Origin of the sequence: Streptococcus sp. NLN76, from assembly GCF_015686645.1 — a bacterium.
Classification (GTDB): domain Bacteria; phylum Bacillota; class Bacilli; order Lactobacillales; family Streptococcaceae; genus Streptococcus.
In genome coordinates this window covers 1-53,188 of the sequence record NZ_JADPMS010000008.1, presented here as the reverse complement: position 1 = coordinate 53,188, position 53,188 = coordinate 1, and the positions used below count along the sequence as shown (strand labels likewise).

Sequence of the window (53,188 nt, the reverse complement as noted above, 5' to 3'; positions counted from 1 at the left end):
GAATCCGTAAGTGAGTCAGTGTCTGAGTCTATTTCGGAATCAGTGAGCGAGTCAGTGTCTGAGTCTATTTCGGAATCCGTAAGCGAGTCTGTCTCTGAGTCCATTTCAGAATCCGTAAGCGAATCTGTTTCTGAGTCCATTTCGGAATCCGTAAGTGAATCCATTTCCGAGTCTATTTCAGAATCGTTAAGCGAGTCTGTCTCTGAATCAGTATCAGAATCGATAAGTGAGTCTGTTTCTGAGTCTATCTCGGAATCCGTAAGCGAGTCTGTCTCTGAATCAATTTCGGAATCCGTAAGCGAGTCTGTCTCTGAATCTGTGTCGGAATCCGTAAGCGAGTCTGTCTCTGAATCCATTTCGGAATCCGTAAGTGAATCTATTTCTGAGTCTATCTCTGAATCCGTAAGCGAGTCCGTCTCCGAGTCTATTTCAGAATCCGTAAGTGAATCAGTGTCTGAGTCTATTATGGAATCCGTAAGTGAGTCAGTGTCTGAGTCTATTTCGGAATCAGTGAGCGAGTCAGTGTCTGAGTCTATTTCGGAATCCGTAAGCGAGTCTGTCTCTGAGTCCATTTCAGAATCCGTAAGCGAATCTGTTTCTGAGTCCATTTCGGAATCCGTAAGTGAATCCATTTCCGAGTCTATTTCAGAATCGTTAAGCGAGTCTGTCTCTGAATCTGTGTCCGAATCCATAAGCGAATCTATCTCCGAGTCCGTCTCAGAATCGTTAAGCGAGTCTATCTCTGAGTCTGTGTCCGAATCTGTTTCTGAGTCCATTTCGGAATCAGTGAGCGAGTCTGTCTCTGAATCTGTGTTGGAATCCGTAAGCGAATCTATCTCCGAGTCTATTATGGAATCGTTAAGTGAGTCCGTCTCCGAGTCTATTTCGGAATCAGTGAGCGAGTCCGTCTCCGAGTCCATTTCGGAATCCGTAATCGAGTCCGTCTCTGAATCAGTCTCAGAATCGTTAAGTGAGTCTGTTTCTGAGTCCGTCTCCGAATCGTTAAGCGAATCTGTCTCTGAGTCCATTTCGGAATCCGTAAGCGAGTCTATCTCTGAGTCCGTTTCAGAATCGTTAAGCGAGTCTGTCTCTGAATCAGTCTCAGAATCGTTAAGTGAGTCTGTTTCTGAGTCCGTCTCAGAATCCGTAAGTGAATCTGTCTCTGAGTCTGTGTCGGAATCCGTAAGTGAATCAGTGTCTGAGTCTATTTCGGAATCGATAAGTGAGTCTGTCTCTGAGTCTATTTCAGAATCGTTAAGTGAATCCGTTTCTGAGTCTATTTCGGAATCGATAAGTGAGTCTGTCTCAGAGTCCATTTCGGAATCCGTAAGCGAATCTGTTTCTGAGTCCATTTCGGAATCCGTAAGTGAATCCATTTCCGAGTCTATTTCAGAATCGTTAAGCGAGTCTGTCTCTGAGTCTGTGTCAGAATCCGTAAGTGAATCAATTTCTGAGTCTATCTCGGAATCCGTAAGTGAGTCCATCTCCGAGTCCATTTCAGAATCGTTAAGCGAGTCTGTCTCTGAATCAGTATCAGAATCGATAAGTGAGTCTGTTTCTGAGTCCGTCTCAGAATCCGTAAGTGAATCTATTTCTGAGTCTATCTCGGAATCCGTAAGCGAGTCAGTCTCTGAGTCTATTTCGGAATCAGTGAGCGAGTCCGTCTCAGAATCAGTCTCAGAATCGCTAAGCGAGTCTATCTCCGAGTCCATTTCTGAATCCGTAAGTGAATCCGTCTCAGAATCTAACTCAGAGTCACTCAGTGAATCTCCAGATAAACGTCGACTTCCAAATACAGGTGAAGAGTCTTCGAGCTTTTTAGGTTTAGCTGGTTTGTCTCTCTTCTCAGCCTTGCTTTTTGGTCGTCGGAAAAAGAAAAAAGAGGAAGAATCCTCTTCAACAGACTTGATATAATGAAAAAAGGTTGAGGTTCAGTTTGCCTCAGCCTTTTCTCTTAATTTTCGAATAAAGAAATGAGAGATGAACGTCAACGCTGACTTTTTCTTGACATTTTTAGGGGTTAGGTCTATTCTATTAGTAAAGTTTTCTATTTAATATAAGGAGGAATTTATGAAAAAGAAACCTGTATTTTTATACGTCTTATTAGGGATATCAACCCTGGGCTTACTGTCGAATATTTATGGTTTTATTCAACGACCAAATGTTATCAAAACTTGGACTGAATTTAGGAATGATGAAACGATTGTCCAACAACTGGGTGGGGTTGAAACGATCAATCTTCAAATCGCCACCTTTGAATGGGCTGGTAGTCCCTTAGCACTTGCTATGACTGCAGTGGTAACTGTTCTTTTTGGACTATCTGCTTTTTTCCTATTTTTCAAAAAGGATGTTGTGAAATCAACTTATACCTATCTAGCAATGCGATTGGCAGTATTTATAAGTGGTGTGGTCTCAATTATGGTTTCGAATCAGATGGCTCGGTCATTCTTGAAGAACAAAGACCAATTGGTAGGTGTTTTAAATGCAAATAAGTTTTTTGCGATCTTCACTGTTATCATTTTCCTTCTCCTTTCTGCCATTGCCTACTTTGGTTTGCGCCGCTACCAAAAGGCTTTGGAAGCAGAAGTTTTTGATGGTGAGGTACTCTAATGCAAGAGTTGACCTTTGTTTATATTAGTCTCAGTGGCAATACAGAAAGTTTCGTCTCGCGTCTTCAAACCTACTTGCTGATTCAAAATCCTGGTTTGACGATTAACTTGATTGACATTAAGGCCTTGGTGAAGGAAGAGCAAGAGTTTTTCCTATTGAACAAGCCCTATGTGACCTTCATTCCAACCTATCTTGAAGGAGGAAATGGAATTGACAATGGGGATGTTGAAATTCTGACAACAGATGTCCGTGATTTCATGGCGTATGGCGAAAACTCCTTCTATTGTTTAGGACTTGTCGGTAGCGGCAATCGCAACTTCAATCATCAGTATTGCCTGACGGCCCAACAATATAGTCAACAATTTTCTATTCCTGTTTTGGATACGTTTGAAATGCGGGGGATGCAAAATGATGTAGAACGCATTGCCCATAAAATTTTGGAAGCCTATGCGGCTATTTATGAATAAAAGCGTATCGTCCCGATCTTGACCTGATACTCGAAACAGTTCGAAATCTGAAATGAATTTTAATCCAGGAATTGAATTAAAATTTATAGGTCATGAAGCAAGCATCGCTTGTAATCAATCCGATGAAGATAGTTCAACAGGTCTGGGAGACCTGTTGAATATTATTGCTAAAGCGTGCAAGGCACGCAATCAAGGGGTTCGGCGAAGAGGATGAACACATTCAGATTTTGAAATGTAATGAGTATGAAAATTACAAGACTATATTAGTGATGTAGTAGGGGCGGAAGAATCCAGCCGATATATTTCTAGAAAAAATAAAAAAAGAAGCCATACTCTTCTGTTCCCTCAGAACAAATGAGTAGGGCTTCTTTTTAACGCATGGTGACAAATTCTTCCGAAGCAGTTGGGTGGATGGCTACGGTAGCATCAAAGTCAGCTTTAGTAGCTCCCATCTTGATGGCTACAGAAAAGCCTTGAATCATCTCATCAACCCCATGACCGATACCGTGAAGGCCGATGACTTTTTCGTCTTTCCCTTGAGTTACCAGCATGAGCTTTACTGGTTGGCGATGCTGCGTCACAGCCGTGTACATGGAGGCGAAGCTGGATGTATAAGTTTTAATCTGATCGGCTCCAAATGCTTGGATTGCAGCTTTTTCTGTATATCCAACTGTACCAATTGCAGGGTGGGAAAAGATAACGGTTGGAATGTTGCTGTAATCCATCTTGGCCTGAGTTTGGCCATTGAAGAGGCGTTCAGCAAGAGTACGCCCAGCTTTGATAGCGACCGGAGTTAATTCTTTCTCGCCAGTCACATCCCCGAGGGCATAGATACCAGTCGTAGTTGTGTTTTGGAAAGCGTCTACCTTGATGAAACCTCTATCTGTTAAGTCAACACCAGCGGCCTCTAGGTTTAAATCGTGGGTGTTGGGGTGACGACCAATCGCCCAAAGTACAGTTTGACTTGTATGGTTGCTGCCATCTTGGAATTGAAGGCGAATACCTTCACTAACCTGTTCAGCTTGGGAAACAACTTTATGTGTATGTAGTTGAATACCGTCAGCCTTCATTTCCTGCAAGAGTCCATCTAAGATATAGTCATCAAGGTAGCGAAGAGGAGCATCTTTCCGAACAAAAAGATCGACTTTTACCCCCAGGCTATTGAGCAACCCTGCCATCTCAACAGCGATGTAACCTGCTCCGATAATAGCAATGGATTCTGGTAGTTCCTTCCAAGCGAAGACATCGTCAGAGACAATCCCGAGATCCTTGCCAGGAATGTCCGGTATGCTAGGCTTGGCTCCTGTGGCGATGACAATATGTTTAGCACGAATAAGTTCACCATTAACCTCAACAGTATTCGCATCTACAAAACGGGCGTAACCTTCAATGACTTCGACCCCGTTTCGTTCAAACTGTCCCCCATAGGAATTGCGGGAACGCTCCACATAGGCCTCCCGGTTTTTCCGTAGGGTTGCAAAATCAAATGTGACTTCGGGATTCTTAAATCCATAATCTGCGCCGTATTTAGAGTAGACATCGGCTACGGATGCCCCATACCACATAATTTTTTTGGGAACACAACCAAGATTCACACAAGTTCCTCCTAGTAGATTTCCTTCAATAACAGCTGCCTTGGCTCCATGCATGGCTGCACGATTCATAGTGGCAATACCACCGGATCCTCCTCCGATTGAGAGAATATCAAATTCTTTTACCATTTTATCACTCCTTTTAGTTCTGCTTTTATTATATTACTTTTTAAATGGCTTAGCAGAAATTTGCTACGCAAAAAGAGATGGTTTAACCACACCCTTGCTTAGGTGTAAAAAATAATTATAACTCTGCAATTTGAGTGATATCTACTTCTGCCAACGTATCGTTTCCAAACATGGTAATCATCATTTTGACTTTGTTGTTATCAATTTCTGTGATCTTACCAGTGTAGTCAGTGAAGGCCCCATCGATAATTCGTACGGTATCCCCTTCCTTGAAGTCCAGATTCAAGTCTTCAACTGTTTGTCCCATGGATACCAAGATAGCACGAATTTCCTCTTCCAAGAGCGGTGTTGGTTTGGAGCGGTTCCCGTGAGAACCCACGAAACCAGTAACGTTGGGTGTGTTCCGGACAACAAACCAAGCCTCATCGGTCATAACCATTTCAACCAGGACATAACCAGGGAAGCGGTTTTCTTCCACTTCTTTCTTTTTCCCATTCTTCTCAACTTGAACTGTCTGAGTTGGAATCTCAACGCGAAGAATATTTTCTAACATATTGTAAGTCTGTGCACGCTGGAGAAGGTTCTCCTTGACCTTATTTTCATAGCCAGAGTAGGTCTGTAGGACAAACCAGCCTTTATCAAAACTATCTAACATGGACATTCCTTTCCTATATAAAAAAGCCCGAAGGCTTGGCGTATTTCTTACACATTATAACACAAAAAAGTGGAGATATGGGGAGATTGGAAAAAAGAAGTCCAATCGTTTTAATCTGAAAATTGTGATATACTAAACAAATATAAGGAGGCTTTATGAAACGAATCTTCTATTTAATCTTGGGCTCGCTAAGCCTTCTGATAGGGACTCTAGGAATCTTTTTACCCGTTTTACCAACAACGCCTTTTTTACTGCTAGCTAGTTTTTGTTTTGCCAAATCATCACAGAGACTCAATGAGAAGCTGAAGAGAAGCAAGATATACCGCTATTATGCTTTGGACTATGCTACTAGTCGCTCCATTCCAAGGAGAAGAAAAAAAGCCATTATTATTCAAATCTATCTTTTGATGGGCTTGTCCCTCTATTTTGCGCCTATTATTTGGGTTAAAGGAGCCTTGGGCTGTTTGACAGTCTTTATTACCTACTATCTTTTCTGGGTGATTCCGGATAAGGAGTAGTTGTTTAGCTTGTATATTGCGTAGAAATAGGCTGTAGAATCGTTGATGAGAAGTTTTTCACACTTATTACATTTCAAAATCTGAATGTGTGAATCCTCTTTGCCGAACCCCTTGATTGCGTGCCTTGCACGCTTTAGCGATAATATTCAACAGGTCTCTCAGACCTGTTGAACTATCTTCATCGGATTGATTACAAGCGATGCTTGCTTCATGACCTATAAATTTTAATTCAATTCCTGGATTAAAATTCATTTCAGATTTCGAACTATTTCGAGTATCAACTGCTAGAGTCTTTTAGTACAAGGCAGCGAGTCGTAGACAGGTCAAAATCTTGAGGGAGATTTTGAGGTTGCTGATAAAACTTTCGAAGAAAGTTTCAAATAAGTACGGCAAGACGAGCTAACACAGTAATAAAAGATAAACTAAAAGAGTATATCAACTGCTAGTAGGCGAGGTAGCGGACAGAGTAGAGTACAAGACAAGAGGCTGGAACAACTGTTCCAGCCTCTTGCTTGGTTTTCTATTGGAAGAAGTCCAAGAGAAGATTAAAGACCCTTGATACAGCCTGGTCAAATAGAAAAATGACGAGGATGAAAAAGGCAGAATATTGTAGGACAGACCAGAAGTCAGTCCAGCGTTGTTTTCGATTGGGCCAAGTGGTATCCCGCAAGACCCGAAAGGTATCGAGGACAAATCTCATTGATATCTCCTAACGTGTTTCTTTATGAATGGTGTATTTGCTGCAATGCTTGCAGAATTTATTAACTTCGAGCCGTGTTGGTTTGGGGTTGCTGCTAAGCTTGATGGAATAATTCCGTGAGCCACAAACCGTGCAGGCTAAACTTGCTTTTTTTAGTGCCATGATGCCTCCAATAGTCCTATTATAGCAAGATTTGAAACTCTTGCCAAGTTTTATAGAGGGAAAAATCGGGTCAGGGCCGAAGGCCTGTGAAACCCGATTTTCTCATCTTTATTGGAAAAGCCCAGTGAAGCTATCCCAGAGGTTTTTAGCTTTTTCTGGTAGTTGTGCGCTGTTAAGGGCTTCCTTGGCTTGATCAACCATGGTTTGAGCTTGACTTTGCACATCGTTGAGGAAGTCATTGAGGGTGCCGCTGTTAGTCGTTTCTTCTTGTCCATAGATATTGACAGGAGCGATGCCATTTGCGGCGTAGGCGTTCTCCGCTGAGAAGGTGCTACCTTCGGTGTAAGGGAGAACGCTGGCGGCTACGCTTTGGAAAATGGTAGCGGCTTCGGTTGATGACGTTCCAGTTAGGTAATGTTCCTGATCCGTTTCAGGGAAACCGACCCACTGGCTGATAACCACGTCTGGGGTGTAACCGATGACCCACTGGTCGCTGGAGACGTCAGGGTTGAAGTCGGTCTCCATGGTTCCGGTTTTTCCGGCCATGGTGTAGCCATATGGTGCAGCGTAGATACCGGTTCCGTTGGTAAAGGTTCCCTGCATCATTTGGGTCATCTTGCTAGCATCGGAACTGGACATAACCCGTGTAGAAGTGGACTTATGGGCCTTAATGATTTGACCACTAGCGTTTTCGATTTTGGTAATCAAATGGGCATCACGCATGACCCCATCATTTGCGAAGGCCCCATAGGCCTGAGCCATTTGTAAGGGATTGGTTTCAAAACCGCTTCCCAAGGCCATGCCGAGGGTTGGGGTATCGCTGGCTAATTTAAGGCCGAATTTCTTGGCGCTTTCGACGCCTTTGTCAACACCCAGTTCGTCCAAGGTTGCGACGGCTGGGATATTGAGAGAGTCGGCTAAGGCTTCGTACATAGGAACTGTAGGGGCGGTGGTCATACCGGCATAGTTATCGATACTGTAGTCCCCGTAAGTTTTTTTGCTGTTGTTTAGCTGGGTGTTGATGGACCAACCAGCAGCGAGGGCTGGCGTGTAAGAGACAATGGGTTTGATGGTCGATCCGGGGCTACGCTTGGATTGAGTTGCGTAGTTAAAGCTCCGGAATTCAGGGTTTTCATCGGAATTGATACGGCCAACCAAGCCTCGAACGCCACCGGTTTGTGGATCCAGGGCTACACTTCCAGATTGGGCGTAGCTGCCGTCAGCTGCCTGCGGGAAGAGGCTCTCGTTGTCGAAAATCAGCTGCATATTGGCCTGGTAGTTCTGATCTAACTCGGTGTAAATGCGGTAGCCGTTGTTGACAATGTCCTCTTCTGAAAGGCCGTAGATTTTCTCGGCTTCTGCAATAACGGCGTCAAAGTAGGAGGGGTAACGATAGTCATTGGCCTTGCCCTGGTAGGTGTCCCTTAACTGAGCAGCCATATCAACAGCTGCCGCTTGGTCCGCTTCTTCCTGGCTGATGTAGCCAGCGTTCACCATGTTCATCAGCACCGTGTCTCGCCGGTTGGTCGCATTCTCCAAGGAAGAGAGCGGATTGTAGAGCTCTGGTCCCTTGAGCATACCCGCCAGGGTTGCCGCCTGATCTAGGGTTAGCTCGCTAGCCGTGACGCCAAAGTATTTCTGACTGGCATCCTCGATTCCCCAAATTCCATTTCCGTAGTAGGCGTTGTTGAGGTACATGGTTAAGATTTCTTCTTTAGAATAGGTTTTTGTTAATTCTAAAGCTAAGAAGAACTCTTTCGCCTTCCGCTGGATAGTCTGGTCTTGCGACAAATAGGCATTTTTGGCCAACTGTTGGGTAATGGTAGACCCACCACCGCTGCGACCTGCCGTTACGATGGCTAAAGCGAAGCGCCCGTAGTTGATCCCACTGTTTTCGTAGAAGGAGCGATCCTCCGTCGCTATCACGGCGTTCTGCAAATTGGGATTGATAGCTGTTAACTCAACATAGGTTCCCTTCCGTCCGGTCAAGCTCCCAGCCTCGTCGTCATTGCGGTCGTAGATAATGGTTGTGGCCTTAAGGGCATTTTGTAAGTCCTCGACATTGGAAGACTTAGCCAAGTAGAAGAGCCAACCACCGATAACCAAGCTAAAAGACAGAACCAGGATTAAGAGAATTTTGGTCAGATGGTAACGGCGCCAGAAGCGGCGAAAACCAGGCCAGAAGCCGCGTTTTTTCTTATTTGCGGAGCGACTACTCTCACTGGAGTCTTGCTCTGGAGACGAGGCTTCTGAAGAAAGCTCGTCTTGGTTTCCTAACAGTTCTTCTTCGTTTTCGGATGCCTTAAAGAGCTGTAAGAACTGCTCAAAGGCGTTTTTTAGTCTATTCATAGGGCTATTGTATCAATTTCTCTACAAGGGAACAAGAAAATGCCTTGGTTCTAGGCTTGTTTTCAGTTTTTCTTAAGCTTTCTTTCTGTTACAATGAAGAGTATGAAGATTAACATCACAATCCCTGCTGCCTGGACAGGGCTCACCATTAAACAGGTGCTAGAAGAGAAACTACTGATACCCCGGAAAATCCGCCATTTTCTAAGGATGGAAAAGGCATTGACCTTAGATGGCCAGGCCGTCCACTGGCAAATACCAGTGGAGACGGGACAAGTCTTGGACTTGGATTTTAAGGAGAACTGGTACGAGGATCGCCAGGTTCAGCCGGGGCAGGCGGATCAGATTAAGGTTCTCTATGAGGATGAGCATCTGATTGTCGTTCAAAAGCCTGAAGGAATGAAGACGCACGCCAATCAGCCTGGTGAAATTGCCTGTCTCAATCATGTGGTTGCCCATACGGGCCAAACCTGCTATGTGGTTCACAGGCTAGACCAGGAGACCAGCGGCCTGTTACTTTTTGCCAAGAACCCTGTGATCTTGCCGTTATTGAATCGGCTTTTGGAGAATCGGAAAATCAAACGGGAATATTGGGCCTTGGTCGAAGGGACCTTTGCTCGGAAGGAGCAGGTATATCGAGATATGATTGGACGGGATCGACATGACCGACGCAAGCGGCGAGTTGATTCTAAAAAGGGGCAGCGGGCCCAGACGACGATACGGGTTTTGAAGTCAAATGGAGATCGGACCTTGGTGGCTTGTCAGCTGGCAACAGGACGAACACACCAGATTCGGGTGCACTTGTCTCACCATGGACACCCGCTTGTGGGAGATCCTTTGTATCACCCTCATCCAGAAGGGCGACTCCTGCTTCACGCGCATCGCTTAAGCTTCGTTCATCCTTTGACACAGGAGTCTCTGGTTCTGCAAGCTACATCGCCCAGCTTTGAAGCAGGTATAACGTTTGCATTAAATCGTTAATTTTTGTGACCTTTCTTGCTTTTTTTTTCATAAAAGAGTAAGATAAGGGAGATAAAAAATTGGAGGAAGCAGGAATATGGCACATATTCAATTCGATTATTCAAAAGTGCTAGGTAAATTTGTAGCTCCACATGAAGTGGACTACATGCAAGCACAAGTTTCAGCAGCTGACGAATTACTACGTAAGGGAACAGGGGCTGGAAGCGACTTTACAGGCTGGTTAGACCTTCCTGAAAACTACGACAAGGAAGAATTTGCACGTATCCTTGAAGCGGCTGAGAAAATCAAATCGGATAGCGAAGTATTGGTTGTTATCGGAATTGGTGGTTCTTACCTTGGTGCCAAGGCAGCGATTGATTTCTTGAACAATCACTTTGTGAACTTGCAAAGCAAGGAAGAGCGTAAAGCTCCACAAATTCTCTATGCTGGAAACTCCATTTCTTCTACTTATTTGGCGGATTTGGTTGAGTACGTGGAAGACAAGGATTTCTCTGTGAATGTGATTTCTAAATCTGGAACCACAACAGAACCAGCGATTGCTTTCCGTGTCTTTAAAGAACTCTTGATTAAGAAATATGGGCAAGAAGAAGCGAACCGTCGGATCTACGCAACCACTGACCGTGAAAAAGGAGCGGTGAAAGTCGAAGCAGATGCGAACAACTGGCAAACATTTGTCGTACCAGATGATGTTGGGGGGCGTTTCTCAGTATTGACAGCTGTAGGACTTCTTCCAATTGCTGCGTCTGGAGCAGACATTCAAGCGCTTATGGATGGAGCCAATGCTGCTCGTAAAGATTATGCTTCAGCAGATTTGAAAGAAAACCAAGCTTACCAATATGCGGCAGTTCGGAATATTCTTTACCGCAAAGGATATGCGACAGAAATCTTGGTGAACTATGAGCCATCTCTTCAATACTTCAGCGAGTGGTGGAAACAATTAGCTGGGGAGTCAGAAGGAAAAGACCAAAAAGGAATTTACCCAACATCTGCGAACTTCTCTACTGACCTGCACTCTCTTGGTCAATTTATCCAAGAAGGGGCGCGTATTATGTTTGAAACCGTCGTTCGTGTTGACAAACCACGTAAGAACGTGATTATTCCTGAATTTGAAGAGGATCTAGATGGTCTTGGTTACATCCAAGGGAAAGATGTTGACTTTGTGAATAAGAAAGCGACGGATGGCGTTCTTTTGGCTCACACAGATGGGGATGTTCCAAATATGTTCGTAACTCTACCAGAACAAGACGCATTCACTCTAGGTTATGTCATCTACTTCTTCGAATTGGCGATTGCGATTTCTGGCTACCTCAATGGTATCAATCCATTTGACCAACCAGGTGTTGAAGCTTACAAGAAAAACATGTTTGCCCTTCTTGGGAAACCTGGATTTGAAGAATTATCTGCAGAGCTCAATGCTCGCCTATAATAAAATGAAAAGGTTGGAATTTCCAGCCTTTTCATTTTAATGTACACTTGTTTCTTATATGCAACATAATAGAAAAAGATTTGAAAAAGTTATACTGGACAAACTTCAAAATCGGAATACTCGAAAATTTTCAAAAAAATGACTAGGAAAGCCGATGATGGTAGAACTGAAGTTCACCGAAGAGTCTTGACAACGTCAGATTTTGAAATTTAATGAGTATTAAAAAATTTTCCAGTTTTTTCTTTTGGAAAGCTTAATCGGGAAAGAGTGAAGTCTTGCGATGCTTTCTTTTTTAAGGCATCTCTAAAAAAGAAACACTTGAAAAGTTTATTGTTAATTTTTCAAGGTTTCTACGACCTGATTTGATGCAAAATTGAAGTTTTCCCATAAATAGATTTCCAAACAATTGGCCCCATGAAGGGTGTTGCGGAAGCGGGACAGTTTGGCTGTGGCTGTTTCATTTTGCTATACTAATCTTGTGGATGTCTTTCACAACATTCTTGAGCCATGGAGAAATTGGTATTTGTTGATGACGTTAGAATGTCCTCACTTCTTATTTCTAGGCTCGGGTTCAAACAGTCTCTCCCCAGACTGTTTGATCGACCTTTCTATTATTTCCAGATTAAGAGCCCAGCTGGGTTCTTTTTTCTTTCTCCGTCTTAACGGAAAGATAGACTTATGGTATAGTAAAGATGAGGAGGTGAAAGGATGAAAAATCAAAAGCAAAGGATTATCCAAGGAACACTCTATGGAATTTTATCGGGTATTTTCTGGGGTTTGTGTGGAATTATTGGTCAATACTTTTTTTCCCATTACACAGTGGAAACGGGTTGGATTACCTCCATGCGTCTTTTGATTGGCGGACTCGTCTTATTGATATTGGCTTATGTCCAAAATCCAGCAGGTCTCTGGAGTATTTGGCAAGAACCGAAAAAGCTGCCCCGTTTTTTTGCCTATACGATTTTGGGGCTCTTTTCAGTTCAGTACTTCTTTTACCTCTGTATTCAACATTCGAATGCGGCTACAGCTACAATTTTACAGTTTACAGCACCCGTCTTTATTTTGCTATACACAGCCCTGTGGAAAAAGCATCCAGTTTCTGGAAAATCCATTCTCTATGTGGTGTTGACCATGATTGGAGTGACCTTGCTAGTGAGTGAGGGTGATCTGAGTCAGCTCTCTATTAGTCCCAAGGCTTTGGTAGCGGGACTCTTGAGTGCTGTGGGAATTCTTTTTAATACAACCTTGCCTACCTATTTTATGAATCGCTTTGGCTCCCTTTATACCCTGGGGTGGGGTCTCTTGGTAGCGGGCGCCTTTTCCAACTTTCTCTATCCTGTTTGGCAGGTGACCTTCCAGGTGGACGCAATCAGCCTTTCTATTTCGGCGATCATTGCTCTCTTTGGGACTGCCTTGTCTTTCTGGATTCTCTTGCAGGCTCTGAAGCTGGTTTCGCCTTTGGTTATTTCGGTCGTCGGAGCCAGTGAGCCCTTGGCCTCCATCTTACTGAGCTTGGCATTTTTAGGCTTGGAGCCCCATTGGTCTCTCTTTGTGGCCTCTATGTTGATTCTTCCCTCCATGGTTTTGCTTTCCATCGAAGAGGAGAAGATTTGATTTTGTGAAAAGAGAAGAGGCGGCGACGCGCAGCCTCACTTGGGAGTATAAAATGGATTGTGCACAGTTAATGGACAAGGTAGCAGCGGCTTCCTATCGGATGATCACCACCCTCCTACAGGAGGGTGGACCTTTGTCTCTGGGAGAGCTTCAGGCTCGAACGGGTTTATCCCGAAAGACTTTTTTGAAATATTTAGAGGAATTAAATGAGCTCCTAGACCGAGAAAATCTAGGAGCTCATCTGAGCCTAGAAGGGGACCTTTTGCGCTTACAGGCGGGGCGAGATTTTCGTTTGCCGGCTTTGACAGGGATATTGTTACGGCGCTCTCTGCGTTTTCGAATCTTGGAAGCTGTTTGGTCCCAGCAGGTTTTCAGTATTCAGACGCTAGCCGCTCGTTTTCAAATCAGTGAAGCAACCTTGAACCGGCATTTGCTAGGCCTCAACCAGTTATTGGAGGAATTTGGACTGGCCATTCAAAATGGCCGTTTGCGAGGAAGTGAAGTGCAGGTGCGGTTCTTGGCCTTTGAACTCCTGCGAGGAATGACCCAAGCAGAAGATTTTGCTAGAATCCAGCAACAGGCAGACTATCAGCAGTTTCAAGCTGTGGTTGAGTCGGTGATTCAGAAGGATCCGGGACTGGACTTGGCGATTTGGTGGTCTTTGTCTCGGCTACGCCAACGTTTTCAGCAGAAATTGTCAGCAGATTTGCGGTTATATCAGGAACACCCAACCTTTCAGCAGTTGACAAGTCGTTTGGCAAGCTTGGATTGGGATTCGTCTGAGCTGAGCCTTCTGTTTGCCTTTCTATTGGGACAGGGTCTCTTGTCTAGTCGGGAGATGGAGAAATTCTTGGCTTTTGGGGGTCCGATTCAGGATAAGGTGACAGAATTACTCCAGGCTCTGAAAGAATTAGGAGTGTCTCCTCAAGGGCCAGGTCCTGTTTTAGATGACTTGGGCCGCTTGGCTAGTCAGGTCTATTTCTTTGAAGGAGGACTTGTCCCTTGGGAAGTAGAGGGAGCTTTACGCTCTTATACCCGACTCTATCCTCAATCCTGGATTACAGTAGATGTGTCTCGTTCTCTGGCTTTGCGTTTAGTGGACGATGGGGATAGTCGCCTCTTAGCTTTTGAATGGGATTTTGTTCAGATTTTGGATTATCTGGGAGACTTGAAACAACCCATTAAGCGACTGGCGGTGGATTCTTACCGGTCACCTTTGGTCTTGGCGCGGATGGTTCGGACCCTCAAACAGTACCTGCAACACAACCGTTTAATTGAAGTGGAAACCTATCAAGCAGGGATGGAGTATAGTCTAGTTGTTACGGATGCCGCTTGGCGGACTTATCCTACCCAGCCCACCCATGTCCTCCAAGGAGATTTGTTAGGCTATGACCTGGAAGTCATTCGTGAGTTTCTTCAAACTGATAGGATTTTGTGAAAATATCACAAAATCCTATCAGTTTTTTTTATAAAAGCAAAAAAGTTGATAGGATGCGAATGAAAGCGTTTGATATACTAAAGTCATACTAAAACCTTAGGAGGTCGATCATGACTGAAACATATATTATGGCCATTGACCAGGGGACGACGAGTTCGCGGGCGATTCTTTTCAATAAAAAGGGAGAGAAGGTTGCCAGCAGTCAGAAGGAGTTTACGCAGATTTTCCCAGAGGCTGGCTGGGTAGAGCACAATGCCAATGAAATCTGGACTTCTGTTCAGTCTGTCATTGCGGGTGCCTTTATTGAGAGTGGTGTTAAACCAAGTCAGGTGGCGGCAATCGGGATTACCAATCAGCGGGAAACCACGGTGGTCTGGGATAAGAAAACAGGGCTACCAATCTACAATGCGATTGTATGGCAATCTCGTCAAACAGCGCCTTTGGCAGAACAGTTGAAGCAGGATGGCTATACAGAGCTCTTCCATAAGAAAACGGGTTTGGTGATTGACGCGTACTTCTCAGCAACCAAGGTGCGTTGGATCTTGGACCAGGTTCCAGGAGCTCAAGAACGAGCTGAAAAAGGTGAGTTGCTCTTTGGAACGATTGACACCTGGTTGGTTTGGAAATTGACTGACGGGGCTTCTCATGTGACAGACTATTCCAATGCGGCTCGGACCATGCTTTACAATATCGAGACCTTGGAGTGGGATGATGAGATCCTTGAAATCTTGAATATTCCAAAGGCTATGTTGCCGGAGGTTCGCTCCAACTCTGAGATTTATGGCAAAACAGCTCCTTTCCATTTCTATGGAGGAGAAGTGCCGATTTCTGGTATGGCTGGGGACCAACAAGCAGCCCTCTTTGGTCAATTAGCCTTTGAACCAGGAATGGTGAAAAATACCTATGGAACCGGTTCCTTCATCATCATGAATACCGGTGAGAAGATGCAGTTGTCTCAAAACAATCTCTTGACGACTATTGCCTATGGTATTAATGGTAAGGTGTACTATGCCCTTGAAGGTTCGATCTTTATTGCCGGTTCAGCGATTCAATGGTTACGGGATGGTTTGCGGATGATTGAAGCCTCTCCAGAATCAGAGAGCCTAGCCCTTGCTTCTCAAAGTAACGATGAAGTCTATGTGGTACCTGCCTTTACCGGCTTGGGAGCTCCTTATTGGGATCAAAATGCCCGTGGATCCGTCTTTGGCTTGACACGTGGCACCAGTAAGGAAGACTTTATTAAGGCGACCCTTCAATCCATTGCTTACCAGGTTCGAGATATCATCGACACCATGCAAGTGGATGCAGAAACGGCCATTCACCTCCTCAAGGTTGATGGTGGGGCAGCCATGAATAATTTCTTGATGCAATTCCAAGCGGATATCTTGGGCATTGATATTGCACGTGCCAAGAACCTTGAAACAACAGCCTTGGGAGCAGCCTTCTTGGCAGGATTGGCTGTCGGTTATTGGCAAGACTTGGACGAGTTAAAAACCTTAAACGAAACAGGACAGCTCTTCGAGCCATCTATGAACGAAGCGCGTAAGGAACAACTCTACAAGGGTTGGAAAAAAGCTGTCAAAGCGACGCGCGTCTTTGCGGACGATAGTGAGGCTTAAGTGTCTCAGAAGCTTCCTGAATAAAAGGACCACTGGACCTTTTATTTAGATTCGTCATTTCACATAAAAACTTTATAGTCTTTTAGTTTACTTTTAGTACAAGGCAGCGAGTCGTAGACAGTATTGAAGTACGGCAAGACGAGCTAACACAGTAATAAAAGATAAACTAAAAGAGTATAACTGCAGACTGGTTTCATCTCTGGTCAGTAGTTGAAGTAAGACTTAACTAACTTTAAATAGGAATACCCGAAAAATGTTGAAAAATGATGAGGTTTAATACAGTCAGAATTTGAAATGTACAGAGGTTGAGGTAAAAGTCACCTCGTCCTATTTTGGTTAGTGGAAGAACTTTGACGCTGTAGAGAGTATTAGATAGGAATAGGTATTGACCATGGAATTTTCAAAACGTACCCGAACACGGGCATTGGAAAAAATGCAAGAGCAAACACTGGATTTGTTGATCATTGGTGGAGGAATAACTGGAGCTGGGTTAGCTTTACAAGCGGCCGCATCTGGTTTGGACACTGGTTTGATTGAGATGCAAGACTTTGCGGAGGGGACCTCCAGTCGCTCTACTAAATTGGTTCACGGAGGTCTCCGCTACCTCAAACAATTTGATGTGGAGGTTGTGTCAGATACGGTGAGCGAGCGGGCGGTAGTGCAACGCATTGCCCCACATATTCCTAAGCCGGATCCAATGTTGCTTCCAGTTTATGATGAACCAGGAGCTACCTTCAATCTTTTCCGTTTGAAAGTGGCTATGGATTTGTATGACCTTTTGGCTGGGGTCAATGGTTCTTCCGTTGCCAACCAAGTTCTCAGTCGGGAACAAGTGTTGGAGCGGGAACCTGACCTGCGGAAAGAAGGATTGGTAGGTGGCGGTGTCTACCTCGATTTCCGTAATAATGATGCCCGCTTGGTGATTGAAAATCTAAAACGGGCCAATCAAGATGGGGCTTATCTAGCCAATCATGTCAAAGCAGAAGGCTTCCTCTTTGAAGGAAATCAGATTGTCGGAGTTCAGGCGCGTGATTTATTGACAGATGAAACCTTAGAAATTCGGGCTCGTCTGGTGATTAACACAACCGGACCTTGGTCTGACCAAGTTCGTAACCTCAGCAATCCTGAGCAAGCCTTTAGTTTGATGCGTCCAACCAAGGGGGTTCACTTGGTGGTGGATTCTAGTCGTCTCAAGGTTAGTCAGCCGGTTTATTTTGACTCCGGTTTGGCAGATGGTCGGATGATTTTTGTTCTTCCGCGTGAAAATAAAACTTATTTTGGAACAACGGATACCGACTACCAAGGGGATTTGGCTCATCCTCGTGTGGAAAAAGAGGATGTGGATTACCTCTTGCAGATTGTTAACCATCGTTTCCCAGAGGCTCACTTGACCGTTGCGGATATTGAAAGCGGTTGGGCTGGTCTGCGGCCATTGATTGCGGGCAATAATGCTTCTGATTACAATGGTGGCGATAATGGTTCCCTTAGTGACGATAGTTTTGAGCAGTTGATTGGAGCCGTTCAAGCTTATCTTGCCAAAGAAAAAACAAGGGAAGACGTGGAACATGTTCTTAGCAAAATGGAATCCTCTACATCTGAGAAAAGTTTGGATCCGTCTGCTGTATCGCGCGGTTCCAGTTTGGAGCGCGATCCAAATGGTCTCCTAACCTTGGCGGGCGGTAAGATTACGGACTACCGCAAAATGGCAGAGGGAGCGATGGAGTTAATCCTGCAAATTCTGGCGGAGGAATTCCAACGGTCCTTCACCTTGGTGCATTCGAAGACCTATCCGGTCTCTGGTGGGGAACTCAATCCACATAATGTCGAAGCGGAATTGGAAGTCTTTGCGCAATTGGGTGTGGCGCGTGGTTTGGACAAGGATGAGGCTAAGTATTTGGCCAACTTGTATGGTTCAAATGCACCAAAAGTTTATGCCTTGGCCCAAACGGTTCAAGCTGCTCCAGGTTTGAGTTTGGCGGATACACTATCCCTCCACTATGCGATGCAAAATGAGTTGACCTTGAGTCCCGTAGACTTCTTGCTTCGCCGCACCAATTACATGCTCTTCAAGCGAGAGCAAGTGGATGGTATCAAGGATGCTGTCGTTGAAGAAATGGCTCGTTACTATGAATGGAGCCCAGAAGAAAAGGCTGCTTACCAAGAAGAGTTGGCAGTCAGCCTTGCAGAAAATGATTTAGCCTCATTGAAGGCATAAGGAGAATCACAATATGTCGAACGAATTTTTAGGAGAATTTCTAGGAACGGCCCTGCTCATTCTTTTAGGGAATGGGGTGGTAGCAGGGGTTGTGCTTCCTAAAACCAAAAACCATGATGCGGGTTGGATTGTTATTACAGCCGGTTGGGGTCTGGCAGTTGCGATTGCGGCTTTTGCGGTGAGTAGTCTGTCCCCAGCCCACCTCAATCCAGCTGTTTCTCTAGCTATGGCTCTCAATGGCTCACTACCATGGGCATCCTTTGGAACTTATGTCCTTGCCCAGTTCCTTGGTGCTATGTTTGGTCAAATTCTGGTTTGGCTCATGTATAAGCCCCATTACGATGCAGCAGAGGATCCAGCTGCTATCTTGGGAACCTTTGCGACTGGTCCAGCTCTTCGAGACAATGTTTCCAACTTGATTTCTGAAATCTTGGGGACCTTTGTTCTTGTCTTGACACTCTTGGCCATGGGAACCGCGAACATCGCAGCTGGCGTGTCGACCTTGTCTGTTGCAGCCCTCATTATTGGTGTTGGTCTGTCCCTTGGAGGAACTACCGGTTACGCCATTAATCCAGCTCGAGATTTGGGCCCACGTTTAGTTCACTCCATCCTCCCAATCTCCCACAAGGGTGACGGCGATTGGTCCTATGCTTGGATTCCAGTGGTTGGGCCTTTCCTAGGTGCGATTTTAGCCGTCCTTGTTTACGGACTTTATTAAGAACCACGGCGGTTGGCTTAGCCAACCGCTATTTTGTGTTATGATAGGAATATGAAAAAAATCTTACGAAAAAAGGGGCTAGAGGCTCTGAAACAACTGTCTCCAGAAAGAAAAAGGCTTGCCGATCAGCGGTTAATGGGCAAGTTGCTAGCTTCACCGGCCTATCAGCAGGCAGAAGTGGTGGCCACCTACCTGTCCCTCAGCCATGAGGTCGATACGCAAGCCCTGTTGAAACAAGCGCACTTGGATGGCAAACGTCTGCTAGTTCCCAAGGTTTTAGGCCCAGGTCACATGGTCTTTGTGGATTATGAGGCTAGTTCCTTGAGAGCAGGTGTCTATGGAATTTTAGAGCCGACGAACCTTCCTGATCCAGACCTTAAGCTAATGGATATTGATGTACTTCATGTACCCGGTCTTGTCTTTCGGAAAGATGGCTATCGAATCGGTTACGGGGGAGGTTTTTATGACCGTATCTTGGCCGATTTCCCTGGTTGGACCGTGTCTACGGTCTACGGCCAACAATTAGCCGACTTCACCCCTGAAAACCATGATCAAGCTGTAAAGGAGCTTCTTATCGATGATGTCTCAATTGAAATATAGTCCTGTTACCTGTCTTTTTGTAGCCCTTAACTGCCTCGTCTTTCTGCTCATGTATATCGTGTCTGGTGGTGCGGTAGAGGATGCTCGCTTGTTGATTCAGTTTGGGGCTCTTTATCCCCCTTTGATCCACTGGGATTTAGGCCAATCCTATCGTCTTCTTTCAGCGATTTTTGTGCATATTGGTTTTATGCACTTTTTCTCCAACACCTTAACCATCTATTTCCTTGGTCAGCAAATCGAAAGACTTTATGGATCCGTCCGCTTTTTCTTCATGTACCTTTTGGCAGGGCTGATGGGGAATCTGTTCTGTCTCGTCTTTAGTCCAGAGGTGATTGTAGCGGGAGCTTCAACCTCTATCTATGGCCTCTTTACCATTTTGGTAGTCCTTCGTTGGCTTCCAAATCCCTATCTTCAACATTTAGGCCAATCCTATCTCCCTCTCTTAGTCATGAACCTGGTCTTTAGTTTGGTACCCGGCGTCAGTCTTGCAGGACACTTGGGAGGTCTTGTGGGAGGAGCTTGTTTGGCCCTATCGCTCCCCCTACATCCCTATGGGCTCGTCCATGGCCGTAGAGGCCAACTGCTAGGCCTAGGTGTCTACGTTGGCTTGTTTTTGATCACCTTGGCTACAGTTTTGTAGAGATTTATAGTCTTTTAGTTTACTTTTAGTACAAGGCAGCGAGTCGTAGACAGTACTGAAGTACGGCAAGGCGAGCTAACACAGTAATAAAAGATAAACTAAAAGAGTATAACATTTAAAGAGGCTGGGTAACGCTAAAATTTTCAAAGAGTTTAACCGACAAAAACCACAGCTGGCTCTCACAAGATGACTTGTTGGAACCAAGCTGTGGTTTTTGATTTTGTTCTGTGGTTTTATTTTAATTTTTTATGAGGGCGGTCTGCTTTTTCTAACACTTTTCCAAGGTCAATGATGTATTGTTTAAGGTCATCTTTGACTTGTGGGTGACGGAGGGCATACTCGATAGAAGTTTTCATGTAGCCATATTTATCGCCGACGTCGTAACGTTTCCCTTTGAATTCACGGGCAAAAACACGTTGGGTTTTATTGAGGGTATCGATAGCGTCCGTTAGTTGGATTTCATTCCCTGCACCTGGCGCTTGGGTTTCCAAGATGTTGAAAATTTCTGGGGTCAAGAGGTAGCGCCCGATGATCGCCAAGTCACTAGGAGCATCTTGAGGAGCTGGTTTTTCCACAAAGGTTTCCACGGAGTAAAGTCCGTTTGTACCTTTTCCTTGAGGGGCGATCACTCCGTATGCGGAGACCTCCTCGTGTGGGACTTGCATAACAGCAATAGTAGATGCATGCGTTTTGTCATAGTCATCCATCAATTGGCGTGTGAGAGGTACCTTATCTTCCATGAGGTCGTCTCCCAACATAACCACAAAAGGCTCGTTCCCTACGAAGGCCTTGGCTTGTAAAACCGCATCTCCGAGTCCACGTGGATGGCTTTGACGGATGAAGTGTAGGCGGATACCAGTTGTCTCGTCGACAAGCTTGAGGAGCTCATCTTTTCCTTTTTCTTTTAGGTTATATTCCAATTCAAAGTTTGAATCGAAGTGGTCTTCAATGGAGCGTTTGGCCTTACCGGTGACAACCAAGATTTCTTCAATACCGGATTGAAGGGCTTCTTCAACGATAAATTGGATGGTTGGTTTATCAACAATGGGCAACATTTCTTTGGCAAGGGCCTTGGTCGCTGGTAAGAAGCGAGTACCGAGTCCAGCTGCAGGGATGACGGCTTTTCTGACTTTTTTATTCATGTTTAACTCCATTCGTTTTCTTCTTTAAATTCATTAGTCATCATTTCAGTGATGGCCTCTTTGATGGGACGATTTTCATAAATAACTTGGTAAATTCCTTGGGTGATAGGCATGTAAACCCCAAGTTCTTGAGCTAACTCATAGGCAACCTTGGTTGTGGATAGACCTTCGATGACCATGCCCATGGAAGCTTCGATGGATTCCAAATCTTGTCCTTGTCCAAGAGCATAACCCGCTCGCCAGTTGCGGGAGTGTTTGGAGGTACCTGTAACGATGAGGTCCCCAACACCGGACAAGCCACTGTAGGTTAGTGGGTCTGCCCCCATCTGGACTCCTAAACGGGTAATTTCGGCTAGTCCGCGCGTGATGATCGCAGCTTTAGCGTTATCACCGTAGCCCAGGCCAGCTAGGACACCTGCACCGACTGCGATGATGTTCTTGAGGGCGCCTGCGGTTTCAACGCCGATAACATCGGTGTTGGTGTAGAGGCGGAAGTAGGAATTACTGAAAAGTGCTTGGGCGTAGCGTGCAGCGTCTAAATCTTTTGAAGCAGCCGTAATCAGCGTGATGTCTCGAACAACGGCTTCTTCCGCGTGACTCGGTCCAGAAACAACGACGATTTCCGAGCGGAGATTGGCAGGGATTTCCTCTTCCAATATTGTAGACAAACGCTTATGGCTGCCAGGCTCCAATCCTTTGGAGGCGTGCAGGACTGTGACTGAATGGTCCAGACTGGCTGCGACTTTTTGGGCAACTAGGCGTGTAACCTTGGTTGGGACGACAAAAAGGACAGCCTGAGTATCTGCTAAGGCTTGGTCCAAGTCGCTATAAGCTCTGATACTTGGGGATAGCGTGATATCTTGGAAATAGCGGGTATTTTGGTGTTGGGTATTAATTTCCTCAACTTGTTCAGGGGCGTTGCCCCATAATCGGACCTCATGGCCATTGTCATCTAAGACCTGGGCTAGAGCAGTTCCCCAAGACCCGGGTCCTAGGATGGTAATGATTTGTTTTTCCATAGTTCCTTCCTTCGTTGTTTTCCTTTTCATTTTATCATAATCTAATGGGATTTAAAAACAATCCGAGGCTTGCAGGGCTTAGGAATTTATGGTAAGATTCTAGGATACATTAATGAGAAGAGAGTGTCCTGTCCATGATTATGGACCAGGAGCTTTTTTATGGAATGAAGGAGGAAAACATGCTAAAACAGGCACTAAAGCCTTATAAATGGTATGTCTTGGGATCTGTGCTCATGGTCATTGTCATCGTGGCTAGTTCCCTTATGCAACCAAGTTATTTGAGTGATGTCTTAGCTGCGGTCTTAGAGAATAACCAGGATAAGATTTCATCCATCGGTGTTTGGCTCTTGGTGATTGCCGGGGCAGGTTTGCTAGCGGGGGTCATCAATACCATTTTAGCGGCCAAGATTGCCCAAGGAGTATCGGCGGATTTGAGGGAGGCGACCTTCCGTAAAATCCAAACATTCTCCTATGCCAATATTGAGGAATTCAATGCTGGAAATCTGGTTGTGCGCATGACCAATGATGTGACGCAGATTCAGAATTTGATGATGATGCTTTTCCAGGTCTTGCTGCGCTTGCCGATTCTCTTTTTCGGAGCATTTATTATGGCTGTCCGGACGCTACCAAGTCTCTGGTGGGTATTGGTTTTGATGGTTCTAGGCATTGCGACTGTTATGGGTGTAATCATGAGTCAGATGGGACCACGGTTTGGTCTCTTCCAAACCCTAATGGATAAGATTAATGCCATTGCCAAGGAGAACCTCCGCGGAGTTCGGGTGGTCAAGTCCTTCGTTCAGGAAAAGGCTCAGTATGCTAAGTTTAAAGAGGTGTCCAATGATCTCTTGAATTTGAACCTCTTTATCGGTTACGGTTTCTCGATCATGATGCCAGCAGTGACCTTTATCGCTTATATGGCGACCTTCCTCTCCATCTATATGGTGTCTCAGATTGTTGATACCGAGCCAGAAGCGATTGGAAATATCGCATCCTTTATGACCTACATGATGCAGATTATGTTCTCGATCATCATGGTGAGCTTTATGGGAATGCAGGCCAGCCGGGCTTTTATTGCCCTTGGACGCATCCAGGAAGTTCTGGATACGGAACCAGCTATGACCTTTAAGGAAACTGAGTTTGAGGACTTAGAGGGGAGTTTGGTCTTTGATCACGTGACCTTCACTTACCCGCATGATACGGATCCAATCCTCAAGGATATTAGCTTCAGTGTGGAGCCAGGTCAGATGATTGGGGTTGTTGGAGCCACTGGAGCTGGGAAATCTACCTTAGCCCAACTCATTCCGCGCCTTTTTGATCCACAAGAAGGGAAAATCACCATTGGTGGTCGCGACTTGCGCGATTTGAGTCAGGAAACAGTCCGTAAGACGGTCTCCATCGTCTTGCAGAAAGCCATCCTCTTTAGTGGAACTATTGCTGACAATCTTCGTCAAGGGGATGCTGACGCGGACGCTACTGCCATGGAGCGAGCTGCCAGTATTGCTCAGGCTAAGGAGTTCATCGACCGCATGGATGCCAATTATGATAGCCAGGTAGAAGAGCGTGGGAATAACTTTTCAGGTGGTCAGAAGCAGCGAATGAGCATTGCGCGTGGAGTAATCGGTAAGCCAAAAGTTTTGATTTTGGATGATTCGACTTCTGCTTTGGATGCAAAATCCGAGAAGCTGGTTCAGGAAGCTTTGAATAAGGACCTAAAAGGGACAACTACTGTCATCATTGCCCAGAAAATTTCTTCCGTTGTCAAGGCGGACAAAATCCTGGTTCTGGATGAAGGGCGCTTGATTGGGGAAGGAACTCACGCGGAGCTGGTTGCTACGAATGATGTCTACCGTGAAATTTACGAAACACAAAAAGGAAAGGAGGCCTAACATGAAAACTGCACGTTTTTTCTGGTTTTACTTTAAACGCTATAAATTATCCTTTCTCTTGATTTTCTTAGCCATTATTGCCTCCACCTATCTCCAAGTGCAGGCACCTGTCTTTCTTGGGGATGCTTTGGCGGAATTAGGAAACTGGGTACAAGGGTATTTTGACGCCCAGGCAATTAGTGAAGCAACTGGAGCTAAAATGGTTGCACCAAGCATGGATGCCTTCGGTTCGGTTATGTGGAAACTCTTTTTGACTTATGTGTTTACCACTGTTTCCATGTTGATTTATACCTTGCTCTTTACTCGTATTGTGGCCCATTCAACCAACCGAATGCGAAAAGGTCTCTTTGGGAAATTGGAGCGTTTGACGGTGGCCTTTTTTGACCAGCACAAGGATGGGGACATCTTGTCTCGCTTTACTTCCGATTTGGACAATATTCAAAACTCCTTTAACCAAAGCTTGACGCAGGTGGTTTCAAACATTGCCTTGTATATTGGCTTGGTCTGGATGATGTTTGTTCAGAACACGCAATTGGCCTGGGTAACCGTAGCTTCTACTCCAATCGCCCTTCTTCTTTTAGTTTTTATTGTAAGAATGGCGCGCAAGTACACCAACTTGCAACAGGCTGAGGTAAGTAAGCTGAATGCTTATATGGATGAGAAAATTTCAGGGCAAAAGGCGATTATTGTGCAAGGGGTGCAAGAGGAGGCGATTGAGGGTTTTGTGGTCTTGAATGATCGGGTGCGAGAGGCTACCTTCAGAGGGCGGCTCTTTGCAGGGATGCTCTTTCCTGTTATGAACGGGATGAGTTTGATTAATACGGCCATTGTCATCTTTGTCGGATCTAACCTACTCTTAAATGACACATCCATGACGACGGCTGCGGCTCTTGGTTTGGTCGTAACCTTCGTCCAATATTCCCAACAATATTACCAACCGATTATGCAAGTGGCTTCGAGTTGGGCAGAATTGCAGTTGGCCTTCACAGGGGCTGGACGGATTCAGGAAATGTTCGACGAAGCCGAAGAAGTTCGTCCAGTCCATGCCCCTCATTTTACAGAGCTGAAAGAAGGAGTGGCTATTCAAGGGATCGATTTCGGTTACCTACCGGGTCAAAAGGTTTTGAAAGGCGTCAGCATTTCTGCTCCTAAAGGCAAAATGGTGGCCGTTGTTGGACCGACTGGTTCAGGTAAGACCACCATCATGAACTTGATCAACCGTTTCTACGATGTAGACGCAGGTTCCATCCAGTTTGATGGCCGCGATATTCGGGAGTATGACCTGGATAGCCTCCGGCAAAATGTCGGGATTGTTCTTCAGGAATCGGTTCTCTTTAGTGGAACCATTCGCGATAACATCCGGTTTGGAGTTCCAGATGCTCCTCAAGAAATGGTAGAAGCTGCTGCCAAAGCAACCCACATCCATGACTTTATCATGAGTCTGCCGGATGGCTATGATACCCTGGTTGACGACGAGCAAAATGTCTTCTCAACTGGACAGAAGCAGCTAATCTCCATCGCTCGAACCCTGATGACAGACCCACAAGTCTTAATTCTGGATGAAGCGACCTCCAACGTGGATACCGTGACGGAGGCTAAGATTCAAAGTGCTATGGAAGCTATTGTGGCTGGTCGAACCAGCTTTGTCATTGCTCACCGCCTCAAGACTATTTTGAATGCGGATGAAATCATCGTCCTTAAAGATGGCCAAGTCATCGAACGCGGAAACCATCAAGCCTTGTTGGCCCAAGATGGCTTCTATGCGGGACTCTATAAAAATCAATTCGTTTTTGAATAAGGATTAAAATAGATGTAAAGTCAGATCTAGGTGTAAAAACCTAGGTCTTTTTTTATAAAGACTTCTAGTTTGCGTGATTTCATAGTCTTTTAGTTTATCTTTTGTTACTGTGTTAGCTCGTCTTGCCGTACTTCAGTGCTGTCTACGACTCGCTGCCTTGTGCTAAAAGACTATATCTTTTACAAAATCTTAAATCTCTTTAATACCAAGCAGCTTATTTAACTTCTGTATATCCGAATTATCTTAAAATCTGTACTAATCATCTTGTAAAGGGATTGCCTTGACGTTATTCAGGGCTCGAATCATGCTTTCTTTACTATAATTGTTCAGTCTATTCTGCTCATATTAAAGCTATAATTCAATTTTATTTCAACAAACAGACGCATACAACACAATAGAAAAAGCTAACAGAGTTCCAAAAAATCCAGTCTTATCAAGTGATTGAGTCGTGTTGCCTACGGTACAAAGTGATAAACTCGGGATTATCTCATAAGATTCCTTTAGTGAAAATAGGAAAAAGCGGTCTTCATACCGTAGTGGAATCATCAGCAGTTGAGAAACAACTGTTAGATGACGGAGATTTCGAGACATTGGCTCGAAATCTAGTGATGCTAAGTGATTCGGGAATCGAATCACTTAGCCATTTACTAAAGGCTGCTTTGTAGAGAGCTTTGCTCTCCTTATCTTGTAACTCAGATAGCATAAAATGCTATCTGACCCGCACTACAAAATATGAAGACCCGCTTAAATTAAATTTTCGACACGAAGAGAGGAGTTTTTAGAGGTGCCCATTAAGAGGTTAGAATTTTATTATCTATCCTCTTTTTCAGTTCTCTTCCGAATCAATAAGTAGGAGGGATCTTATGTTTTCGAAAAAAGACTATCGGATGCAGGTGGACTGGAAGGATTGTGGGGTGGCTTGTTTGGCCATGCTTTTGAGCTACTATGGTTCAGATTATTCCCTGGCCTATTTGCGGACCTTAAGCAAAACGGGTTTAAATGGGACGACAGCCTATGGTCTGGTCAAAGCTGGGGAAGAATTGGGCTTGATCTGTCAGCCTTTGAAATTGGATTTGGAGAATCTTGCAAGTGGGGTGGCGGAGAAGCCGGCTTTGGTTCATGTGGTGAAGGACGAGAAGTTTTTGCATTACTATGTGGTTTATCGGATGACAGATACCAGTGTTTACCTAGCCGACCCAGATCCGCAGGTGGGCTTGGTGGAACGGAGTCATGCTGCATTTTTAAAGGAATGGACAGGTGTTGCTCTGTTCTTCGAGCCAGGTCCGGACTATCGGCCTCAGAAGCGGAAGGAAGCATCCTTCTGGTCACTTTTTCGTCTGCTTTTTCAGGAGCGGGGCCTTTTTACGGTCATTGTTATCATGAGTTTCTGCCTGACCCTTGTCACTATTTTGTCTTCTTATGGTTTGCAGTGGATTGTGGACACCTTCTTGCCCCAAGGCCGTATGGACTGGATTAGTCGCCTAAGTGCGTGCTTGCTTTTTGCAGCAGTTCTTCAAGCCTTTCTGCAATTTTGCAAACAATATCCCTTGGTCCTCTTGAGTCGCCAGCTTTCGCTAAAGTTGCTGGAGGATTATCTAGCTCATGTTTTCAGTTTGCCGATGAGCTTTTTCACCACGCGCCGTAGCGGCGAAATTCTCTCTCGCTTCACAGACGCCAACCAAATCATTGAAGCCTTAGCCTCGTTGGGCCTCACTCTACTCTTAGATGGTCTAACCTTGGTTAGTCTAAGCCTTGCCCTTGCTTGGCAATCGCCGCAGCTCTTTCTACTGGCCTTGCTTTTGGTCCCCCTCTACACCCTATTATTTTTTGCCTTTCAGAAAAAATTTAAGGGCTATCATCAGGAACAATTGGAGGCGGGCTCCCAACTATCCTCTAGTTTGATGGATCATATCAAAGACATGGAGACCCTCAAGGCTTTGGGGATTGAAGAGGGAGCCCTGGTTCAGAATAAGGATTACTTGGAAAACTTTTGGGACAAGATCTGCGCCTACAGTTGTGCCGAACAGATTCAGGCTGCCCTCAAAAGCGCCTTGCAACTAGGGACAACGGTGGCAATCTTTTGGTGGGGCTCTCACCTGATTCTCAAGGGGCATCTGAGCCTGGGCCAACTCCTGACATTCACCAGTCTCTTGGCTTATTTTACAGGGCCTTTGGAAAACCTACTCCAGATTCAAGTACAGGTCCAGAAGGCTCAAGTGGCCTATCAGCGTCTACAGGAGGTCTATCAAGTGCCACAGGAAAAAGGGAGCGGACAAGAATCTTTGGTTGGCGATCAAAGTGGTTTATCAGTGCGGAGTGTTAGCTTTGCCTATGATTACGGAAGTCCGCTCCTTAAAGCTGTGAATTTGGAGATTCCTCGTGGGCAGAAACTAGGTATTCTGGGGATATCCGGCTCTGGCAAAACCAGTCTCGCCAAATTGCTGGTTGGATTCTACCAACCCTTGGAAGGGCAGGTCATGCTGGCCGGACAAGATTTTTCTCGTATGAATCCTCGTGACCTGCGGAGGCAAGTCCAGTATCTGGCTCAAAATGCGGGCTTATTCCAAGGAAATTTACGGGAGAATCTACTCTGGGCGGCTGCGGTCGGAACAGCTGAGGATGACTTGTGGGAGGTTTTACGATTGGTTGAAGCTGCGGAGTTTGTGGCAGCCTTGCCTCTGGGATTGGATACGCAAGTCGGGACGGATGGGACGGCTTTGTCTACTGGGCAGATTCAGCGTTTAGCCCTAGCTCGGACCCTTTTGACAGGGGCTGAATTCCTCATTTTGGATGAGGCAACCAGCCACTTGGATCCAGAGACGGAAGAGCGGGTATTTGACCGTCTCGTGGACTTGGATAAAACACTGGTTGTTATCACACACCGTTTGGATCTGGCTCAGAGGCTGGAGCGGATTGTACGCTTGGAAAATGGGCAAATTAAAACCACTGCCGAATGGGAGTTGGACAGAACTCTCTCAATTGAGAAGAGTTCGTTGTCCGACCCCCGCACAGTTGATTAGGTTGTTTTCGGAGGTCAAAGAGTCAGGAGTTGACTCTTTGAGTTTCTGGATCAGAGAACATGAAATGTTCTCTCAATAAAAGCGAAGGAAAACACCAATCAACCACAGCGTCAAAGTAATTTTATTAAATGATGTAGAAAAGTTGAGACTTTTGTCTAAAGCTTTAATATTGAGGGTGACGAAGTTAAAATTCTCGGTAAACATAGGGGTTTGTGGGTTCATCAATGCGAGTCCAGTCTGTCAGCTCCAAGGTAGGTAGGCTTTGGTTGAGGTCTTTATGGAAATGAATGGCAATTTTACCCTTGGCGGAGACCCAGGTATTGTCAGGGTAGGATTGGTCTTGGCCGGTGGTTAGGAGTCCGTAGACACCGGAGTCTGCAATACAGTGGATAATCCCGAAACGGAAGAGGAATTGTTGCTGGGTTTGTTTGGGGTCGTTGTAGACAAAGCCGCTCATCTGGACTTCCTTGCCCAGGAACTGGTCAGGATAATCGTAGAGAGCTTCCATAAATTCCATATAGTTCTGTGTAGTCACCTGGATGGTATCTTCTTTGAGATACTTGGCGGCTACAGCCTGCATTTCATTCTCATAGGCTTTTTTGGTGAAGTAGGAACTGGTGTCGGGTTTCAGGTACTGACTCGTTGTTCCTTCGTCTGCCTGGATTTCTGCTGATGTCCCTGCTGCTAGGGGAAATTGGTAGCCCTTAGCCGAAACAGTCGTGGAATCGAGGCTGACGGTGGGGAAGAGAAAGCCTACTAGAAGAGGGATAGCTAGGGCTAGATAGGCTAATCGTTGACTGGATGAGCCCTTTTCTTTTTCTTCCTTTAAAAGGAGGCGTAATTGAATGAGGGCCAAGAGGAAAGTCAGGGCCATGGAGAGATAGGCTAAGTAGGAATAGTGCAGGTTGATGTAGTGGTCGAGTTTGCCGCTCCAGGTCAGGTAGAGGCTGAGCTCGAAGTAACCGGCTAAAATGAGAAAACGAATCATAGGAGCACCTCCAAACTAGCTGCAAAGAGGAATACGACAAGTACGGTGACCAGGATGAAATTGCGAATGAAAGTTTTTTTGAAAACGCGGGTCATCATGAGCAGGTTTTTGATGTCAAGGACGGGACCGATGACTAGAAAAGCCATAACGGGTGCCATTCCGAAGGTTCCCAAGAGTGAGGATCCGATGAAGGCATCGGCTTCGCTGCAAAGGGAGAGAAGGAAACTGAGCACCATTAGGATCAGTATGGCAACGAAGGGACTGCTGGAGATGCTGGTCAGGATGCGCGTAGGTACGTAAACCTGAACACAACTGGCAAAAAGGGCACCGAGGATCAAGTAGCGGCCAGAATCGAAAAATTCATCAAGGGCATGAACCCAGGCTTGAAAAAAGTGTCCCTGTCCTTGGTCTGTGTGCTTGTGGCCGTGCAAGGGCAAGTTCTCCTGATGGTTGGTTAGGATGTCCTCTGTCCAGACGAAGCCAAGGAGAATCCCTAGGACTTGAGCTAAGATGAGCGAACCTAAAGCGCGGGTCAGGGCAAAAAGCCAGGAGTTCCCAAAGGCGGAAAAGGTCGCAAACAGGACAATGGGATTTATCACAGGGGCTGTTACCAAAAAGGGAAGGGCCGTATAGGTCGGCACCTTCTTTTTGAGAAAGCGGTGAATAATGGGGACAATTCCACATTCACAAGAGGGAAAAATCAGGCCTGCAAAGGACCCAATCAGGATATTCAAAAATTTGTTTTGAGGTAGAAAACGAACGACTTTTTCGGGTGTCAAGTAGACTTCAATGAAGCCCGAAATAATGCTGCCAAGGAGCACGAAAGGCAAGGCTTCGATGACAATGGATAAAAAAATCGCCGACATCTGCAGAAAACTGGCAGGTAGGTCTGAAAACATAGGAGCTCCTTTCTCTTGCTAACCATTATACCAAAAGGCAGCATCGACTGGCTTTGGTGTGAGTGATTGGCGCTGCCTCCCGTTCAGCTTCTGGTCAAGCCAAGTGAATGCGGGGTAAGTTTTCAAACCCAAGGACTCTCTCCTTTGGTGTATAATAAAAGGAATGAGAAATAGGAGGAAGTCATGCGTTTACGTGGTTTTGAATTAGTCAGTCACTACAGTGATCGTCAGTTGTTACCAAAGCGAGAGACGGCTCAGGCTGCTGGCTATGACCTTAAAGTTGCGGAGGCTATGGTACTTGAACCGGGCGAAATCAAGCTGGTTCCAACGGGGGTCAAGGCTTATATGCAAGCCAATGAAGTGCTCTATCTTTATGATCGTTCATCGAACCCGCGCAAGAAGGGGTTGGTCTTGATTAACTCCGTCGGGGTGATTGACGGAGATTACTATGGCAATGAAGCCAATGAGGGGCACATCTTTGCCCAGATGCAGAATATTACCGATCAGCCGGTTTCTCTGGAAGTAGGAGAACGGATTGTTCAAGCTGTATTTGTGCCCTTCCTCTTGGCGGATGGGGATCAGGCTAGTGGCCAACGCCAAGGCGGCTTTGGTTCCACGGGTCGTTAGGAGTTCCCATGGCTAAGAAAAAATCAACCTTTATTTGTCAAAACTGTGATTACCACTCCCCCAAATACATGGGCCGCTGTCCAAATTGTGGGGCTTGGTCCTCTTTTGTGGAAGAAATTGAACAGGCTGAGGTCAAGCACGCGCGCGTGAGTCTGACGGGTGAAAAGGCTAGACCGATGAAACTCAATCAGGTGACCTCCATCGACGTATCCCGGACAAAGACAGGCTTAGAAGAATTTAACCGCGTCCTTGGTGGCGGGGTGGTTCCGGGTAGTCTAGTCTTGATCGGGGGAGATCCGGGGATAGGGAAATCCACCTTGCTCCTGCAAGTTTCGACCCAATTGGCACAACTGGGGACCGTTCTCTACGTTAGTGGAGAAGAATCTGCTGAACAAATCAAGTTACGGGCTGAGCGTTTGGGGGATCCTGATTCAGACTTCTATCTCTATGCTGAAACCAATATGGATAGTATTCGGACAGAGGTTGAGCGTTTGAAACCGGACTATCTGATTATCGATTCGATTCAGACAATCCTATCGCCAGATATCTCCAGCGTCCAAGGTTCTGTCAGTCAAGTACGGGAAGTGACCAATCAGCTGATGCAGTTGGCCAAAACCAATAAAATTGCCACCTTCATTGTTGGACATATGACCAAGGAGGGAACGCTTGCAGGTCCCCGGACCTTGGAACATATGGTGGATACGGTTCTTTATTTTGAAGGGGAGCGCCAACATACTTTCCGAATTTTGCGGGCTGTTAAAAACCGTTTTGGATCAACCAATGAAATTGGAATTTTTGAGATGCAGTCGGAAGGCTTGGTGGAAGTGCAAAATCCCAGTCAGGTTTTCTTAGAGGAACGCTTGGATGGGGCTACTGGCTCTTCTATTGTGGTAACCATGGAAGGGACTCGGCCCATTTTGGCGGAGGTTCAGGCCTTGGTGACGCCAACAATGTTTGGGAATGCGAAGCGAACCACAACGGGTCTTGATTTTAATCGAGCCAGTCTCATCATGGCCGTTTTAGAGAAACGGGCCGGTTTACTCTTGCAGAATCAGGATGCCTATCTCAAGTCAGCTGGTGGGGTTAAGCTAGATGAGCCGGCTATTGACTTGGCGGTTGCGGTAGCGATTGCCTCCTCTTACAAGGATTTACCGACACAGCCAGATGAAGCCTTTATCGGAGAAATCGGCTTGACGGGAGAAATCCGCCGGGTTAACCGCGTGGAACAGCGGATTCAAGAAGCTGCTAAATTAGGGTTCAAAAAAGTCTATGTTCCTCAGAATTCCCTTCAGGGCGTCAAACTTCCCCAAGGAATTGAAGTAATTGGTGTGACCCGCATTTCAGAAGTCTTGCAGAAGGTGTTTGGATGAAGTATGATGTCATTTTACTGGTGGCTGGTTCAGGCCGCCGGATGGGAGCTGACCGGAATAAAATTCTTTTAGAGTTAGACGGGCAAGCCATCTTTGTTTACAGCCTGCAGGTCTTTCAGGCGGATCCGGATTGCCAGCGTATTTTGCTAGTTGGCCGTCCTGAGGACAGACCAGCCTTTGAGGATTATCTATCTCCACAGGTCCTTTTTGTTACGGGCGGACCGGAACGTCAGGATTCAGTGCGGTTGGGTTTGGCCTATGTGGACGCAGATTGGGTTATGGTTCATGACGGAGCCCGCCCTTTCATCAGTTCGGACCAGCTCCAGGACCTCAAGGGTCAGCCTAATTCTATTCTGGCAGTGCCTGTTAAGGATACCATTAAAGAAGTGCATGCTGGACGTGTTCAGCAAACGGTGCCACGGGAGCGCTTGATGGCGGCTCAGACGCCGCAATTTTTTGAAGCTGCTTTATTAGCGGAAGTGCATAAGAAGGCTCTGCAGGCAGGTTATTTGGGGACGGATGATGCGAGTCTCGTGGAGACTTTTAGCTCTGTCAAGGTGGGGCTGGTTCCGGGTTCTTACTGGAATGTGAAGATGACAACGCCAGAAGACCTCATTTTAGGGCAATTCCTTAGAAAGGAAGGTTTCAAATGATCCGAATTGGCCAAGGCTATGATGTGCATGAGCTGGTAGAAGGCCGTTCCTTGATTGTGGGGGGCGTTCACTTGCCCTTTGACCGTGGGCTCAAGGGGCATTCCGATGCGGATGTTCTCCTTCATGCCATTACCGACGCCCTTATCGGAGCGCTCGGACGTGGAGATATCGGTCATGCCTTTCCAGACACCAATCCCGAATTGAAAGGTATTGCTTCTACTAAAATTTTGGCTTCCGTATATGAAGAAATGAAAAAAGAAGGCTATCGCGTTGGCAATATCGATGCGACCATTTTGGCTGAGCGACCCAAAATGGCACCGCATTTGCCAGCTATGAAAAAAAGGATTGCAGACCTGCTCCACATGGAGGAGCAAGCTGTGAATCTCAAGGCAACCACAACGGAGAAACTAGGATTTGTGGGACGTGAAGAAGGGATGGCTGCTCAGGCAGTGCTTCTCTTGGTAAAGGATGGTAAGAAACAACCATGAGTCTTTTCCATAACTCTATTGTTCTGGGGAAACATTGCAATAGTCAAGCATTTATACAATTATTGTCCAAACTGGGTTTTAATAACCCGCTAAACTTATATTACGAGGAGTAGAGGATGGTGAGTGATCGAAACTATATAGAAGATCAATTATTGGATTTTATTGACAGTGTGGATCCTGAGCAGGTCTATGTTTACGAAATCGCTGCAGATTTAGGAGGCTATGCGGCCAATCGGCAGCTGCGCTTCCTAGCTATAGAAGATAAGGCGACCAACCTGCTTTTGGCTCAAGAACCGGTTGAGCACTTGCAGGCTCGACGGAATTGGGTCTTGGAACCGGGGATTTTTGGAGAGTGGGAGATTGATCCAGACCAGTTTTTGAATCCCTAGACTTGTGGTATAATTTCAAAAAAAGATTAAATGAGGATAGGATTGTGACAAACAAGATTCGGGTGCGTTATGCACCAAGTCCAACAGGACTTTTGCATATTGGAAATGCGCGGACAGCGCTCTTTAACTACTTATTTGCTCGCCACCATGGCGGTGATTTTGTGATCCGGATTGAGGATACCGACCGCAAGCGCCATGTGGAAGACGGGGAGCGTTCACAGTTGGAAAACTTAGCCTGGTTGGGTATGGATTGGGATGAAAGTCCGGTAAATCCGGGTGACTTTGGTCCTTACCGCCAGTCAGAACGGTTGGAAATTTACCAAACCTACATCGATCAATTGTTAGAAGCTGGTTTGGCATATAAGTCTTATGTAACAGAGGAAGAATTGGCCGCAGAACGAGAACGCCAAGAAGCAGCTGGTGAAACACCTCGTTATATCAATGAATTCTTAGGGATGACTGAAGACGAGAAAGCGACTTATATTGCTGAGCGGAAAGCTGCTGGTATCCAGCCAACCGTTCGTTTAGCCGTAAAAGAAGACCACATCTACAAATGGGTAGACATGGTTAAGGGTGAGATTGAGTTTGAAGGGGGAAACATTGGTGGTGACTGGGTTATCCAGAAACGCGATGGCTACCCAACCTATAACTTTGCGGTGGTTGTTGATGACCACTTGATGGAGATTTCACACGTTATCCGTGGCGATGACCACATTGCGAACACGCCAAAACAATTGATGGTCTACGAAGCCCTAGGTTGGGAAGCACCAAGTTTTGGCCACATGACCTTGATCATCAACAGTGAAACTGGCAAGAAACTTTCTAAACGGGACACCAATACCCTTCAATTTATTGAAGATTATCGCAAAAAAGGGTATTTGCCAGAAGCTGTCTTTAACTTTATCGCTCTTCTTGGCTGGAACCCAGGTGGGGAGGAAGAAATCTTTAGTCAGGCAGAATTAGTGAACTTGTTTGATGAAGCCCGTCTCAGCAAGTCCCCTGCAGCCTTTGATCAGAAGAAGCTGGACTGGATGAGTAATGAATACTTCAAGAAGGCTGACTTGGAAACTGTTTTAACTTTGACCAAACCATTCTTAGAGGAAGCTGGTCGTTGGACGGATAAGGCTGCGGAGATGGTTTCCCTTTACCAACCGCAATTGACTGCGGCAGAGGACATTGTGCCTCTGACAGATCTCTTCTTTGGTGACTTCCCAACGCTTACGGAGGAAGCAGCTGAGGTATTAGCAGGTGAGACTGTTCCTCTTGTTTTGTCAACCTTCCGTCAGAAACTAGCGGATTTGTATGAGGAAGATTTCCAAGTAGACCAGATTGCTCCGTTGATCAAGGAAGTTCAAAAAGAAACAGGTGTCAAAGGGAAAAATCTCTTTATGCCAATTCGTGTGGCGGTGTCTGGTGAGATGCATGGCCCAGATTTGCCAAATACCATTTTCCTTTTGGGGAAAGATAAGTCCTTGAAGCATATAGAAGCTGCCTTGAATAGGTTGTGATATCCCCTTTTAGCTTATCTTTTGTTACTTTGTTAGCTCGTCTTGCTGTACTTATGTACTTATTTGAAACTTTCTTCGAAAGTGTTTCAGTAAGCTCAAAATCTCCCCTAGAGATTGAGCTGTCTACGACTCGCTGCCTTGTACTAAAAGTAAACTAAAAGACTACACTAGTTTTTTTCTAGTTATTGATAGAGATTGGATGAATGATTCCAGTCTCTTTTTTTTGGACAGTCTGTCTAAAAAAATCAGACCAAACAACTAAACCAAAATATTGGTGGTTTTTTTTTTTTTTTTTATTAAGCACCCTTTAACTAATATAACCGATTATCCGGTTAAAGAGATTGTGAAGGGTAAACCTTGTTATATAGGGTGTTTTTGTAATATAAATCACAAAAATAGCGCCTCGAATTCCTTTACAATAATGCTATGAAATGTTATCATAATACAGCCTATAGTATTCGTAATCTTGGTTTCGTGTGCTAGGTTAATAATAAAAAAGGAGAATGAAAGACGACATGAAGAAACACATGTTTGATCGATCAGTCCAGAGGTTTTCCATTCGGAAATATTCTTTTGGTGCTGCGTCTGTCTTGCTTGGAACAATGCTCTTTACTGGGCAGAATGTACAAGCAGAGGAAACGGCCACCTCTGAGTCTGATGAAAGCAACAGCTCGGCTTCGACTGGTTCATCTTCGGATGTCTCTTTGGAAGCTGCTTCAGACACGTCTACTTACAATGCAGAACCTGCTGTAGTAACAAGTGACGCAACAGTAGTAAGGTCTGCAAGTTCCGAAATGTCTACTGCTTCAGCTGAAGCTTCTACGTCAAGTTCTTCGTCATCTTCAGAAGAGGCAACTACAGTAGCTGAAAATACGGCTACTGCTGCTGAAACGAAGTCTGATGAAGAAAAAAAGGCAGAATCAGCAACAGAAAGCAAGGAGACTGACGTAGCTCGTCCACAGGCAATGCCCCTGAACAGTGCCTTCCGGGCTGCAACTGCTCCAACAACAGCAACAACTGTTACAAATTGGGACCAATTTGTGGCTGCTCTATCCAACGCTAGCGTTACAGATATCAAGGTACAAGGACAAATTTTTGCTCCGAATACTGTGAATGGCATTACCAATGGTAATGGTTCATCTGAAGCGACAAATGCGAAGACAAAAGCTGTTGACCGGACTTTGTCCCTAGCAATTGCGAATCGTGCTATAAATATCTATGGTGATGGTGCCAATAGTGCGATTGATTTCCGTTCTTACTCTATTAAACCAACTTCAAGTGCTGTCGGAGATATCCTCTTTAGTAACTTGAGTGTTTATTCTGCCAACTCAAATGGTCCAATTGATCTTAGTCAAAACCGTTCGTCAACGGTGACCTTTGAAGATGTAAAGAGTGAAGGTGTTCTCTTTGGTGCTGGTCCACAAACGACTGTGGTCATCAAGGGAAATACAACGTCTAGCCTGTCAGACAGCTATACTTCTTTAGCTGGTGGAACTCAGTATGTTCAAATGAATACTGCATGGCAGGGAGAAAGAGCAAACTACACCGATCAAAATGGTCGGAATAATCGCCGTCCAGCCAATATCCACGATGTTCGTGCAGTGGTTGTTGATGAAGATGCTACATTTACAGTAAATCGTACCGCTTCTGGTGACGCGATTAGTCTTCCAAACAGCGCAACTGTTGAAGTGAAGGATAAGGGTAGTTTGACCATCAACATGAATCAGTCAAACGATACTTCAGCTAAATCTCGCTACCATGATGCTGCTATCTACATGCCATTGACCGGTACTGTGAAGACGGGTGAAGCCTCAACCTTAAACATTAACTCGTCCATTGGTCAAGCGATTTCGATCGGTGTTAAACGTCCAGGTGGAAATGAGACGGATGCGGATCGCTATGGTGGTTACGGTGCTGGAAATACAAGTAAATTAGCCAACTCTTCTGCAACCATCTCTATTGGTAAAGAAGGTAAGGCAACCTTTACAGGTCGTGATTCCATTATTACAGGTCACAATGCTACTTTTACAACTGGCCAACAATCGAATGTTGTTTTCAACAATACTGGTCGTGGTGTAGCTATGGATCTCGGGGATGACTCGCACATTGTTTTTGGAAAGCATTCGTATAATAGCTTTACATCCGATGGTAAGGCTCCCTATAATGGAAATGGAACACCGTCTGGTTCCTATGATGGTTATAACTACATCGGTGTTAATAATGCTGGTACCATCACTGTTGATGACTATGCGAAGTTTATCGTCGTAGCGAAAAACCGAAACGGAAGTCGAAATATCGGAAATGATTACGATGACCTGATTTCCCTCGATTCACGTGAGGGTTCTGCAACACAACCACTCTTCAATGTGAAGCAGGGTACAGTGGTAGATATCCGGGATGATAATAGAAACCACTATGCTGAGTTGATTTCGGTTCCTCTTGGAGCAACCAAAAATGTTGTTTTCCGTGTTGATACGCCGCTTTACTTCAGTTTGCAGCGCTATACGACACCTCTTGGAAATCAAATTGAAGATCCAAACGGGAAACTACCGAACTCAACCCCTCAAGGATTTAATCCTCCGACAGCTGGTACGCCTAACCTGATTTATGGAAATGTCCCAGGGACCAAGATGGAATTTGTCTTGGATTCAGCTGTGAATGCAGAGACCTATACAGTTTACGCTCGGAATGAAGGAACTCACAAAGCTCCACTTCAAACAGATGCACAGAAGCAAAATGGTGTCTGGATTGATGTCAAACAAGGGGATGTCGATATCCAAGGTTTTGGTGGACCAACTGATATTACAGGTTCCAGTCCATCTATTCCATTGGCGAATTCAAGAGGCGGTATACGACCTGTTGAACCAGAAAGTAGCCAAGATCGTTCCTATGATATTGACTTAACCACACAAAACTCACACAGCGTTTGGGTTGCAAACGGTACGAAGATCAATCCGCTTGCGAAACACACAAACACGATTGAGTATTATGTGAAGAAGGCTGACGGTTCTGTTGTGCCAATTTCTGAAGTTTTTGCCAACGAGGCAAACTCTGTAACAGAGACTTCTGATTGGGAACGGAATATGAACCTCCGTTTGGATACGGAAGTCTTGAAGCAACGTTTTGCAAATACCACCATTACTGGGGGAGACGTTTTCCTTCAAGAGTACAATAAGATTCCTTACTCAGCTACTTCCGATTCCGGCTGGAAAACGACAACAGATAGTCAAACGAAAGATCCTTATTCAACAGTCAATAAGAGTTTGGCAGGCTATGTTGCAACCATTACAGAATCTAATGTACCTAACTTGCAATCTCTTGTGAATCAACGTGGTCAAGGGGAAAGCGTTCATGCGGTCTTGACTAAAGATGGATTTGAAGAGAAGATTCTGACCAAAGATGCAAGCGGTCGTGATGTGGTAAGCGATACCTTCTGGTCAAATATGACCAACACAGGGGTTCCAGAAAACTGGGTAACTAAAGTTGTCTTTGAAATGACGGACACCGCCAAGGTTGTTTATCGGAACGTAGCCAATGCTGCTAACCCGATTGTACTGTCTGAGTCAGAAAACCTTGCTGGAAGTGCTGGTGAGACAATTCCTTACACAGCAGATCAAGTTCTTGCGCAATTGAATGCCTACAAGAAGCAAGGTTATGAATTGGTGGTTGATGGGTATACAGGCTATACTTATAACGAAACAACTAAGCAATTCGAGCGTAATGGCGCAGCTCTACCAACGTTTGATGGAGAAAATGGGCAACAAGTCTTTAATGTCGACTTGAAACCTCGGATTATTCCGATCACACCTGAGAATCCAGTGGATCCAAATAATCCAGTAGATCCAACGGATCCAAATACACCAAATTATCCAACACCGGATAATGAAGAAGTTAAGAAATTAACAGAAGAAGTCAAACGTACCATTAAGTATGTAGATCAGTCTGGTAATCCTCTTGCTTCTGATGTAGAGGATACGCTTAAGTTCCGCCGTGAAGGAACCATTAACTTGGTGACTGGTGAGACTACTTTAGGTGATTGGACGCCTGAAAATGGAACTAGTTTTGCTGATAAGCCTTCTCCTGTGGTTAAAGGTTACATTCTTGTAGACCCTAATCAGAAAGAAGAAGGGGCGCATGATGGAATTAACGCGACAGATAATGATATCGTTGATAATGTTGTCTATAAACCAATCTCTCGTTATGTTCCTGAATTCCCAGATGGTTCTACACCAACGAACCCATGGACAGAGGTTCCGTATGTAAATGATCCATCAGATCCAAGCAAGATTGTTCCACCAACGGATGAAACACAAATTATCCCTTATGTGGAAAACTTTGTGCCAACAAATCCTGCAGATGGACAACCATTGCAACCTGTAGATCCAACAGATCCTAAGAAGGGTTACATTCCACCTGCACCAACAGATCCAGGTGTGGAAACTAAGATTCCTTACAAGTCTCTTGCAGACAAGGCTAAGATCATCTACCGTGTTGTGAACGCAGCAGGAAATGCAGTTGTAAATCCTAACATTGCAGAATCTGCTGAAATTCCAGGTAATGCGGGTGAGGCAATTACGTACTCTACAACGGAAGACTTGAAAGCACTCTACCTCAAAGGGTATACACTTTCAACAAATTCAAGCGTGGATGTAGATCGTCATTACCGCACTGGTTTAACCTTCAACGGACAAGATGATGTGGATACTTACTATGTCGATGTCACAGCAATCATTATCCCTGTAACACCAACAACTCCGGTAACTCCTGATCAACCAGTGGATCCAGATAAAGTTCCAGAACTTCCTAAGAATCCAGATCCAACAGATCCAACTACGCCAAATTATCCAGATCCAACAGATCCAGCTATTCAAACCTTGACAGAAGAAGTCAAACGGACGATTCAATATGTTGATGAATCTGGAAAAGTACTTTCGACTGATGTTGTTAATACTTTGACCTTCGAACGTACCGGTACTATTAACTTGGCTACAGGTGAAACAACCCTTAATGAATGGGTTGCTAAGGATGGAAACAGCTTTAGCAATGTTGCTTCTCCAGTTATCCCAGGCTACATCTTGAAAGATGCTAATCAGAAAGAAGAAGGGGAACACACAGGCATTAACGCTACTGATCCAGATATTACAGATCGCGTTGTTTATGTTCCAATTGCCAAGTACGTTCCATCCTTCCCAGATGTTCCAGATGAGGATAAACCAAATAACCCATGGAGTGAGGTACCGTATAAGGAAGATCCAACCGATCCAACCAAGTTGGTACCACCAACAGACCCAACTCAGGTGATTCCTTACATCCCTGAATTTGAGCCTACAATTCCACTTCAACCAGTTGATCCAAATGATCCAACTAAAGGCTACTTTCCTCCTTCACCAACTGATCCAACTCAAGTAACTGAGATTCCATATGCACGGATTGATGCTGCTGTCATTATCTACCAATACGTAGAGCAAGATGGACGCACTGTTATTCGTGAATTGGAACGTTCAGATGAGTTCAAAGGTAAGAAGGGCGAAATCATCGGTCCAAATGGAACAGGTTATGCAACCGCTGAAACTATCGCCAAGTACAAGAAACTCGGCTATGAACTTGTCAATGACGGATTCCCACGTGGGGCAACCTTCGACGGAACCAAGGGTACAGATACTTACTATGTAACCTTGAAAGCCAAATTGACTCCGGTTACACCTGAAAAACCAGTTGATCCAAATAACCCAGTTGATCCGAACGATCCGGATTCACCAAATTATCCAGATCCAACGGACCCAGATTCGAAAGATCCAAGCAAGATGTTGAAAGATGTTACCCGTACCATCCAATATCTCGAGCAAGGTACAGAAGCTGTCCTTAGCGGAGAAGTTTCTGATACAGTAAGCTTCCGTCGTGAAGGTGTTGTCAACCTTGTAACTGGTGAAGTTGTTTGGAACGAAGAAGGCTGGCAACCAGCAACTGCTGAGTTTACCAACCGGACATCTCCAGCAATTCCAGGCTACCACTTGGTAGATACATCACAATCTCAATTCGGAGCTCACACTGGTATTACCAATGCAAGCGAGAATATTGTTGATAAAGTCTACTATGCGAAGAACCCAGATCCAGAGAAGATCGCTGTTCAAATCGTTTACCGTGAGGTGACAGCTGACGGAGCAACCGTCGTTAAACAATTGGAAGCTTCCGGTCAATTGACTGGTAACCAGGGTGAGGCTGTTCCTTATACCCAAGATCAAGTGTCAACCATCGTGGCTAAATACCATGCGCAAGGTTACCAACTTGTAAACAACGGTTACCCAACTGGAGCAACCTTCAGTGGTGAGCCAGGTACAGTGACAAACTACTTTGTTGACTTGACTCCAATCATCATTCCAATTACTCCGGAAAATCCTATTGAACCTGAAAAACCAGTTGATCCTAAGACACCTGGTTACCCAGATCCTGAAGATCCAAATCCTCCTGTTTACCCAACTCCAGACAAAGAAGAAGCTCTGAAGTTGACAGAGGAAGTGAAACGGACTATCCGATACGTGGACCAAGATGGGAATGCGGTAGCTGCTGAAGTTGTGGATACACTCAACTTCCGTCGTGAGGGAACCATCAACTTGGTAACAGGTGCAACAACCCTTGGCGATTGGACTGCTACTCCTGGAAACAGCTTTGAGAATAAGACTTCCCCTGTCGTAACAGGATATGTCCTTGTCAATGCTGACCAGAAAGAAGCTGGAGGTCATGCGAATGTTGGTGCAACAGATGAAGATTATCTCGATATCGTTGTCTACAAACCAATTTCTCGCTATGTTCCGAAATTCCCTGATGGTTCTACCCCAACTAATCCTTGGACAGAAGTTCCTTACGTGAACGATCCAACTGATCCAAGCAAGATTGTTCCGCCTACGGATGAAACTCAACGGATTCCTTACGTTGAAGGCTTTGTTCCAACAAACCCAACGGATGGATCTCCATTGCAACCAGTGGATCCAACTGATCCAAGCAAGGGTTACATCCCACCTGCACCAACTGATCCAGGTGTGGAAACCACAATCCCATATATTGAACAAGATAAACCAGTTGATCCAGATGCCAAAGACGATCGTGCACAGGTAATCTACCGTGTCGTATCTGCTGATGGAACAACCATCGTAAATGAACAGATTGCAACATCTGGAATCATTAACGGTAAAGAAGGTGCCCGCATTACTTACTCTACAACAGAGACCTTGAAAGACTTGTACCTCAAAGGTTACACCCTTTCAACCAACTCTACTGTTGCAGGGGCGAAATACCGTGAAGGTTTGACCTTCAACGGTCAAGATGATATCGACACCTACTACGTTGATGTGACTGCGATTATTATCCCAGTTACTCCGGAAAAACCAGTTGATCCAAACAAACCGGTTGATCCAGATACACCTGATCTACCTAAGAACCCAGATCCAACGGATCCAACGACTCCAAACTATCCAACCCCTGATAAAACAGATATCTTGCGTTTGGAAGATGAAGTCTTGAGGACAGTTCGTTACTACATCCGTGGTAAAGATGGTCAATTGACTGAAATGACGCCTGAACAGGCAGCTATGAAGTCTGATACTCTCCGCTTCCGTCGTGAAGGAACCATCAACCTTGCAACTGGTGAAACCACCCTACAAAACTGGGTAGCTCTTGACGGTTCTGCCTTTGGAGCTTACACATCTCCATCTGTAGCAGGCTACATTTTGGAAGATGCAGCGCAAATCCAAGCTGGAGCTCATAACGGTATCGGTGCAGATTCTGAGGATATCCACGACCAAGTTATCTACGTACCAGTTGGTAACTATGTGCCTAAGTTCCCAGAAGGTTCAACACCAACAGATCCATGGTCAGAAGTACCATATACAACAGATCCTACCAACCCAGCTACAATTGTTCCTCCAACTGATCCACAACAACCTGCAATTCCTTATGTTCCAGGTTTGACACCAGTTGATCCGGAAACAAATGAGCCGTTGAAACCAGTTGATCCTGAGAATCCTGGTAAAGGTTATGTTCCACCAGTTCCAACTTCTCCAACTACAGATACGGAGATTCCTTATGTGAAGAATCCAGATTCTGAAGTGAAAGAAGATCAAGCACGCATTATTTATCGTGAAGTGAACGAAGCTGGTGAAATTATCAATCCATCACTCCGTGATTCAGGACTTATCGTTGGTAAAGAAGGGGAGGAAATCAAGTACTCAACAGCAGCAACTCTGAAAGAGCTTTACCTTCAAGGCTATACTCTTGTGAAAGATGGATTTGCAGCTGGTACGAAGTATGATGGACAAGATGGAGTAGACACTTACTATGTAGATGTCAAAGCCATTGTGATTCCGGTAACTCCAGAAACGCCGGTAACACCTGATAAACCAGTTGATCCAGACAAAGTTCCGGAACTTCCTAAGAATCCAGATCCAACAGATCCAACAACACCAAACTACCCGGATCCAGAAAAACCGAAGGATCCTAATGTAGAGCCAAGCACAGACATCTTCAAACTTGAGGAAGAAGTGGTACGTACCGTTCGTTACTATGTACGTGGTACAGACGGACAATTGACTGAATTGCCAGCAAATCTTGTTGAGATGAAGTCAGATACACTACGTTTCCGTCGTCAAGGAACGATCAACTTGGCAACTGGAGCAACGACTCTACAAAACTGGGTAGCTGTAGATGGTTCAGCATTTGGAGCCTACACATCACCTTCAATCCCTGGTTACATCTTGGAAAACGCTTCTCAACTTCAGGCTGGTGCCCATAATGGTATCTCTGCTGATTCTGAGGATATTCATGATCAAGTTATCTACGTACCAGTTGGTAACTATGTTCCAGAATTCCCTCCAGGCGTAACTCCAACCAACCCATGGACTGAAGTTCCGTATGTCACTGATCCAAATAAACCAACAGATATTGTTCCACCAACAGACCCAAGTCAACCGGCAATTCCATATGTGCCAGGCTTAATCCCAGTTGATCCAGGAACCAATGAACCATTGAAACCAGTGGATCCACAAGATCCAAACAAGGGTTATGTCCCTCCGGTTCCGACAACACCAACAACAGATACGAAGATTCCATACATCAAGAATGCTGTGGAAGACAAAGCTCAAATCATTTACCGTCTTGTAGATGAAGCGGGTACTGTTGTCAATGCGGAATTGGCTAAGTCAGATATTATCAATGGTGAAGAAGGTCAAGAAATTCAGTACTCAACAGCAGCTACTTTGAAAGAGCTTTACCTCAAAGGCTACACTCTTGTGAAAGATGGCTTTGTTCCAGGTACTAAATTCGACGGTCAAGATGGTATTGATACCTTCTACGTTGATGTGAAGGCCATTGTTATCCCGGTAACTCCAGAAAAACCAGTTACACCAAATAAACCGGTTGATCCAGAGACACCAGAATTGCCTAAGAATCCAGATCCAACTGATCCAACAACACCGAACTACCCAGATCCAGAAAAACCAACGGATCCTAGCGTAGAGCCAAGCACAGACATCTTCAAATTGGAAGAAGAAGTTGTTCGTACCGTTCGTTACTACATCCGTGGTAAAGATGGTAGCTTGACTGAAATGACGCCTGAACAGGCAGCCATGAAGTCAGATACACTTCGCTTCCGTCGTGAAGGTACCATCAACTTGGCAACAGGTGCAACTACCCTCCAAAACTGGGTGGCTGTAGATGGTTCAGCATTTGGTTCTTACACATCCCCATCTGTTCCAGGATACATCTTGGAAAATGCGGCTCAACTTCAAGCCGGAGCTCATAATGGAATCACTGCAACATCAGCAGATATCCATGATCAAGTTATCTACGTACCAGTTGGTAACTATGTTCCAGAGTTTCCTCCAGGCGTAACTCCAACTAACCCTTGGACAGAAGTACCGTATGTAACAGATCCAACGAATCCTGGAAGCATTGTTCCTCCTACTGATCCACAACAACCTGCCATTCCATATGTACCAGGTTTGACACCAGTAGATCCAGGAACCAATGAACCATTGAAACCAGTGGATCCACAAGATCCAAGCAAGGGTTACATCCCTCCAGTTCCAACAACTCCTACAGATGATACGAAGATTCCATATGTACGCAACATGTCTTCTGCACAAGTTGTTTACCGTGTCGTAGGTCAAGATGGAACAACTGTTGTTCGTGAGCTTGAGGCATCAGCGGTTCTCGAAGGAGCAATCGATGATCTCATCAATTACTCAACAGCAGACACCATTACGAAATACAAACGCCTTGGTTATGCACTTGTGAAAGATGGTTTTGTATCAGGTACTCGCTTCACTCAAGATAGCGCAGTTTACTACGTTGACTTGAAAGAATTGATCATTCCTGTAACACCTGAAAAACCACAAGAGCCAAACAAACCAACAGATCCAACAGATCCAGATTCACCAGTCTACCCTCCAATTGAAAACCCTGATATTGTGAAGTTGACTGAGGAAGTAAATCGTGACGTTAAATACTATGTTCGCGATGCGAATGGAAACCTTACGAAGATTCCAGAAATGGAAATCGCAACTAAGGAAGACACTCTCCGCTTCCGTCGTGAAGGAACTGTTAACCTTGTAACAGGCGAAAACACTCTTGGTGAGTGGGTTGCTCTAGACGGCACATCCTTCCAAGATTATGCATCTCCAGTTTATAAAGGTCATATCCTTGCTAATGCTGCAGATGCAATGAAGGGTGCTCACACAGGAATCACCGCTACATCAGCTGACATCCACGATGAAGTTGTGTATGTGAAACTTGCTAACTACATCCCAGATTTCCCTGCGGATCTACCAGAGAAACCATGGACAGAGGTACCATACACCAACGATCCAACAGATCCAGGTAAGATTGTTCCTCCAACAGATCCAGCTCAACCAAACATTCCTTATGTACCAGGATTTGAACCGCAAATTCCATTGCAGCCAGTTGATCCAAATGACCCAACTAAGGGTTATATCCCTCCTGTTCCAGAGGATCCAACTAAACCAACTGTAATTCCTTACGCACGTATCGATAAAGCACAAATTATCTACCGCGAAGTGAAACAAGATGGCACAACAGTTGTCCGTGAACTTGAGAGCTCAGCTGTTATGGAAGGTACTTCATCACAAGTTATTAACTACTCTACTGCTGACACAATTGTGAAGTATGTGAAACTTGGTTACGAACTTGTGAGAGATGGTTTTGTTTCAGGCACACACTTCGATGGTCAAGATGGCGTTGATGTTTACTACGTAGACCTCAAAGCGAAGATCATCCCTGTAACACCTGAAAAACCTGTAAATCCTAACAAGCCAGTTGATCCAACAGATCCAAATACACCAAATTACCCAGATCCAGATAAGGAAGACATCCTTAAATTGACTGAGGAAGTTAACCGTGAGGTTCGTTACTATGTACGTGCAGAAGATGGAAGCTTGAAAGAGATTCCAGCATCTGAAGTACCAATGCATCGTGACACTCTCCGCTTCCGTCGTGAGGGAACCATCAATCTGGTAACTGGTGAAACGACACTTGGTGATTGGGTAGCACAAGACGGCACTTCATTCGAAAGCTACAAGACTCCAGTTTATAAAGGCTTCATCCTTGTAGATCCATCACAAGTTGAGGCGGGAGCACACACAGGAATTACAGCTGATTCAGCAGATATCCTAGATCAAGTTATTTACGCTCCAATCTCTAACTATGTCCCAGAGTTCCCTCCAGGTGTAACTCCGGACAAACCATGGACTGAAGTACCATATACCAACGATCCAACAGATCCAGGTAAACTTGTTCCACCAACGGATCCAAGTCAACCAGCTATTCCACACGTTCCTGGTTTGGTACCAGTTGATCCAGATACAAGAGAACCATTGAAACCAGTTGATCCAAACGATCCAACTAAGGGTTATATTCCTCCTGTACCAAAAGATCCAACTAAACCAACTCCAATCCCTTATGTTGAGGTTCCAAAACCTGAGCCTAAGCCTGAACCTAAGCCAGAACCAAAACCTGAGCCTAAACCAGAGCCTAAGCCAGAACCGAAACCTGAACCTGTAACTCCAGTTCAACCTGAAGCACCAGCGGAAGCACTTCCTGAAACTGGTACTGAAGATGCAGCTGGCGCAACAGCTCTCGGAATTCTAGGTCTTCTTGCAGGATTTGGAATTGTCGGACGTCGTCGTAAAGACGAAGAATAGTCGGCAGGTACATACTAGATAAGAGTATCAACATGTATGAGTAAGAGGGAGATCACCCTTGTATGAATGAAATTTGGTTTCCCTGCCCCTCCTTTTGGAGGGGTTTTTTGCGGTTCAAGAATTGTAATTCTCATTGGATGTCAAAATCTGATGCTCATTACATTTCAAAACTGAATGTGTTATAGTCTTTTAGTTTGCTTTTAGTACAAGGCAGCGAGTCGCAGACAGTACTGAAGTACGGCAAGACGAGCTAACACAGTAATAAAAGATAAACTAAGAGAGTATAATCCTCTCCGCCGAACCCCTTTGATTGCGTGCCTTGCACGCTTTAGCGATAATATTCAACAGGTCTCCCAGACCTGTTGAACTACCATCATCGGCTATCCTCGTCATTTTTTGAAATTCCGCGAGTATTCTGATTTTGAAATTAGTTCAGTATAAATTTCCCAAGGAAAAAGGTAGAGAAAGCATGGACTTTTTGCGGATTTTGAACTAAAATATAATATGATACATTGTGAAAATTGAAGGATGTCCTAAGAACAAGTTGGATAAAATTGCGACCTAAAAACCGAAGAAATGAGGTCAAGGCACGACATGTTTTCCAATTTGCGTTCAATGAGTAATGACTGATTGATTTTCCATGTATGAGAGATTCTTTTGAAAAACTTCGAGGATTTTAAAAGAAGGAAGGAGTTCTATGTATGAAAACTGAACCGTTTACAAAAACTGTTCAACGATTTTCCATTCGAAAATATTCCATCGGAGCAGCCTCCGTTTTTCTTGGAAGCGTGATTTTTGGCGGAGGTACAGTTCAGGCAGCTGAACAGGCAGCAGCAGATGTTCCAGAGGTTAAGGAAGGTTTGAGTGTAGAGGCTCAGAATGAGCCGGCCGAGGCTTTAGGAACTGAATCTCCAGTGGTTTATCCGGCGGATGCGACCCTTGGAGGAGCGGAACTACCGTCCCCTGCCCCTTCAGGTGAAACACTATCCTCTCAGACGGAAGATTCCCGTCAAGCAACTTTGGTCGAGTCAGGATCGTCTACGGTCGCGGAACCCTTGAAAGTAGAGCCAGTTCAAGCGCGGGCAACAAAGGAAGAACCAAACTCTTTGGACGAGACAGTCGCAAGGACCCCTGCTTCAGACCAGCCAGAAACAGAGAGCACAAATTCAGTGTCATCTGGAAAACCTGTGGCAGTAGGGGCTAACCCTAACCAAATGGTATCAGAAGCAGGCCTTTCCGCTACAGAGGTAACTCCTGCTAAACCACAAGCCCCTATTGATTTAGGCGTGAACGGATTTACTCCGAATGTGGTCGATCCAAAGTTCATTGTGGAAATTTATGGCGGAACCTATTTTGACCGCTTTGAAAACAAGGGCAATCAGATCATCTTGCGCCAGACGAACTGGAACAAGTTCAAGGGAGTGGGTTTCTCGCAAGAATACACTCAGGAAGGTCAATCCGGGAACTACTTGCTTTGGTTTGAGAATCCAAATTTTTACAACAATATTGAGAGCATTAAGGTTAAGACGGATTCCATTTACGATGTGAGTCTGGAATTGACTTCGAGCCAGGACAACCAACTTTGGTCCATCCCGGTGCTCAAGCGCTTTGTCAGCTTCCCAGATGATCCCAATAACACATCGGATGCAACTAATTTTCCGCTAACGATTACCCTTAAAGACGGCAAAACCGTGACGGAGCTCGTGGGTAGTCAAGCTGTGACTTTTGGATCTGCTTTTGTAAGTGGAGATAACTACGATCGCGTCTTCAATATCAACCGTTTGGTCGTTGACACCTTGAATGGCGCTTGGTTTGCGGCCGATATGCCTAACCGTGATGCCGCCCAAGCAGAGACGACGGTAGATAGTATTTTTTCCGATACAAAAAACAGGAAGACAGCTGATTCACCAAGTAACCAAGAAGTTTCCGAAATTCTTCCCCTTGTCACTGAAGATGGACAAGTAAAAGGCTTCAAATTTATAACCCGGTATGAACTGGTTAAGGGCCGCAGTGTGCTAACCGAGCCAGCGGGTACCATTCCTTACATCGTTCAAAAATTACCGGCGGAATTGATGAGCCTAGTCGATACCAACCAAGTGAGCTTGTATGCTTCCAATGCTGGAGGCGTCGGTATCAGTAAAGCGATTCCTTTGGTGGTGGATGGTACAGGCCTTGTCCACACAAAAAATACTCCAGCTATCAGTTTGGAAGGCGTCAGCAGCCAAGAAGAAGCCGAACGTAGACGTCAGAATCTGGCTCCGATCTTCCGGCCGATTATTGAGGAAGTCAAGACCCCAAGCGTCACCTTGAGTGGTTACTATGAACCAGCTGCTTATACCATCGAATACACTCTTAAGAATCCACTCAGTCGAGCCGAATTTGCAGCTCAAATTGCTGCTATTGCGGATGCAAGTGGAGCTTCTGCCTTGGCGGAAACTTGGAAAGAGCGTGGAGTCATGGTGGGCTTTAGTCAGTCAGCTGGCATCATGCGAAATACTTATTCCAACTCTTACATGGATCGTTCAGTCTTGCAAGTGGAGAACAAGTTAAGTGGACAAATGACTCAAGCGGACCTTTATGAGGGTCACTACCCAGTCCTCGATATCCAGATTGGAAAATCAGAAGTGGTGCCTCAGACAGGTCAAGTTCCGAGGGGAACACAGTTCAGTGTAATTTCTGATAATAGATCCCAAATTGAATTTGATGGTCAAGGGAATGCGACCGTCACTACACCCGCTACCGAGAAACCTGGGCGGACCGCTTATACCGTTCAGGTACGCTACCCGGATGGTTCAACAGAACGCCTGGTCCTAACGGTCAATCGCATCCCAGCCACCAATGAAGAAGCTGAACGCTACAACCCAAGTTATACTCCTGCGACGGTGGAAGCTGGCAACCAAGTCTTCTTGGAAGGCCAAGGACTTCCATCTTCAGCACGCTACAGCGTAACCGGATCGGGTATGACCATTGATTCACAGGGTCGAGTAACTGTGGCTGTTCCGCTTGACGCAGTTAGCGGCCCCGTTCACGGCCAGGTCACTGTCCGTTACAGCGATGGTTCCGAGGATTTAGTTCCAGTAATGGTTCAGGTGACAGCTAAACCAGCAGCTGAACGCTACAACCCAAGTTATACTCCTGCGACGGTGGAGGCGGGCAACCAAGTTGTCCTAGAAGGCCAAGATCTTCCATCTTCAGCACGCTATAGCGTAACCGGATCCGGTATGACAGTGGATAGTCAGGGACGTGTGACTGTTATTGTGCCAGCAGACGCGGCAACAGGTAGCTTGACAGGCCAGGTCACTGTCCGTTACAGCGATGGTTCCGAGGATTTAGTTCCGGTTACTGTTCAAGTGACAGCTAAACCAGCAGCTGAACGCTACAATCCAAGTTATACTCCTGCGACGGTGGAGGCGGGCAACCAAGTTGTCCTAGAAGGCCAAGATCTTCCATCTTCAGCAAGCTACAGCGTAACGGGGTCGGGTATGACAGTGGATAGTCAGGGCCGAGTATCTGTCGTGGTTCCAGTAGATGCGGCAACAGGTAGTTTGACGGGTCAAGTGACCGTCCGTTACAGCGATGGTTCCGAGGATTTAGTTCCGGTTACTGTTCAAGTGACAGCTAAACCAGAAGCTGGGCGCTACAATCCAAGCTATGAGACCGCGCATGTTCAAGCGGGCGATCAAGTCGTCCTAGAAGGCCAAGGACTTCCATCTTCAGCAAGTTATAGCGTAACCGGATCCGGTATGACAGTGGATAGTCAGGGCCGAGTAACTGTCGTGGTTCCGGAAAATGCGGCAACAGGTAGCTTGACAGGTCAGGTCACTGTCCGTTATAGCGATGGTTCCGAGGATTTAGTTCCGGTTACTGTTCAAGTGACAGCTAAACCAGCAGCTGAACGCTACAACCCAAGTTATACTCCTGCGACGGTGGAAGCTGGCAACCAAGTCTTCTTGGAAGGCCAAGGACTTCCATCTTCAGCACGCTACAGCGTAACCGGATCGGGTATGACCATTGATTCACAGGGTCGAGTAACAGTTACTGTTCCGATTGACGCAGTAAGCGGCCCCGTTCACGGCCAGGTCACTGTCCGTTACAGCGATGGTTCCGAGGATTTAGTTCCGGTTACGGTTCAGGTGACAGCTAAACCAGCAGCTGAACGCTACAACCCAAGTTACACTCCTGCGACGGTGGAAGCCGGTAACCAAGTCGTCTTGGAAGGCCAAGGTCTACCATCTTCAGCAAGCTATAGCGTGACGGGATCCGGCATGACAGTGGATAGTCAGGGACGTGTGACTGTTATTGTGCCAGCAGACGCGGCAACAGGTAGTTTGACGGGTCAAGTGACCGTCCGCTACAGCGATGGTTCAGAGGATTTAGTTCCGGTTACGGTTCAGGTGACAGCTAAACCAGAAGCTGAACGCTACAATCCAAGCTATGAGACCGCGCACGTTCAAGCTGGCAATCAAGTCGTCTTAGAAGGTCAAGGACTTCCATCTTCAGCACGCTATAGCGTGACGGGATTCGGTATGACAGTGGATAGTCAGGGCCGAGTAACTGTCGTGGTTCCGGCAGATGCGGCAACAGGTAGTTTGACGGGTCAAATGACCGTCCGTTACAGCGATGGTTCAGAGGATTTAGTTCCGATTACTGTTCAAGTGACAGCTAAACCAGAAGCTGAACGCTACAATCCAAGCTATGAGACCGCGCACGTTCAAGCTGGCAATCAAGTCGTCTTAGAAGGTCAAGGACTTCCATCTTCAGC

Annotated in this window: 33 protein-coding genes; 24 read left to right on the top strand and 9 right to left on the bottom strand. The window is 45.5% G+C overall.

Annotated features, from left to right (window positions below; all coding sequences use genetic code 11):
• The 3 genes from I1A59_RS02710 to nrdI form a co-directional block, all read left to right on the top strand.
• Positions 1-1,914: LPXTG cell wall anchor domain-containing protein (locus tag I1A59_RS02710; RefSeq protein WP_196091281.1), on the top strand; the 1,914-nt coding region annotated here is incomplete at its 5' end.
• A gap of 156 nt (positions 1,915-2,070) precedes the next feature.
• On the top strand, positions 2,071-2,610 hold the full coding sequence (locus I1A59_RS02705) for a hypothetical protein (RefSeq protein WP_196091280.1): 540 nt from the start codon (positions 2,071-2,073) through the stop codon (positions 2,608-2,610).
• Positions 2,610-3,077, top strand: a complete 468-nt coding sequence (gene nrdI, locus I1A59_RS02700; RefSeq protein WP_196091279.1) for a class Ib ribonucleoside-diphosphate reductase assembly flavoprotein NrdI — start codon at positions 2,610-2,612, stop codon at positions 3,075-3,077. The genes I1A59_RS02705 and nrdI overlap by 1 nt, the downstream gene beginning before the upstream one ends.
• A gap of 371 nt (positions 3,078-3,448) precedes the next feature.
• On the opposite strand, the gene gorA is transcribed toward nrdI, so the two are convergent.
• Positions 3,449-4,798, bottom strand: a complete 1,350-nt coding sequence (gorA, locus tag I1A59_RS02695) for a glutathione-disulfide reductase (protein WP_196091278.1) — start codon at positions 4,796-4,798, stop codon at positions 3,449-3,451.
• A gap of 115 nt (positions 4,799-4,913) precedes the next feature.
• The gene (nusG, locus tag I1A59_RS02690) at positions 4,914-5,453 is read right to left on the bottom strand and encodes a transcription termination/antitermination protein NusG (RefSeq protein WP_160332851.1); all 540 of its coding nucleotides are present in this window, start codon (positions 5,451-5,453) and stop codon (positions 4,914-4,916) included.
• A gap of 155 nt (positions 5,454-5,608) precedes the next feature.
• Here nusG and I1A59_RS02685 point away from each other — a divergent pair, with 155 nt between their 5' ends.
• Positions 5,609-5,971 (top strand): YbaN family protein, encoded by a 363-nt coding sequence (locus I1A59_RS02685; RefSeq protein WP_196091277.1) that lies wholly within the window; start codon positions 5,609-5,611, stop codon positions 5,969-5,971.
• Positions 5,972-6,491: 520 nt separating this feature from the next.
• Here the strand turns inward: I1A59_RS02685 and secE are convergent.
• The 3 genes from secE to pbp2a form a co-directional block, all read right to left on the bottom strand.
• Positions 6,492-6,671 carry a preprotein translocase subunit SecE gene (secE, locus tag I1A59_RS02680; protein WP_196091276.1) on the bottom strand — a complete coding sequence of 60 codons (180 nt, stop codon included), beginning with the start codon at positions 6,669-6,671 and terminating at the stop codon, positions 6,492-6,494.
• A gap of 9 nt (positions 6,672-6,680) precedes the next feature.
• Positions 6,681-6,833, bottom strand: a complete 153-nt coding sequence (gene rpmG, locus I1A59_RS02675; protein WP_196091275.1) for a 50S ribosomal protein L33 — start codon at positions 6,831-6,833, stop codon at positions 6,681-6,683.
• A 108-nt stretch (positions 6,834-6,941) separates the two neighbouring features.
• Positions 6,942-9,182, bottom strand: coding sequence for a penicillin-binding protein PBP2A (gene pbp2a / locus I1A59_RS02670; protein ID WP_196091274.1), 2,241 nt, complete (start codon positions 9,180-9,182; stop codon positions 6,942-6,944).
• A gap of 102 nt (positions 9,183-9,284) precedes the next feature.
• On the opposite strand from pbp2a, the gene I1A59_RS02665 reads away from it, so the two are divergent.
• The 9 genes from I1A59_RS02665 (at position 9,285) to I1A59_RS02625 (ending at position 20,430) form a co-directional block, all read left to right on the top strand.
• Positions 9,285-10,160: an RluA family pseudouridine synthase gene (locus tag I1A59_RS02665; protein WP_196091273.1), complete on the top strand. Its 876-nt coding sequence runs from the start codon at positions 9,285-9,287 to the stop codon at positions 10,158-10,160.
• A 76-nt stretch (positions 10,161-10,236) separates the two neighbouring features.
• Positions 10,237-11,586 (top strand): glucose-6-phosphate isomerase, encoded by a 1,350-nt coding sequence (locus I1A59_RS02660; protein WP_196091272.1) that lies wholly within the window; start codon positions 10,237-10,239, stop codon positions 11,584-11,586.
• Positions 11,587-12,294: 708 nt separating this feature from the next.
• A complete protein-coding gene (locus I1A59_RS02655; RefSeq protein WP_196091271.1) occupies positions 12,295-13,200 on the top strand; it encodes a DMT family transporter in 906 nt (301 codons plus the stop codon).
• A gap of 4 nt (positions 13,201-13,204) precedes the next feature.
• Positions 13,205-14,638, top strand: a complete 1,434-nt coding sequence (locus I1A59_RS02650) for a helix-turn-helix domain-containing protein (RefSeq protein WP_196091270.1) — start codon at positions 13,205-13,207, stop codon at positions 14,636-14,638.
• A 107-nt stretch (positions 14,639-14,745) separates the two neighbouring features.
• Positions 14,746-16,257, top strand: coding sequence for a glycerol kinase GlpK (glpK, locus tag I1A59_RS02645; RefSeq protein ID WP_196091283.1), 1,512 nt, complete (start codon positions 14,746-14,748; stop codon positions 16,255-16,257).
• Positions 16,258-16,648: 391 nt separating this feature from the next.
• Positions 16,649-18,472, top strand: a complete 1,824-nt coding sequence (gene glpO, locus I1A59_RS02640) for a type 1 glycerol-3-phosphate oxidase (protein WP_196091269.1) — start codon at positions 16,649-16,651, stop codon at positions 18,470-18,472.
• Positions 18,473-18,485: 13 nt separating this feature from the next.
• Positions 18,486-19,190: an MIP/aquaporin family protein gene (locus I1A59_RS02635; RefSeq protein ID WP_196091268.1), complete on the top strand. Its 705-nt coding sequence runs from the start codon at positions 18,486-18,488 to the stop codon at positions 19,188-19,190.
• Between the two features lie 51 nt (positions 19,191-19,241).
• A complete protein-coding gene (locus tag I1A59_RS02630) occupies positions 19,242-19,790 on the top strand; it encodes a 5-formyltetrahydrofolate cyclo-ligase (RefSeq protein ID WP_196091267.1) in 549 nt (182 codons plus the stop codon).
• The gene (locus I1A59_RS02625; protein WP_247644665.1) at positions 19,768-20,430 is read left to right on the top strand and encodes a rhomboid family intramembrane serine protease; all 663 of its coding nucleotides are present in this window, start codon (positions 19,768-19,770) and stop codon (positions 20,428-20,430) included. Before I1A59_RS02630 ends, I1A59_RS02625 begins: the two co-directional genes overlap by 23 nt.
• 233 nt (positions 20,431-20,663) lie before the next feature.
• On the opposite strand, the gene galU is transcribed toward I1A59_RS02625, so the two are convergent.
• A complete protein-coding gene (gene galU, locus I1A59_RS02620) occupies positions 20,664-21,572 on the bottom strand; it encodes a UTP--glucose-1-phosphate uridylyltransferase GalU (RefSeq protein WP_196091266.1) in 909 nt (302 codons plus the stop codon).
• A gap of 2 nt (positions 21,573-21,574) precedes the next feature.
• The gene (locus I1A59_RS02615) at positions 21,575-22,591 is read right to left on the bottom strand and encodes an NAD(P)H-dependent glycerol-3-phosphate dehydrogenase (RefSeq protein WP_196091265.1); all 1,017 of its coding nucleotides are present in this window, start codon (positions 22,589-22,591) and stop codon (positions 21,575-21,577) included.
• A gap of 179 nt (positions 22,592-22,770) precedes the next feature.
• On the opposite strand from I1A59_RS02615, the gene I1A59_RS02610 reads away from it, so the two are divergent.
• From I1A59_RS02610 to I1A59_RS02600, 3 genes are all read left to right on the top strand, one after another.
• Positions 22,771-24,477, top strand: a complete 1,707-nt coding sequence (locus I1A59_RS02610; protein WP_196091264.1) for an ABC transporter ATP-binding protein — start codon at positions 22,771-22,773, stop codon at positions 24,475-24,477.
• A 1-nt stretch (position 24,478) separates the two neighbouring features.
• Entirely contained in the window at positions 24,479-26,275 is a 1,797-nt protein-coding gene (locus I1A59_RS02605; protein WP_196091263.1) for an ABC transporter ATP-binding protein, read from the top strand.
• 863 nt (positions 26,276-27,138) lie between these two features.
• Positions 27,139-29,295: a peptide cleavage/export ABC transporter gene (locus I1A59_RS02600; protein ID WP_196091262.1), complete on the top strand. Its 2,157-nt coding sequence runs from the start codon at positions 27,139-27,141 to the stop codon at positions 29,293-29,295.
• A 184-nt stretch (positions 29,296-29,479) separates the two neighbouring features.
• Here the strand turns inward: I1A59_RS02600 and I1A59_RS02595 are convergent, their stop codons facing one another.
• Together I1A59_RS02595 and I1A59_RS02590 are read right to left on the bottom strand one after the other, a co-directional pair.
• A complete protein-coding gene (locus tag I1A59_RS02595; RefSeq protein ID WP_196091261.1) occupies positions 29,480-30,283 on the bottom strand; it encodes a TIGR03943 family protein in 804 nt (267 codons plus the stop codon).
• The gene (locus tag I1A59_RS02590; protein WP_196091260.1) at positions 30,280-31,182 is read right to left on the bottom strand and encodes a permease; all 903 of its coding nucleotides are present in this window, start codon (positions 31,180-31,182) and stop codon (positions 30,280-30,282) included. The genes I1A59_RS02595 and I1A59_RS02590 overlap by 4 nt, the downstream gene beginning before the upstream one ends.
• Positions 31,183-31,365: 183 nt before the next feature.
• Between I1A59_RS02590 and I1A59_RS02585 the strand changes: the two genes are divergently transcribed.
• From I1A59_RS02585 to I1A59_RS02550, 8 genes are all read left to right on the top strand, one after another.
• Positions 31,366-31,809, top strand: a complete 444-nt coding sequence (locus I1A59_RS02585; RefSeq protein ID WP_196091259.1) for a dUTP diphosphatase — start codon at positions 31,366-31,368, stop codon at positions 31,807-31,809.
• An 8-nt stretch (positions 31,810-31,817) separates the two neighbouring features.
• Complete coding sequence (radA, locus tag I1A59_RS02580; protein WP_196091258.1) at positions 31,818-33,179, top strand: DNA repair protein RadA; 1,362 nt, start codon at positions 31,818-31,820, stop codon at positions 33,177-33,179.
• Complete coding sequence (gene ispD, locus I1A59_RS02575) at positions 33,176-33,832, top strand: 2-C-methyl-D-erythritol 4-phosphate cytidylyltransferase (protein WP_196091257.1); 657 nt, start codon at positions 33,176-33,178, stop codon at positions 33,830-33,832. The genes radA and ispD overlap by 4 nt, the downstream gene beginning before the upstream one ends.
• On the top strand, positions 33,829-34,320 hold the full coding sequence (gene ispF / locus I1A59_RS02570) for a 2-C-methyl-D-erythritol 2,4-cyclodiphosphate synthase (protein ID WP_196091256.1): 492 nt from the start codon (positions 33,829-33,831) through the stop codon (positions 34,318-34,320). The genes ispD and ispF overlap by 4 nt, the downstream gene beginning before the upstream one ends.
• Before the next feature lie 116 nt (positions 34,321-34,436).
• Positions 34,437-34,709, top strand: a complete 273-nt coding sequence (locus tag I1A59_RS02565) for a hypothetical protein (RefSeq protein WP_196091255.1) — start codon at positions 34,437-34,439, stop codon at positions 34,707-34,709.
• Positions 34,710-34,753: 44 nt separating this feature from the next.
• The gene (gene gltX, locus I1A59_RS02560) at positions 34,754-36,217 is read left to right on the top strand and encodes a glutamate--tRNA ligase (protein WP_196091254.1); all 1,464 of its coding nucleotides are present in this window, start codon (positions 34,754-34,756) and stop codon (positions 36,215-36,217) included.
• 503 nt (positions 36,218-36,720) lie between these two features.
• Positions 36,721-48,426, top strand: a complete 11,706-nt coding sequence (locus I1A59_RS02555; protein ID WP_196091253.1) for a pectate lyase-like adhesive domain-containing protein — start codon at positions 36,721-36,723, stop codon at positions 48,424-48,426.
• A gap of 701 nt (positions 48,427-49,127) precedes the next feature.
• A partial coding sequence (locus tag I1A59_RS02550; RefSeq protein ID WP_196091252.1) for a Rib/alpha-like domain-containing protein occupies positions 49,128-53,188 on the top strand: 4,061 nt, incomplete at its 3' end.

Bases quoted from the DNA above. Each gene is read 5' to 3' on its own strand.
- I1A59_RS02705 (WP_196091280.1), top strand. From the start codon at position 2,071: ATGAAAAAGAAACCTGTATTTTTATACGTCTTATTAGGGATATCAACC.
- nrdI (WP_196091279.1), top strand. From the start codon at position 2,610: ATGCAAGAGTTGACCTTTGTTTATATTAGTCTCAGTGGCAATACAGAA.
- gorA (WP_196091278.1), bottom strand. From the start codon at position 4,798: ATGGTAAAAGAATTTGATATTCTCTCAATCGGAGGAGGATCCGGTGGT.
- nusG (WP_160332851.1), bottom strand. From the start codon at position 5,453: ATGTTAGATAGTTTTGATAAAGGCTGGTTTGTCCTACAGACCTACTCT.
- I1A59_RS02685 (WP_196091277.1), top strand. From the start codon at position 5,609: ATGAAACGAATCTTCTATTTAATCTTGGGCTCGCTAAGCCTTCTGATA.
- secE (WP_196091276.1), bottom strand. From the start codon at position 6,671: ATGAGATTTGTCCTCGATACCTTTCGGGTCTTGCGGGATACCACTTGG.
- rpmG (WP_196091275.1), bottom strand. From the start codon at position 6,833: ATGGCACTAAAAAAAGCAAGTTTAGCCTGCACGGTTTGTGGCTCACGG.
- pbp2a (WP_196091274.1), bottom strand. From the start codon at position 9,182: ATGAATAGACTAAAAAACGCCTTTGAGCAGTTCTTACAGCTCTTTAAG.
- I1A59_RS02665 (WP_196091273.1), top strand. From the start codon at position 9,285: ATGAAGATTAACATCACAATCCCTGCTGCCTGGACAGGGCTCACCATT.
- I1A59_RS02660 (WP_196091272.1), top strand. From the start codon at position 10,237: ATGGCACATATTCAATTCGATTATTCAAAAGTGCTAGGTAAATTTGTA.
- I1A59_RS02655 (WP_196091271.1), top strand. From the start codon at position 12,295: ATGAAAAATCAAAAGCAAAGGATTATCCAAGGAACACTCTATGGAATT.
- glpO (WP_196091269.1), top strand. From the start codon at position 16,649: ATGGAATTTTCAAAACGTACCCGAACACGGGCATTGGAAAAAATGCAA.
- I1A59_RS02635 (WP_196091268.1), top strand. From the start codon at position 18,486: ATGTCGAACGAATTTTTAGGAGAATTTCTAGGAACGGCCCTGCTCATT.
- I1A59_RS02630 (WP_196091267.1), top strand. From the start codon at position 19,242: ATGAAAAAAATCTTACGAAAAAAGGGGCTAGAGGCTCTGAAACAACTG.
- I1A59_RS02625 (WP_247644665.1), top strand. From the start codon at position 19,768: ATGATGTCTCAATTGAAATATAGTCCTGTTACCTGTCTTTTTGTAGCC.
- galU (WP_196091266.1), bottom strand. From the start codon at position 21,572: ATGAATAAAAAAGTCAGAAAAGCCGTCATCCCTGCAGCTGGACTCGGT.
- I1A59_RS02615 (WP_196091265.1), bottom strand. From the start codon at position 22,591: ATGGAAAAACAAATCATTACCATCCTAGGACCCGGGTCTTGGGGAACT.
- I1A59_RS02610 (WP_196091264.1), top strand. From the start codon at position 22,771: ATGCTAAAACAGGCACTAAAGCCTTATAAATGGTATGTCTTGGGATCT.
- I1A59_RS02605 (WP_196091263.1), top strand. From the start codon at position 24,479: ATGAAAACTGCACGTTTTTTCTGGTTTTACTTTAAACGCTATAAATTA.
- I1A59_RS02600 (WP_196091262.1), top strand. From the start codon at position 27,139: ATGTTTTCGAAAAAAGACTATCGGATGCAGGTGGACTGGAAGGATTGT.
- I1A59_RS02595 (WP_196091261.1), bottom strand. From the start codon at position 30,283: ATGATTCGTTTTCTCATTTTAGCCGGTTACTTCGAGCTCAGCCTCTAC.
- I1A59_RS02590 (WP_196091260.1), bottom strand. From the start codon at position 31,182: ATGTTTTCAGACCTACCTGCCAGTTTTCTGCAGATGTCGGCGATTTTT.
- I1A59_RS02585 (WP_196091259.1), top strand. From the start codon at position 31,366: ATGCGTTTACGTGGTTTTGAATTAGTCAGTCACTACAGTGATCGTCAG.
- radA (WP_196091258.1), top strand. From the start codon at position 31,818: ATGGCTAAGAAAAAATCAACCTTTATTTGTCAAAACTGTGATTACCAC.
- ispD (WP_196091257.1), top strand. From the start codon at position 33,176: ATGAAGTATGATGTCATTTTACTGGTGGCTGGTTCAGGCCGCCGGATG.
- ispF (WP_196091256.1), top strand. From the start codon at position 33,829: ATGATCCGAATTGGCCAAGGCTATGATGTGCATGAGCTGGTAGAAGGC.
- I1A59_RS02565 (WP_196091255.1), top strand. From the start codon at position 34,437: ATGGTGAGTGATCGAAACTATATAGAAGATCAATTATTGGATTTTATT.
- I1A59_RS02555 (WP_196091253.1), top strand. From the start codon at position 36,721: ATGAAAGACGACATGAAGAAACACATGTTTGATCGATCAGTCCAGAGG.